This is a genomic window from Pseudomonas sp. No.21 (genome assembly GCF_054558415.1).
Genome location: NZ_BAAJNO010000013.1, coordinates 110,032 through 164,107 on the forward strand (window position 1 = coordinate 110,032; position 54,076 = coordinate 164,107).

56 protein-coding genes and 1 riboswitch (1 of these 57 cut by a window edge) are annotated in these 54,076 nt (G+C 68.4%); of the genes, 13 read left to right on the forward strand and 43 right to left on the reverse strand.

Annotated features, from left to right (window positions below):
• From ACYJSS_RS25030 to ACYJSS_RS25045, 4 genes are all read right to left on the reverse strand, one after another.
• Positions 1–163 carry the beginning of a DUF2167 domain-containing protein gene (locus ACYJSS_RS25030; RefSeq protein ID WP_236205708.1) on the reverse strand. Its footprint begins 896 nt before the window's first position, so only the first 163 of its 1,059 coding nucleotides appear in the window; the start codon lies at positions 161–163; its stop codon lies beyond the left edge, outside the window.
• 161 nt (positions 164–324) lie between these two features.
• Entirely contained in the window at positions 325–876 is a 552-nt protein-coding gene (locus ACYJSS_RS25035) for a glutathione peroxidase (RefSeq protein WP_236205707.1), read from the reverse strand.
• Between the two features lie 177 nt (positions 877–1,053).
• Entirely contained in the window at positions 1,054–2,253 is a 1,200-nt protein-coding gene (locus ACYJSS_RS25040; RefSeq protein WP_236205706.1) for an MFS transporter, read from the reverse strand.
• A gap of 43 nt (positions 2,254–2,296) precedes the next feature.
• The gene (locus ACYJSS_RS25045; RefSeq protein ID WP_111262067.1) at positions 2,297–2,710 is read right to left on the reverse strand and encodes a MarR family winged helix-turn-helix transcriptional regulator; all 414 of its coding nucleotides are present in this window, start codon (positions 2,708–2,710) and stop codon (positions 2,297–2,299) included.
• A 162-nt stretch (positions 2,711–2,872) separates the two neighbouring features.
• Here ACYJSS_RS25045 and ACYJSS_RS25050 point away from each other — a divergent pair, with 162 nt between their 5' ends.
• Both ACYJSS_RS25050 and sph read left to right on the forward strand, forming a co-directional pair.
• A complete protein-coding gene (locus tag ACYJSS_RS25050; RefSeq protein WP_236205705.1) occupies positions 2,873–4,693 on the forward strand; it encodes an acyl-CoA dehydrogenase C-terminal domain-containing protein in 1,821 nt (606 codons plus the stop codon).
• Between the two features lie 167 nt (positions 4,694–4,860).
• Positions 4,861–6,414, forward strand: a complete 1,554-nt coding sequence (sph, locus tag ACYJSS_RS25055) for a sphingomyelin phosphodiesterase (RefSeq protein ID WP_236205704.1) — start codon at positions 4,861–4,863, stop codon at positions 6,412–6,414.
• A gap of 34 nt (positions 6,415–6,448) precedes the next feature.
• Here sph and ACYJSS_RS25060 read toward each other — a convergent pair whose 3' ends face one another.
• From ACYJSS_RS25060 to btuB, 11 genes are read right to left on the reverse strand one after another with little or no spacing between them, the layout of a single operon-like run.
• Positions 6,449–7,180, reverse strand: a complete 732-nt coding sequence (locus tag ACYJSS_RS25060; protein ID WP_111262064.1) for an adenosylcobinamide-GDP ribazoletransferase — start codon at positions 7,178–7,180, stop codon at positions 6,449–6,451.
• Positions 7,177–7,725 (reverse strand): alpha-ribazole phosphatase family protein, encoded by a 549-nt coding sequence (gene cobC / locus ACYJSS_RS25065; RefSeq protein ID WP_236205703.1) that lies wholly within the window; start codon positions 7,723–7,725, stop codon positions 7,177–7,179. The genes ACYJSS_RS25060 and cobC overlap by 4 nt, the downstream gene beginning before the upstream one ends.
• On the reverse strand, positions 7,722–8,780 hold the full coding sequence (cobT, locus tag ACYJSS_RS25070) for a nicotinate-nucleotide--dimethylbenzimidazole phosphoribosyltransferase (RefSeq protein WP_236205702.1): 1,059 nt from the start codon (positions 8,778–8,780) through the stop codon (positions 7,722–7,724). The genes cobC and cobT overlap by 4 nt, the downstream gene beginning before the upstream one ends.
• Positions 8,777–9,298 (reverse strand): bifunctional adenosylcobinamide kinase/adenosylcobinamide-phosphate guanylyltransferase, encoded by a 522-nt coding sequence (gene cobU, locus ACYJSS_RS25075; protein ID WP_111262062.1) that lies wholly within the window; start codon positions 9,296–9,298, stop codon positions 8,777–8,779. The genes cobT and cobU overlap by 4 nt, the downstream gene beginning before the upstream one ends.
• On the reverse strand, positions 9,291–10,757 hold the full coding sequence (locus tag ACYJSS_RS25080) for a cobyric acid synthase (protein ID WP_236205701.1): 1,467 nt from the start codon (positions 10,755–10,757) through the stop codon (positions 9,291–9,293). The genes cobU and ACYJSS_RS25080 overlap by 8 nt, the downstream gene beginning before the upstream one ends.
• Positions 10,754–11,746, reverse strand: a complete 993-nt coding sequence (gene cobD / locus ACYJSS_RS25085) for a threonine-phosphate decarboxylase CobD (RefSeq protein WP_236205700.1) — start codon at positions 11,744–11,746, stop codon at positions 10,754–10,756. The genes ACYJSS_RS25080 and cobD overlap by 4 nt, the downstream gene beginning before the upstream one ends.
• The gene (gene cbiB / locus ACYJSS_RS25090; protein ID WP_236205699.1) at positions 11,739–12,647 is read right to left on the reverse strand and encodes an adenosylcobinamide-phosphate synthase CbiB; all 909 of its coding nucleotides are present in this window, start codon (positions 12,645–12,647) and stop codon (positions 11,739–11,741) included. Before cbiB ends, cobD begins: the two co-directional genes overlap by 8 nt.
• On the reverse strand, positions 12,644–13,294 hold the full coding sequence (gene bluB, locus ACYJSS_RS25095) for a 5,6-dimethylbenzimidazole synthase (RefSeq protein ID WP_236205698.1): 651 nt from the start codon (positions 13,292–13,294) through the stop codon (positions 12,644–12,646). The genes cbiB and bluB overlap by 4 nt, the downstream gene beginning before the upstream one ends.
• Positions 13,291–14,589, reverse strand: a complete 1,299-nt coding sequence (locus ACYJSS_RS25100) for a cobyrinate a,c-diamide synthase (protein WP_236205728.1) — start codon at positions 14,587–14,589, stop codon at positions 13,291–13,293. Before ACYJSS_RS25100 ends, bluB begins: the two co-directional genes overlap by 4 nt.
• The gene (gene cobO, locus ACYJSS_RS25105) at positions 14,586–15,197 is read right to left on the reverse strand and encodes a cob(I)yrinic acid a,c-diamide adenosyltransferase (protein ID WP_236205697.1); all 612 of its coding nucleotides are present in this window, start codon (positions 15,195–15,197) and stop codon (positions 14,586–14,588) included. Before cobO ends, ACYJSS_RS25100 begins: the two co-directional genes overlap by 4 nt.
• An 11-nt stretch (positions 15,198–15,208) precedes the next feature.
• Positions 15,209–17,077 carry a TonB-dependent vitamin B12 receptor gene (gene btuB / locus ACYJSS_RS25110; protein ID WP_373875127.1) on the reverse strand — a complete coding sequence of 623 codons (1,869 nt, stop codon included), beginning with the start codon at positions 17,075–17,077 and terminating at the stop codon, positions 15,209–15,211.
• Between the two features lie 56 nt (positions 17,078–17,133).
• Positions 17,134–17,346, reverse strand: a riboswitch (cobalamin riboswitch).
• 113 nt (positions 17,347–17,459) lie between these two features.
• Between btuB and ACYJSS_RS25115 the strand changes: the two genes are divergently transcribed.
• On the forward strand, positions 17,460–17,795 hold the full coding sequence (locus tag ACYJSS_RS25115; protein WP_111262056.1) for a four-helix bundle copper-binding protein: 336 nt from the start codon (positions 17,460–17,462) through the stop codon (positions 17,793–17,795).
• A gap of 1 nt (position 17,796) precedes the next feature.
• Here the strand turns inward: ACYJSS_RS25115 and ACYJSS_RS25120 are convergent, their stop codons facing one another.
• From ACYJSS_RS25120 to ttcA, 9 genes are all read right to left on the reverse strand, one after another.
• Positions 17,797–18,204 (reverse strand): type II toxin-antitoxin system VapC family toxin, encoded by a 408-nt coding sequence (locus ACYJSS_RS25120; protein ID WP_236205696.1) that lies wholly within the window; start codon positions 18,202–18,204, stop codon positions 17,797–17,799.
• Positions 18,204–18,440: an AbrB/MazE/SpoVT family DNA-binding domain-containing protein gene (locus tag ACYJSS_RS25125; RefSeq protein WP_236205695.1), complete on the reverse strand. Its 237-nt coding sequence runs from the start codon at positions 18,438–18,440 to the stop codon at positions 18,204–18,206. Before ACYJSS_RS25125 ends, ACYJSS_RS25120 begins: the two co-directional genes overlap by 1 nt.
• Positions 18,441–18,509: 69 nt before the next feature.
• The gene (locus tag ACYJSS_RS25130) at positions 18,510–18,830 is read right to left on the reverse strand and encodes a hypothetical protein (RefSeq protein ID WP_111262053.1); all 321 of its coding nucleotides are present in this window, start codon (positions 18,828–18,830) and stop codon (positions 18,510–18,512) included.
• 4 nt (positions 18,831–18,834) lie between these two features.
• Positions 18,835–19,497, reverse strand: coding sequence for an O-methyltransferase (locus tag ACYJSS_RS25135; RefSeq protein ID WP_111262052.1), 663 nt, complete (start codon positions 19,495–19,497; stop codon positions 18,835–18,837).
• Positions 19,498–19,505: 8 nt separating this feature from the next.
• Positions 19,506–20,033 (reverse strand): C40 family peptidase, encoded by a 528-nt coding sequence (locus tag ACYJSS_RS25140; RefSeq protein WP_111262051.1) that lies wholly within the window; start codon positions 20,031–20,033, stop codon positions 19,506–19,508.
• 174 nt (positions 20,034–20,207) lie between these two features.
• Positions 20,208–20,819 (reverse strand): C40 family peptidase, encoded by a 612-nt coding sequence (locus tag ACYJSS_RS25145; RefSeq protein WP_236205693.1) that lies wholly within the window; start codon positions 20,817–20,819, stop codon positions 20,208–20,210.
• 66 nt (positions 20,820–20,885) lie between these two features.
• Entirely contained in the window at positions 20,886–21,659 is a 774-nt protein-coding gene (locus ACYJSS_RS25150; RefSeq protein ID WP_111262049.1) for an NAD-dependent deacylase, read from the reverse strand.
• A 27-nt stretch (positions 21,660–21,686) separates the two neighbouring features.
• Positions 21,687–22,358, reverse strand: a complete 672-nt coding sequence (locus ACYJSS_RS25155) for a DNA-3-methyladenine glycosylase I (protein ID WP_236205692.1) — start codon at positions 22,356–22,358, stop codon at positions 21,687–21,689.
• 100 nt (positions 22,359–22,458) lie between these two features.
• The gene (gene ttcA, locus ACYJSS_RS25160; protein WP_111262047.1) at positions 22,459–23,283 is read right to left on the reverse strand and encodes a tRNA 2-thiocytidine(32) synthetase TtcA; all 825 of its coding nucleotides are present in this window, start codon (positions 23,281–23,283) and stop codon (positions 22,459–22,461) included.
• 100 nt (positions 23,284–23,383) lie between these two features.
• On the opposite strand from ttcA, the gene ACYJSS_RS25165 reads away from it, so the two are divergent.
• From ACYJSS_RS25165 to ACYJSS_RS25180, 4 genes are all read left to right on the forward strand, one after another.
• Entirely contained in the window at positions 23,384–23,980 is a 597-nt protein-coding gene (locus tag ACYJSS_RS25165; RefSeq protein ID WP_236205690.1) for a DNA-J related domain-containing protein, read from the forward strand.
• Between the two features lie 165 nt (positions 23,981–24,145).
• Positions 24,146–24,745, forward strand: coding sequence for a Yip1 family protein (locus ACYJSS_RS25170; protein WP_111262045.1), 600 nt, complete (start codon positions 24,146–24,148; stop codon positions 24,743–24,745).
• A 143-nt stretch (positions 24,746–24,888) separates the two neighbouring features.
• The gene (locus ACYJSS_RS25175; RefSeq protein ID WP_236205689.1) at positions 24,889–25,485 is read left to right on the forward strand and encodes a Yip1 family protein; all 597 of its coding nucleotides are present in this window, start codon (positions 24,889–24,891) and stop codon (positions 25,483–25,485) included.
• A gap of 85 nt (positions 25,486–25,570) precedes the next feature.
• Positions 25,571–26,065, forward strand: a complete 495-nt coding sequence (locus ACYJSS_RS25180) for a SprT family zinc-dependent metalloprotease (RefSeq protein ID WP_111262043.1) — start codon at positions 25,571–25,573, stop codon at positions 26,063–26,065.
• 92 nt (positions 26,066–26,157) lie between these two features.
• On the opposite strand, the gene ACYJSS_RS25185 is transcribed toward ACYJSS_RS25180, so the two are convergent.
• The 4 genes from ACYJSS_RS25185 to ACYJSS_RS25200 all read right to left on the reverse strand — a co-directional run bounded on the left by ACYJSS_RS25185 (position 26,158) and on the right by ACYJSS_RS25200 (position 31,149).
• Positions 26,158–27,339 (reverse strand): CaiB/BaiF CoA transferase family protein, encoded by a 1,182-nt coding sequence (locus ACYJSS_RS25185; protein ID WP_236205688.1) that lies wholly within the window; start codon positions 27,337–27,339, stop codon positions 26,158–26,160.
• A gap of 22 nt (positions 27,340–27,361) precedes the next feature.
• Positions 27,362–28,999, reverse strand: a complete 1,638-nt coding sequence (locus ACYJSS_RS25190; protein WP_111262041.1) for an AMP-binding protein — start codon at positions 28,997–28,999, stop codon at positions 27,362–27,364.
• A gap of 112 nt (positions 29,000–29,111) precedes the next feature.
• Positions 29,112–29,942: an amidohydrolase family protein gene (locus ACYJSS_RS25195; protein ID WP_236205687.1), complete on the reverse strand. Its 831-nt coding sequence runs from the start codon at positions 29,940–29,942 to the stop codon at positions 29,112–29,114.
• Between the two features lie 67 nt (positions 29,943–30,009).
• The gene (locus tag ACYJSS_RS25200; RefSeq protein ID WP_236205686.1) at positions 30,010–31,149 is read right to left on the reverse strand and encodes an acyl-CoA dehydrogenase family protein; all 1,140 of its coding nucleotides are present in this window, start codon (positions 31,147–31,149) and stop codon (positions 30,010–30,012) included.
• A gap of 158 nt (positions 31,150–31,307) precedes the next feature.
• On the opposite strand from ACYJSS_RS25200, the gene ACYJSS_RS25205 reads away from it, so the two are divergent.
• Both ACYJSS_RS25205 and ACYJSS_RS25210 read left to right on the forward strand, forming a co-directional pair.
• Positions 31,308–31,616, forward strand: coding sequence for a type II toxin-antitoxin system RelE/ParE family toxin (locus ACYJSS_RS25205; protein ID WP_236205685.1), 309 nt, complete (start codon positions 31,308–31,310; stop codon positions 31,614–31,616).
• Positions 31,609–31,905, forward strand: coding sequence for an addiction module antidote protein (locus ACYJSS_RS25210; protein WP_173177962.1), 297 nt, complete (start codon positions 31,609–31,611; stop codon positions 31,903–31,905). The genes ACYJSS_RS25205 and ACYJSS_RS25210 overlap by 8 nt, the downstream gene beginning before the upstream one ends.
• 90 nt (positions 31,906–31,995) lie before the next feature.
• Here ACYJSS_RS25210 and ACYJSS_RS25215 read toward each other — a convergent pair whose 3' ends face one another.
• Positions 31,996–33,282 (reverse strand): dicarboxylate/amino acid:cation symporter, encoded by a 1,287-nt coding sequence (locus ACYJSS_RS25215; RefSeq protein WP_111262038.1) that lies wholly within the window; start codon positions 33,280–33,282, stop codon positions 31,996–31,998.
• Between the two features lie 323 nt (positions 33,283–33,605).
• Between ACYJSS_RS25215 and ACYJSS_RS25220 the strand changes: the two genes are divergently transcribed.
• Positions 33,606–34,604, forward strand: a complete 999-nt coding sequence (locus ACYJSS_RS25220) for an AraC family transcriptional regulator (protein WP_111264692.1) — start codon at positions 33,606–33,608, stop codon at positions 34,602–34,604.
• A 69-nt stretch (positions 34,605–34,673) separates the two neighbouring features.
• Here ACYJSS_RS25220 and ACYJSS_RS25225 read toward each other — a convergent pair whose 3' ends face one another.
• Positions 34,674–34,988: a putative quinol monooxygenase gene (locus ACYJSS_RS25225; RefSeq protein WP_111264693.1), complete on the reverse strand. Its 315-nt coding sequence runs from the start codon at positions 34,986–34,988 to the stop codon at positions 34,674–34,676.
• A 162-nt stretch (positions 34,989–35,150) separates the two neighbouring features.
• Here ACYJSS_RS25225 and ACYJSS_RS25230 point away from each other — a divergent pair, with 162 nt between their 5' ends.
• Positions 35,151–35,741, forward strand: coding sequence for an NAD(P)H-dependent oxidoreductase (locus ACYJSS_RS25230; RefSeq protein ID WP_236205684.1), 591 nt, complete (start codon positions 35,151–35,153; stop codon positions 35,739–35,741).
• A gap of 108 nt (positions 35,742–35,849) precedes the next feature.
• Here ACYJSS_RS25230 and modC read toward each other — a convergent pair whose 3' ends face one another.
• Genes modC through modA form a run of 3 tightly spaced genes read right to left on the reverse strand, consistent with a single transcriptional unit; the run spans position 35,850 to position 38,402 of the window.
• Positions 35,850–36,938: a molybdenum ABC transporter ATP-binding protein gene (gene modC / locus ACYJSS_RS25235; protein ID WP_236205683.1), complete on the reverse strand. Its 1,089-nt coding sequence runs from the start codon at positions 36,936–36,938 to the stop codon at positions 35,850–35,852.
• A gap of 18 nt (positions 36,939–36,956) precedes the next feature.
• Positions 36,957–37,637 carry a molybdate ABC transporter permease subunit gene (modB, locus tag ACYJSS_RS25240; RefSeq protein ID WP_111264696.1) on the reverse strand — a complete coding sequence of 227 codons (681 nt, stop codon included), beginning with the start codon at positions 37,635–37,637 and terminating at the stop codon, positions 36,957–36,959.
• Between the two features lie 21 nt (positions 37,638–37,658).
• Positions 37,659–38,402 carry a molybdate ABC transporter substrate-binding protein gene (modA, locus tag ACYJSS_RS25245; RefSeq protein ID WP_236205726.1) on the reverse strand — a complete coding sequence of 248 codons (744 nt, stop codon included), beginning with the start codon at positions 38,400–38,402 and terminating at the stop codon, positions 37,659–37,661.
• A gap of 469 nt (positions 38,403–38,871) precedes the next feature.
• On the opposite strand from modA, the gene ACYJSS_RS25250 reads away from it, so the two are divergent.
• Positions 38,872–39,666, forward strand: coding sequence for a substrate-binding periplasmic protein (locus ACYJSS_RS25250; protein WP_111264698.1), 795 nt, complete (start codon positions 38,872–38,874; stop codon positions 39,664–39,666).
• A 21-nt stretch (positions 39,667–39,687) separates the two neighbouring features.
• Here the strand turns inward: ACYJSS_RS25250 and ACYJSS_RS25255 are convergent, their stop codons facing one another.
• The 8 genes from ACYJSS_RS25255 to pqqA all read right to left on the reverse strand — a co-directional run bounded on the left by ACYJSS_RS25255 (position 39,688) and on the right by pqqA (position 47,755).
• Positions 39,688–41,367, reverse strand: a complete 1,680-nt coding sequence (locus ACYJSS_RS25255) for a PAS domain-containing hybrid sensor histidine kinase/response regulator (protein ID WP_236205682.1) — start codon at positions 41,365–41,367, stop codon at positions 39,688–39,690.
• Positions 41,351–42,514 (reverse strand): alcohol dehydrogenase-like regulatory protein ErcA, encoded by a 1,164-nt coding sequence (gene ercA / locus ACYJSS_RS25260; protein WP_021222620.1) that lies wholly within the window; start codon positions 42,512–42,514, stop codon positions 41,351–41,353. Before ercA ends, ACYJSS_RS25255 begins: the two co-directional genes overlap by 17 nt.
• Before the next feature lie 137 nt (positions 42,515–42,651).
• On the reverse strand, positions 42,652–44,508 hold the full coding sequence (locus ACYJSS_RS25265) for an alpha/beta hydrolase family protein (RefSeq protein ID WP_236205681.1): 1,857 nt from the start codon (positions 44,506–44,508) through the stop codon (positions 42,652–42,654).
• 24 nt (positions 44,509–44,532) lie between these two features.
• Positions 44,533–45,696: a pyrroloquinoline quinone biosynthesis protein PqqE gene (gene pqqE, locus ACYJSS_RS25270; protein WP_236205680.1), complete on the reverse strand. Its 1,164-nt coding sequence runs from the start codon at positions 45,694–45,696 to the stop codon at positions 44,533–44,535.
• Positions 45,668–45,946, reverse strand: a complete 279-nt coding sequence (gene pqqD / locus ACYJSS_RS25275; protein WP_043241947.1) for a pyrroloquinoline quinone biosynthesis peptide chaperone PqqD — start codon at positions 45,944–45,946, stop codon at positions 45,668–45,670. The genes pqqE and pqqD overlap by 29 nt, the downstream gene beginning before the upstream one ends.
• Positions 45,943–46,695 (reverse strand): pyrroloquinoline-quinone synthase PqqC, encoded by a 753-nt coding sequence (gene pqqC / locus ACYJSS_RS25280; protein ID WP_021222616.1) that lies wholly within the window; start codon positions 46,693–46,695, stop codon positions 45,943–45,945. The genes pqqD and pqqC overlap by 4 nt, the downstream gene beginning before the upstream one ends.
• Before the next feature lie 29 nt (positions 46,696–46,724).
• Positions 46,725–47,639 (reverse strand): pyrroloquinoline quinone biosynthesis protein PqqB, encoded by a 915-nt coding sequence (pqqB, locus tag ACYJSS_RS25285; RefSeq protein ID WP_236205679.1) that lies wholly within the window; start codon positions 47,637–47,639, stop codon positions 46,725–46,727.
• Between the two features lie 44 nt (positions 47,640–47,683).
• Complete coding sequence (pqqA, locus tag ACYJSS_RS25290) at positions 47,684–47,755, reverse strand: pyrroloquinoline quinone precursor peptide PqqA (RefSeq protein WP_003243383.1); 72 nt, start codon at positions 47,753–47,755, stop codon at positions 47,684–47,686.
• Between the two features lie 408 nt (positions 47,756–48,163).
• Here pqqA and ACYJSS_RS25295 point away from each other — a divergent pair, with 408 nt between their 5' ends.
• The gene (locus tag ACYJSS_RS25295; protein WP_236205678.1) at positions 48,164–50,116 is read left to right on the forward strand and encodes a sigma-54-dependent Fis family transcriptional regulator; all 1,953 of its coding nucleotides are present in this window, start codon (positions 48,164–48,166) and stop codon (positions 50,114–50,116) included.
• A 63-nt stretch (positions 50,117–50,179) separates the two neighbouring features.
• On the opposite strand, the gene aldA is transcribed toward ACYJSS_RS25295, so the two are convergent.
• Both aldA and ACYJSS_RS25305 read right to left on the reverse strand, forming a co-directional pair.
• Positions 50,180–51,616 (reverse strand): aldehyde dehydrogenase, encoded by a 1,437-nt coding sequence (gene aldA / locus ACYJSS_RS25300; RefSeq protein WP_236205677.1) that lies wholly within the window; start codon positions 51,614–51,616, stop codon positions 50,180–50,182.
• A 59-nt stretch (positions 51,617–51,675) separates the two neighbouring features.
• Complete coding sequence (locus tag ACYJSS_RS25305) at positions 51,676–53,844, reverse strand: PQQ-dependent dehydrogenase, methanol/ethanol family (RefSeq protein WP_236205676.1); 2,169 nt, start codon at positions 53,842–53,844, stop codon at positions 51,676–51,678.
• Positions 53,845–54,076 lie beyond the last annotated feature (232 nt).

Sequence of the window (54,076 nt, forward strand, 5' to 3'; positions counted from 1 at the left end):
CCTCGGACATCGACTCGCCGTTTTCCTCGATGGTGGCCTCGCCGTCCTCTTCCACCTGGGTGGCGGCGGCGGTGTCTTCGACGGGGGCTTCGGGTTTCGCGGCGAATGCGCAAGGAATGGCAGCGGCGATGAGGCCGGCCAGGATCAGTTCCTTGATCGACATGGGTAACTCCATGGTTGGGCAAAAAGTAAGGCGCGGGAAGGTATCACGAGCCAGGCCGGGAAACCGGAACCAGCCGAAATATTCAGAAATATTTATCCGGCACCACGGAACTTTCGCGTGCCCCGGGTGCCGCGAACAGCCTCACCGGAGCAGGCAGTCCCTCACAGCGGCTTGCTGGCCAGGGCCTGCTCCACCGCTTTCACCAGGTCCTCGTCGTCCGGCTTGGTGAGGCTGGAGAAATGCGCGATCACCTTGCCCTGGCGATCCACCACGTACTTGTAGAAGTTCCAGCGCGGGCTCTGCCCGGATTGCGCGATCAGGTCGCGGTACAGCGGCGTCGCCTCGTCCCCGGTGACGTGTTGTGGCTGGGTCATGGCGAAGGTCACGCCGTAGTTCACGTAGCAGACCTTGGCCGTCTCGGCGTTGTCGTCGGCCTCCTGCTTGAAGTCGTCGGAAGGCACGCCGAGCACTTCCAGGCCGTCGTCCTTGTAGCGCTGGTAGAGCGCCTCCAGGCCCTTGAACTGCGGGGTGAAACCGCAGTGGCTGGCGGTATTGACCACCACCAGCGGCTTGCCGGCGAAACGCTGGCAGAGGTCGATGGTTTCCTTCGAGCGCAGCTGCTGCATCGAGTGCTGGAGCAACGGCGGGCACTCGGCGGCCAGCACGGGGGCGGCGACCAGCGCCAGGAACGGCAATAGATAGAAGGATTTCATCGAACGCTCCGCGAGGCAGGGGCAATGACGAAAGGCTACGCCCACCGCTCCCCTGCGGCAATCAGCAGAGGCTCATGTTCAGCTGCAGCAGCGCCAGGCCACCGCGCTGCCAGCCCCACCAGGCGAGCGCCAGCAACAGCGCCGCCCCGGCACCGAAGGCCAACCCCAGGCGCAGGCTCATGCCAGCGCCTGCAGCCGCGCCACAGGCCGCTCGCGCACCGGCCAGTTCAGCGCCGCCGCCACCAGGCTGAGGAGGATGGAAATCTGCCAGACCATGTCGTAGCTGCCCGTGTGGTCATAGAGGTAGCCGCCCAGCCAGCCGCCGAGGAAGGCGCCGAGCTGGTGGAAGAGGAAGACGATACCACCGAGCATCGACAGGTTGCGCACGCCGAACAGGGTGGCCACGGTGCCGTTGGTCAGCGGCACCGTGGAGAGCCACAGCAGCCCCATGGCGATGCCGAAGGCGTAGGCGCTCCAGATGCTCAACGGCGAGTAGACGAAGGCGACGATCACCACCGCCCGCAACAGGTAGAGCGCGGTGAGCAGGCGCGGCTTGGACAGGCGCCCGCCGAGCCAGCCGGCGATGTAGGTGCCGAACACGTTGAACAGCCCCACCAGCGCCAGCACCGTGGTGCCCACCTGGGCCGGCAGGTGCTGGTCCACCAGGTAGGCCGGCAGGTGCACGCCGATGAACACCACCTGGAAGCCGCAGACGAAGAAACCCAGCGCCAGCAGCCAGAAGCCGGAGTGGCCGGACGCCTCGCGCAGCGCCTCGCCCAGGGTCTGCTCATGGGCGGCCACCGGCAGCGGATTGTCCTTGAGCATTCCCGCCAGCGGCACGATCAGCGCCACCAGCAACCCCAGCGCCAGCAGCGCCGAGGACCAGCCCAGCCAGCCGATCAGCCCGAGGGTGCCCGGCAGCATGGCGAACTGACCGAAGGAGCCGGCAGCCGCGGCGATGCCCATGGCCATGCTGCGCTTCTCCGCCGGCACCGCGCGGCCGACCACACCGAGGATCACCGAGAACGAGGTGCCCGACAGGCCGATGCCGATCAGCAGGCCCGCGCTCAGCGACAGCCCCAGCGGCGAGTGGGAGTAGCCCATCAGCACCAGCCCGACGGCGTAGAGCACACCGCCGATGATCACCGTCTTCATCGCCCCGAAGCGGTCGGCGATGGCACCGGTCACCGGTTGGGCCAGGCCCCAGATCAGGTTCTGCAGGGCGATGGCGAAGGCGAACACCTCGCGCCCCCAGCCGAACTCGGCACTCATCGGGGCCAGGAACAGGCCGAAGCCGTGGCGGATGCCCAGGGACAGGGCGAGGATCAGTGACGCCCCCTGGAGAATCCAGCCACTCGTGCGCCATACGGAAGTCATAGAAGGTCCTCTGCGGGTATATACCCGCGTTATCGCGAAAAAATCAGTCCAGGGTTTCCAGTTCGCCCAGGAGCGCCATCAGCGCGTCGCGTCGCTCATCGCCCAGGCGCTCGGTCATCCGCGCCTGCACCCCCTCCCAGGCCTGCAACGCCGCCGCGACGCAGCCCTGGCCTTCGGCAGTCAGGGCCACCAGCCGGTTGCGCTGGTCCTCGCCCTCGCCCATGCGCACCAGGCCCCTGCCCTCCAGCACCCGCAGGTTGCGCCCGAGGGTGCTGCGATCCAGCCCCAGCGCCTCGGCCAGCTCGGTGATGCTCGGCTGGTCGAGGCGCTGCAGGTTGTTCAGCAGCGAATACTGGGCGACGTTGATCCCGACGCTCTCCAGGGCGTCGTCGTAGATGCGGGTCAGGTTGCGGCTGGCGCGACGCAGTCGCGTGCACAGGCATCGGGTCGTGATCATGGATGCGTGTATATACCCGCATCAATCCGGCGTCAATGGCAATCGGGGATCGGCGCGGCATTGTCCGAACTGCCAGAGGCCTCCGTTATCGCTGCCAAGGCCGCGCCGGCAAGGGCGCCGTATAAATCGGCGGGTCTGCCACCTGCGTTCCGAGGTTCACCGATGCCCAGCTACAAGGCGCCCCTGCGCGACACCCGCTTCCTGCTCAACGAGGTCTTCGACTTCCCCGCCCACTACCAGGCTTTGGCCAATGGCGGCGAGGCCACGCCGGACATGGTCGAGGCCATCCTCGGCGAGTGCGCGAAGCTCTGCGAGGAAGTCATCGCCCCGCTCTACCACTCAGGCGACGAGGAAGGCTGCCACCTGGAGAACGGCGAGGTACGCACGCCCAAGGGCTACAAGGATGCCTACGACGCCTACGTCGCCGGCGGCTGGCAGGGCCTCTCGCACCCGGTGGAATACGGCGGCCAGGGCCTGCCCATGAGCCTTGGCGCCCTCAAGCAGGAAATGCTCGGCACCGCCAACTGGCCCTTCTCCATGTACCCGGGCCTGTCCCTCGGCGCCATGAACACCCTCATGCAGCACGGCACCGAGGAGCAGAAACGCACCTACCTGACACCCCTCACCGAAGGCCGCTGGGCCGGCACCATGTGCCTCACCGAGCCCCAGTGCGGCACCGACCTGGGCCAGGTGAAGACCCGCGCCGAAGCCAACGCCGACGGCAGCTACGCCCTCACCGGCACCAAGATCTTCATCTCCTCGGGCGAGCACGACCTCACCGAGAACATCATCCACATCGTCCTCGCCCGCCTGCCCGACGCCCCCAAGGGCACCCGCGGCATCTCCCTGTTCATCGTGCCCAAGTTCCTTCCCGGCGCCGACGGCGGCCTCGGCCCGCGCAACGGCGTCAGCTGCGGCGCACTGGAGAAGAAGATGGGCATCAAGGCCTCGGCCACCTGCGTGATGAACTTCGACGGCGCCACCGGCTACCTCATCGGCCCGCCGAACAAGGGCCTGGAATGCATGTTCACCTTCATGAACAGCGCCCGCATCGGCACCGCCATCCAGGGCGTCGCCACCGCCGAACTGGCCTACCAGGGCGCCCTGGCCTATGCCCGCGAGCGCCGCTCCATGCGCGCCCTCTCCGGCACCAAGGAGCCGGGCGAGGTGGCCGACGTGCTGATGCACCACGGCGACGTGCGCCGCATGCTGCTGACCCAGAAGGCCGTGGCCGAGGGCGGCCGCGCCCTGGTCTACCTGGCCACCCAGTACGCCGACCGCATGATCGAAGGCATCCTGCAGAACGACACCGCCAAGTACGAGCACTGGGACGACAAGCTCGGCTTCCTCACCCCCATCCTCAAGGGGTGCCTCACCGAACTGGGCCTGGAGAGCGCCAACCTCGGCATGCAAGTGTTCGGCGGCCATGGCTACATCCGCGAGCACGGCATGGAGCAGATCGTCCGCGACGCGCGCATCGCCACCCTCTACGAAGGCACCACCGGCATCCAGGCCCTCGACCTGCTCGGCCGCAAGGTGCTGCTGATGACCCAGGGCAAGGCCGTGCGCGACTTCAGCGGCCAGGTGGCGCGCCTGGCCCTCGACCTGCTGAAGACCGAGCCGGCCATGCGCGGCCGCGCACTGACCCTGCTCAAGCTCGCCGGCCAGTGGAACGTCCTGACCCTGCGCATCGCCCTGCGCGCCCGCAAGGACCGCGACCTGGTGGGCACCGCGAGCCACGACTTCCTCATGTACTCCGGCTACGCCGCCCTCGCCTACGCCTGGGCCCTGCAGGAAGCCGCCGCCCGGCGTCGCCTGCGCGAAGGCGGCGCCGAGTCCGAGGACTTCTACCGCGCCAAGCTGGCCACCAGCGCCTTCTACTTCGACCGCCTGCTGCCCCGCGCCAAGGGCCACGCCAGCGCGATGCTCAAGCCGACGAAGTCGGTGATGGGCCTGCAGAGCGAGCACTTCCTCTTCGAGTGATTCACCCCTGGAACGGGCCTCCCGCACGGGAGGCCCGCCGTGACACATCGCTGTAAAACAGCTGAGGTTTTCTACAAGGAAATCAAGGACAGCAGTAACTGGTCCGCCATCGGGTGGTGGCCTCTCACCACCCTCAGCATCCACTCATCTCGGACATGCAGATGACAATGACCACTCGCATCACCTGGACGATGCTCACCCTCTTCGCCCTCCTCACCCCCACCCAAACCCCGGCCGCTCCTGACCCCCGGCCCGATGCCTACAACCTGCTGACCCACAACGCCTTCTTCCTCACGCCGCTGCCATTCACGTTCAGCTGGAACAACCCGGAGCGCGCGCGCCTGATGACCCGGGCCGGCTATATGGAAGGCCGCGACCTGGTGATCTTCAACGAACTGTTCGACAACGCCGCCTCCGACATCCTGCTGAGCGGCCTGAAGGACCGCTACCCGCACCAGACCCCGGTATTGGGCCGCGCCACCAGCGGCTGGGACGAGAGCACCGGCAACCCCGCCGCCAAGCCCGAGGACGGCGGCGTGGCCATCGTCAGCCGCTGGCCCATCGTGCGCCGGGTGCAATACCTCTACCGCGACGCCTGTGGCGCCGACGCCCTGGCCAACAAGGGCTTCGTCTACGTCAAGGTGCTGCGCGGCGAGCGCCCCTTCCACGTCATCGCCACCCACACCCAGGCCGCCGACGCCGCCTGCCCCGATGGTGGGCAAGCGGTACGGGAAAGCCAGTTCCGGGAAATGCGCGCCTTCATCGACCGGCAGAACATCCCCGCGAACGAAGTGCTGTTCGTCGGCGGCGACCTCAACGTCGTGCGCGGCAGCGCCGAGTACCCGCGCGTGCTGGCCCAGCTGGAGCTGCGCGAACCGGACAGCTACGCCGGCGCCCCCGCCACCTGGGACACCCGGCGCAACGGCGTGACCGGCTACCAGTACCCCTACAAGGACAACGGCCCCGGCAAGGCGCCGACCAACCCGCCGGAGTACCTCGACTACATCCTGGTCTCCAGCCGCCATGGCCAGGTGTCCTACTGGCACAACCAGGCGCTGGACATCCCCTCTCCGCGCTGGAGCGCCAGCGACGGGGTCAACACCTGGCACTACCAGGACTACTCCGACCACTACCCGGTGGCCGCCTTCACCTACGCCGACCCGCAGCGCACGCCGCAGCAGGCCTACAAGCCCACAGACAACCGCTACGCCCGCGTGGTGCTGCGCAGCCTGGACAACGGCAACGCCCTGCGCACCGGTGCCAAGGCCACCCACTGGGTCACCGTCACCGGCAATGGCCGCGACGACGCCAGCACCTTCAGCCTCAATGCCTGGGACCACTTCGCCAGCTTCTGCGTGCGCAACGGCGACTACGTGACCCTGGAATCCCGCGCCTACCCGGGCCACTTCCTCACCTGGTACGAACACGGCGCCGGCAAGTACGGCTACTACCCGGCAGCCGGGAAGCCCTCGCGGCACCTGCGCGTGCAGATCGACAACGACCAGGGGCAATGCCTGAAGGATGGCGACCAGGTGGCGTTCATCGACTACAGCGGGCAACGCCCGCTGCCCGGGCGCGACTACTACCTGAAGATCTGGCCCGACGGCGCCTGGAAGGACCACCTGTTCCTCTGGGGCGAGGCCCAGGACGCCAGCCGCTTCCGCGTGGAAGTGGCACCGACCGCGGTCTACGAGAACTGGTACGACAGGCTGCGTTTCTGAGCCCTGACAGCGCCGGGGCCCTGCACCCCGGCGTTCACCCCAGCAGCGCCAGCGCCACCAGCACGGCCACCTCGGCCAGCTCCACCAGCGCCCCGGCCGTGTCGCCGGTGGTGCCGCCGAGTCGCCGCAGCAGGCCGCGTCGCCACCAGGCGAACAGCGACAGCGCCGCCACCAGCGCGACCAGCGCCACAAAGCCGAACACCAGCCCCAGCAGCGCATGGGCGCCCAGCACCCAGGGCAGCTCCCGGCGTGGCAGGTGCTCCGCCAGGGCCTGCCCCAGCCCACCTGCACGAACGTAAGGCGTGGTCATGAACAGCAGCGGCAGCAGCCCCCGCGCCAGCCAGGGCGCCAGCAGCAGCGCGGCGATGGGGCCCTGCTCCAGCAGGGCGACCAGGGCAGAAAACTTCAGCAGCAGGACCAGCACCAATACGACCACCGCAATGGGGCCGCTGCGCGGGTCCTTCATGATGGTCAGGGTGCGCTCGCGGTCGCCGTAGCCGCCCACCCAGGCGTCCGCCGTATCGGCCAGCCCGTCCAGGTGCAGGCCACCGCTCAGCGCCACCCAGGCGGCGAGCAGCAGCACAGCCTTGAGCAGCACCGAGGTATCGCCCAGCAGCCACTCCAGCGCCAGCAGCGCCAGGCCCAGCAGCAACCCCACCAGCGGGTAGAACAGCAGCGAGCGACCGATCTGCTGCGGCTCGGGCATGCCCGGCAGGCGCACCGGCAGGCGGGTGAGGAACTGCAGGGCGATCAGCAGCGGGATCACGGCAAAACGATCCGGTGCAGCGTGGCATGGGGCACCTCCACCTGCATCAACTGGGCACGGGGCAGGCCCCGCGCACGGGCCAGCAGCAGGCGGATCACCCCGCCGTGGCTGACCACCAGCAGGCGCTGGCCGGCGAAGCCTGCCTGCAATCGCGCCGCCGCCGCATGCACACGGGCCTCGAAGTCGAGCAGCGTCTCGCCGTCGGGCGGGGTGAAGCTGTAGGGGTCGTTCCAGAACAGGCCCAGACCGGCTTCATCGGTGGCCATCAGTTGGGCGGCGGTGCGGCCTTCCCAGGCGCCGAAATGCAATTCGCGCAGGTCGGCGTCGAACCCCAGCGGCAGGTCCAGGCGCCCGGCCAGCTCCTCGGCGAAGCGCGCGCAACGCTGCAGCGGCGAGCTGACGATGGCATCCCAGGGGCCGGCCCCCTCCACTGCGCTGCGCATCTGCGCCCAGCCGGTTTCGGTCAGGGCGTCGTCCAGGCTGCCACGGAAGCCGGCGCCCAGTTCGGTTTCGCCGTGGCGCAGCAGGTCGATGACCAGGCTCATGCCGGGCGATCCGAAACGGCGGCTTCGGCGAAGGTGGCCATGCCGTTGTGCAGGTCACAGGCCAGGCGCAGCAGCGGCAAGGCGATGGCGGCGCCGCTGCCCTCGCCCAGGCGCAGGCCGAGGTCGAGCAGGGTTTGCGCCTGCAGCTCCGCCAGCACGGCCTGGTGGCCCGGCTCGGCGGAGCGGTGGGAGAACAGCAGCCAGTCGCGGCAGGCAGGGTTCATGCGCACGGCGCACAAGGCAGCCACGCTGCAGATGAAGCCATCCACCAGCACCGGGATGCCGCGCTGGGCGCAGCCGAGGTAGGCACCGGCCAGGGCCGCGACCTCGAAGCCGCCGAGGCGGCGTAGGCTTTCCAGCGGGCCATGGCAATGGGGGCTGTGCAGGGCCAGGGCGCGCTCGATCACCTCGGCCTTGTGCTGCACGCCCTTGTCGTCCAGCCCGGTGCCGGGGCCGACCAGTTGCGCCGCCGGGGTGCCCAGCAGCGCGCAGGCCAGGGCGCTGGCGGCGGTGGTGTTGCCGATGCCCATCTCGCCGCCGAGGTAGATGTCCGCGCCCGACTCCACCGCGCGCACGGCGCTGGCGCGGCCGGCCTCCAGGGCCGCCAGGCACTGGGCATCGCTCATCGCCGGCTCGCGGGTGAAGTTGGCGGTGCCGGCGCCCAGGCCCAGGTGCAGCACGCCGGGCAGCGTTTCCAGTGGCACGGCGGTGCCCAGGTCGACCAGCTCCAGGGTGGCGCCGAGGCTGTGGGCGAGCACGCTGATCGCCGCGCCGCCCCGCACGAAGTTGCGCAGCATCTCGCCGGTCACCGCCTGCGGGTAGGCGGAAACACCCTCCGCCACCACGCCGTGGTCGCCGGCGAACACGGCGAACCAGGGCCGCGCCACCTCGGGGCGATCACTGCCCTGCATCGAAGCGAGGGTGATGGCCAGGCCTTCCAGCTGGCCCAGGGCGCCTCGCGGCTTGGTCAACTGGTCCTGGCGGGCCTGGGCCTTGGTGCGGGCGACATGGTCCTGGGGCTGGCACTCGGCCAACCACCACGCGAGGGTGTTCATAGGGGCTCTCCCTTCAACAGCATGGGCAGGCCGGCGACGGTGAAGGTCACGCGGGTGCAGCGTTCGGCCAGGGCCTGGTGCAGCCAACCGGCTTCATCGACGTAGCGGCGGGTCAGTTCGCCCAGGGGCACGACCCCGAGGCCGGTTTCATTGCTCACCAGCAGCACCCGCCCCGGCAGCTCGCCGATGCAGGCCAGCAGGGCGTCACGCTCGGCGACCAGGCGTGCCTCGTCCTCCAGCATCAGCAGGTTGGTCAGCCACAGGGTCAGGCAGTCCACCAGCAGGCAGGTGCCGGGAGCCGCGTGCTCACGCAGCACCCGGGCCAGTTCCACGGGCTCTTCCACCAGGCCCCAGTGGTCGGGGCGGCGGGCGCGGTGGCTGGCCACGCGGGCGCTCATCTCGCCGTCCAGCGGCTGGCTGGTGGCGATATAGGTGACGGCCAGGCCCGACTCGCCGGCGAGGCGTTCGGCCAGGCGGCTCTTGCCCGAACGGGCGCCGCCGAGGATCAGTTCAGCCATGGGTGGGCTCCAGGCCGCAGAGGCGGCGCAGCAGGTCGGTGTCCAGGTGGCGCTCGACCTGATCGGCCAGGCGCTCGATGTCGCGCTCGCGCAGCGCCGGGTAGTCCACGGCCTGCACCTCGGCGAGGCCGGCCCAGCGCAGCAGCGCGTCACGGGCCTCGGCCCCCTCGAACAGGCCGTGCAGGTAGGTGCCGAGCACCTGGCCGTCTTCGCTCATGGCGCCGTCGCAGCGGCCGTCGTCCAGTTGCACGGCGGGCCGCTCCAGGGCGGCGCCACGGCTGACCCCGGCGTGGATTTCATAGCCGGCCACCGCAGCGCCTTCCAGGCCCAGGCGGCCACGCACGTTGCGCAGCTGCTTCTCCGGCTCCAGCACCGTGTCGAAGGTCAGCAGGCCGAGCCCCGCGCTGCTGCCGGCGGGCCCTTCCAGGCCATGGGGGTCGTCGATGCGCTCGCCGAGCATCTGCAGGCCGCCGCAGATCCCCAGCAGCTTGCCGCCGTAGCGCAGGTGGCGGGCGATGGCCGCGTCCCAGCCCTGGGTGCGGAGGAAGGCCAGGTCGGCGCGCACGCTCTTGGAGCCGGGCAGGATGACCAGGTCCGCCGGCGGCAACGCCTGCCCCGGGCCGACCAGGGTCAGCTGCACCTGGGGGTGCAGGCGCAGCGGGTCGAAATCGGTGTGGTTGCTGATGCGCGGCAGCACCGGCACCGCCACCTTCAGCGCCTCGCGGGGCTTGGCGTCCTGGCGGCGGTCGATGGCGTCCTCGGCCTCCAGGTGGAAGTCGGTGAGGTAGGGCAGCACGCCGAGCACCGGCTTGCCGGTGCGTTGTTCCAGCCAGTCGAGGCCCGGCTGCAACAGGGCGATGTCGCCGCGGAAGCGGTTGATCACGAAGCCCTTCACCCGCGCCTGCTCGCTCTCCGAGAGCAACGCCAGGGTGCCCACCAGATGGGCGAACACGCCGCCCCGGTCGATGTCGGCGATGAGGATCACCGGGCAGTCCACCGCCTCGGCGAAGCCCATGTTGGCGATGTCGTTGGCGCGCAGGTTGATCTCCGCCGGGGAACCGGCGCCCTCCACCATCACCACCTGGTAGCCGGCCTCCAGGCGCTGGTGGGAGGCCAGCACCGCCTGCATGGCGACCTTCTTGTAGTCGTGGTAAGCGACCGCGTTCATCGAGGTGACGGCGCGGCCGTGGATGATCACCTGGGCGCCGATGTCGGTATTGGGCTTGAGCAGCACCGGGTTCATGTCGGTGTGCGGCGCCAGCCCGCAGGCCTGGGCCTGCACCGCCTGGGCGCGGCCGATCTCGCCGCCGTCGGCGGTCACCGCGCTGTTGAGCGCCATGTTCTGCGGCTTGAACGGCACCACCGCCACGCCCTGGCGCTTGAGCCAGCGGCACAGCGCGGTCACCAGGGTGCTCTTGCCCGCATCGGAGGTGGTGCCCTGCACCATCAGCGTGGTCATGCGAGCTCCCGGGCGAAGCCGCTCAGCACGGTGTCCAGGCGCTGCCAGCCGGCCTCGTCGGGCGGCAGGCCGAAACGCAGGCTCGACGGGGTGAGGAACAGGCGGGTGAGGATGCCGTGGGCGGCGAGGTAGTCGTGCACCACCCCGGCATGGGGCATGGCCACCCACTGGAACAGCGCGCAGCCGCCGGTGGGTTGCAGGCCATGGCTGCCGAGCAGGCGGGCCAGGCGCTGGCCGTCCAGCAGCAGGCGCTCGCGCTGCCGGGCCTGGCCGTCGATGTCCTGCAGCAGGCCCTTGGCGATGGCCCGCGCGGGGCCGCTGACCGCCCAGGGGCCAAGCAGCTCTTCCATCTCATCGAGCAGCTCGGGGGCCGCGCAGGCAAAGCCCAGGCGCAACCCGGCGAGGCCGAAGAACTTGCCGAAGGACCGCAGCACGATGAGCCCGGGCAGGTGGCTGACCCGCGCCAGGCTCTGGTCGCCGGTGCAGTCCATGAAGGCTTCGTCCACCACCAGCCAGCCGCCCCGCTCGGCCAGGCGCGCATGCCAGTCCAGCAGCAGCTCCGGGGAGTAACGCTGGCCGGTGGGGTTGTTGGGGTTGACCACCACCAGCACATCGAGGCGGTCGATGGCCCGGCGCGCACCGGCCTCGCTGATCTCTTCCAGGCGATGGCCGACCCGGCGCCAGGCGGCGGCATGCTCGGCATAGCAAGGCGAGAGGATGCCCACCTGGGAAGTGCGACGCAGGCGTGGCAACGCCTGGATGGCGGCCTGGGAGCCGGCCACCGGCAGCAATGACGGGGCGCGGTAGTACTGGCACGCGGCCTCTTCCAGGCCGTCGTCGCGCTCGGGCAGGCGCGCCCAGGCCGCAGCGGGCACATCAGGCAGGGCCCAGCCATAGGGGGCGATACCGGTGGACAGGTCGAGCCAGTCCGCCTCGGGAATGCGATAACGCTGCGCGGCGGCGCGCAGCCTGCCTCCATGCTCAAGCAAAGAGCCATCCTCCGATGATCAGAACGCCCACCCAGAGCATCACGCCCTGGCGCACCAGGTCCATGCCGCGGCCGATGTCCCCGGCGCGCGCGGGCTCGCCCTGCCCCAGGTGCGGGCGTTCGTGCAGCTCGCCGTGGTAAACGGCCGGCCCGCCCAGCTGCACGCCCAGCGCACCGGCGCCGGCGGCCATCACCGGGCCGGCGTTGGGGCTGTCCCAGAGCGGCGCCTGCGTGCGCCAGCAGTGCAACGCCAGCGCCGTCTTGCCGAGCAGCGCGTAGGTCAGCGCGACCAGGCGCGCGGGAATGAAATTGAGGACATCGTCGATGCGTGCGGCAGCCCAGCCGAAGCGCTCGAAGCGCGCGTTGCGGTAGCCCCACATGGCGTCGAGGGTGTTGCTCAGGCGGTACAGCACCACGCCCGGCGCGCCGGCCACGGCGAACCAGAACAGCGCAGCGAACACCGCGTCGCTGCCGTTCTCCAGTACCGATTCGGTGGCGGCGCGGGCCACGGCGCTCTCGTCCAGCTCACGGGTCTCGCGGCTGACCATGTAGCCGACGCGGCGGCGCGCCTCGTCCAGATCGCCGCCCTGCAACGCCACGGCCACGGGCTCGGCGTGTTCGTTGAGGCTGCGCAGGCCGATGGCGGCATAGAGCGCGACCACGCCCACCAGGGTGCCGACCCAGGGCAGCTCGGACAGCCACCAGGCGGCCAGGGTCGGCGGCAGCACGGCGATCACCCAGGCGCTGACGCCATGGCTGCGCCAGCCACGGCCGCCGGGGTTGAAGCGCTGCTCCAGGCGCTTGGCCCAGTCACCGAAGGCCACCAGCGGGTGCCAGCGGCGCGGCTCGCCGAAGACGGCGTCCAGCACCACGGCGGCCAATGTCAGCATCCCCAGGCTCATTCCTTGTTTCCCCACTGGTTCTCGAACAGCAGTTCGGACAACGGACGCGGTTGCGCCCAGCCCTCCAGCGCCAGCATCGGCGCCGGGTAGAAGGCCTCGACCGGGCCCAGGCAAAGCACCGCCAGGGGCTTGCTGCCAGGCGGCATGCCGAGCAGGTCGGCCAGGGCCTGTGGGTCGAACAGCGAGACCCAGCCCAGGCCCAGGCCTTCGGCACGGGCGGCGAGCCAGAGATTCTGAATCGCGCAGGCCAGGGACGCCATATCCATTTCCGGCAGCGTGCGTCGGCCGAAGACATGCGCCTCGCGCCCGTCCATCAGCGCGGCGACCAGCAACTCGGCGCAGTCGCGGATGCCCTCGACCTTCAGCCGCATGAATTCGTCGGAGCGCTCGCCCAGGGCCTCGGCGGTGCGCACCCGCTCGGCCTCCACCAGGCCGTGGATGTCCTCGCGCAGCGCCGGCTGGGTGATGCGGATGAAGCGCCAGGGCTGCATCAGGCCGACGCTGGGCGCCTGGTGCGCCGCCTCCAGCAAGCGCGCGAGCAGCGCGGGGGCCACCTCGCCGCCGCTGAAGTGGCGCATGTCGCGACGCTCGGCGATGGCGCGGTAGACGGCGGCGCGTTCCTCGGGGCTGAAGGCGTTGTCGGTCATGGGCGCAGGAGCTCCGCCGCCGCAGCGGGATTGGACGGCAGGTAGAAGTGGATATAGGACGCGGTGAGGCGGCCGACGCGGAACACCGCCTCGGCCACCGGCTTGTCGTTCGGGCAGGTGCCGCGCGCCAGGGGCTGCAGTGGCGAGTCGAGGCGCGAATGGTGGTAGGTGTGGCCGCGCAACGCACCGTCGGGCAGCTCGACCTCCTGCAGGGCCAGGGCCACCAGGCGCTTCTGCATCACCGCACTGCCGGGCAGCAGGCCGACCAGTTCGGCGTGCGCGCCCTCGGCGTCGGTCAACGCATCGAGCAGGTAGAGCATGCCGCCGCACTCGGCGAGCGTCGGCTTGCCGGCCTCATGGTGGGCACGGATCGCATCGGCCATGGCACGGTTTTCCGCCAGCGGCGCCAGGTGCAGCTCGGGGTAGCCGCCGGGCAGGTAGAGGCTGTCCACCTCGGGCAGGGCGGTGTCGGTCAGTGGCGAGAAGAAGCGCAGTTCGGCACCGAGGGCACGCAGCAGGTCGAGGTTGGCCTGGTAGATGAAGGCGAATGAGGTGTCGCGGGCCACCCCGATGCGCACGCCTTCGAGCAGCGGTTGCAGCGCTTGGGCATGCGGCGCCTCGAAGGCCACGGCCGGCGGCAGCTCCACCGAGGCGCTGGCGGCCAGGGCATCGGCGGCGGCGTCCAGGCGCGCGTCCAGGTCGGCCAGCTCCTCGGCCTGCACCAGCCCCAGGTGGCGGCTGGGCAGCTCCACCTCGGCGCTGCGCGGCAGGGAGCCGTACCAGCGGAGCCACGCCGGCAGGCTGTCGCGGATCAGATCGCTGTGACGCTGGCTGCCGACGCGGTTGCCGAGCACGCCGGAGAACGGCAGGCCCGGCTGGTAGGTGGCCAGGCCCACGGCCAGGGCACCGAAGGTCTGGGCCATGGCGGCGCCGTTGATCACCGCCATCACCGGCACGCCGAAGCAGCGGGCGAGGTCGGCGGCCGAGGGCGAGCCGTCGAACAGGCCCATCACCCCTTCGATGAGGATCAGGTCGGCCTCGGCGGCGGCCTCCCAGAGCAGGCGGCGGCTTTCCGCCTCGCCGATCATCCACAGGTCCAGCTGGTAGACCGGCGCGCCGGAGGCACGGGCGAGGATCATCGGGTCGAGGAAGTCCGGCCCGCACTTGAACACCCGCACGCGCTTGCCCTGGCGGGTGTGCAGGCGCGCCAGGGCGGCGGTGACGGTGGTCTTGCCCTGGCCGGACGCCGGGGCGGCGATCAGCAGGGCCGGGCAATGGCGCGTGGAGGTGCTCAGAATTCCACCCCTTTCTGCGCCTTCACCCCGGACTTGAAGGCGTGCTTGACCAGGCTCATCTCGGTGACGGTGTCGGCGGCGTCGATCAGGCCCTGGGGCGCGCCACGGCCGGTGGCGACCACGTGCTGCAGCTCGGGGCGCGATTCGATGTCGCGAAGCACGGTCTCCAGGTCCAGGTAGCCGTGCTTGAGGGCGATGTTCAGCTCGTCCAGCACCACCAGGCCGACCTGCGGGTCGTTGAGCAGCTGCGCCGCGACGGCCCAGGCCTGCTGCGCCTTCTCGATGTCGCGCTGGCGGTCCTGGGTGTCCCAGGTGTAGCCCTCGCCCATCACGTGGTAGGCGACCTCGTCCGGGAAGCGGCGGAAGAAGGCTTCCTCGCCGGTGGACATGCCGCCCTTGATGAACTGCACCACGCCCACCTTCACACCGTGCCCGAGGGCGCGGGCGACCATGCCGAAGGCCGAGCTGCTCTTGCCCTTGCCATTGCCGGTGTGCACCAGCAGCAGGCCGTACTCGTCCTGGGCCTGGGCGATCTTCTCGTCGATCAGGGCTTTCTTGCGCTGCATGCGCGCCTTGTGGCGGGCATCGCGTTCGAGGGATTCGCTCATGGGGGCTCCTGTCAGAGGGCTTGGTAGCGGACGCTGAAGAACACTGCCTGCCCGGGCTGGTTGTAGTCCAGCGCGGTTTCGTAGTCGGCATCCAGCAGGTTGGTGACCTTGGCCTGCAGGCGCCACTCCTCGTTCAGCCAGTACTCGCCGCGCAGGTCGAGGGTGGCGTAGCCGGCCACCTTGTTGCGGTTGGCCAGGTCGTCGTAGCTGCGGCCTTCGGCGTGCAGCGTGGCGCCCAGGCCGAAGCGGCCGATGCGCCGGTCGAGGTCGAGGTTGAAGCTTTGCTGCGGGCGACGCGGCAGTTCGTTGCCGGCATTGCTGCCGTGGTCGCGGTTCTCGGCGTCGAGGAAGGTGGCGTTGGCGCTCCAGTCCCAGCCCAGCCACTGGCTGCCGAGCACCAGTTCGAGGCCGTCGATGCGGGCCTTGCCGATGTTGTTGGGGCCGCCGTACGGGCCGAGGGTGGAGTCGTAGGCGATCAGGTCGTCGACATGGGTGCGGTAGGCGTTAACCGACCAGTGGCCCCAGTCGTGCTGCCCGGTGAGCGCGGCCTCGAAGCTCTCGGAGGTTTCCGCGTCCAGGCCCGGGTTGCCATAGCCGGGGTAGTACAACTCGTTGAAGCTGGGCGCCTTGAAGGCGGTGCCGTAGCTGAGGCTGAAACGCAATTCATCGGTGAACGCGTAGCCCCAGGCGGCGCTGCCGGTGTCGTGGGTGCCGAACTGCTCGTTGTCGTCACGGCGTAGCGACAGCTGCCAGTCCTGCTGGCCGGCTTGACCCAGGTACTGGGCGAACCAGCCCTGGTTGTGGCGCGAGTCCTGCTCGAAGGCCGTGGAGCTGCTGACCTGGTCACGCTGCCAGTCGTAGCCCAGGGTCAGCACGTGGCCTTCGGCGAGGGTCAGGTCGTTGAGCCAGGAGGCGCTGTCGCGCTTGGAGTCGAAGCGGGCATCGAACAGGCCATCGGTGTGGCTGGTGGACTTGTCCTCGCTGCGACCGGCCCGCAGGGTGATGTTCCAGATGTCCTGGGGGCTGAAGCGCGCGCGGCCGCCGATCACTTCCTGGCGGTTGTCGGCGTTGGCGCCATGGCCGCCGAGGGGATGCAGGTAGCCACTGCTGTCGATGTCGTCGTAGTCGTTATGGGCCTTGGCACGCATCAGCGAGCCATCCAGCGTCAGCCCACCGAGTTGCACACCGGCGTTGAGGGTGCCGGACAGGTTGCGGTAGCCGTCGGCGTCGGGCTCGTAGTAATTGCTGCCCTGGCGGCGGGAGTTGATGCCATCGCCGTCCTGGCTGCTGACGCCCAGGTTGTACCAGGCCTGCTCGTCGCCACCGGCCACCCCGGCGCTGCCTTGATAGGTGTCATGGGTGCCGTAGCCGGCGGAGAACCAGGGCTTGGCCGCGCCGTCGCCATGCCCCTTGCGGGTGAAGATCTGGATCACCCCGCCAATGGCTTCGGAGCCATAGAGGCTGGAGCGCGGGCCACGGACCACTTCGATGCGCTCGATCAGCTCCACCGGCAGGTCTTGGAAGGCCGTGAGCCCGGCGCTGACGGAGCCGACCTTGACACCGTCGATCAGCACCAGCACGTGGTCGGACTCGCTGCCGCGCATGAACAGCGTGGTGTTCTTGCCGGGGCCGCCGTTATTGCTGAGGGTCACGCCCGGCACCTTGCGCAGCAGCTCGGGCACGGAGCTCGCCTGGCTGCGCTCGATGGCCTCGCGGTCGAACACGGTGGTGGCGGCCAGGCTGGCGCGCACGGGCTGCTCGCTGCGGGTGGCGGTGACCACCTGCTCGCCAAGTTCGAGGGGGGCTGCGGCCAGCGGGGAAATGCACGAGATGCCGAGAACAGCCAGCAGCGCCGGCCTCGGGGAAGCGTTTCGGTTCAAGATCGGTCTCCGTCGCGCCACCCGCGCGACCTTCTGGGGTGATGCATGGGCGATCCCATGCGCAGTCACACCAGGCCGGTCTCCGGGCTTGCGAGTGGAACCGTCGGTTCCCCGACCGCGCCTTCCCATGCCGGGGCACAGTGGCTGGATGCGGTGGATGACTCGCCTACCGTTGCGGGGGCAGCGCCGGATTCTTCGGAAGAATGGACCGGCTTCCCTGTTTCACCCCGGCGGCATGGCCGCGGGGCACCTGGTGCAAGGCGCGCAGCTTAGTGGCCGGGGTGGCCAGGGTCAATCGAAGGGCGGCGGGCGGGAAATAGGTCGAACCGATGGCGGCGGAGCCACGTCCACTCAACAGGACCCACGCCATGAGGAGACCTCCATGATCCGCGAACGCTATGCCTGCTGCATCCAGGCCTGCAACGCCTGCGCCATCGCCTGCGAACACTGCGCTGCCGCCTGCCTGCGCGAGGAAGACGCCGGCCACATGGCGCTGTGCATCCGCACCGACCGCGACTGCGCCGACCTGTGCCGCCTCGCCGCCCTGCTGATGGCCCGCGACAGCCCCTTGGCCGACGAGGTCTGCCGCCTCTGCGCCATCGCCTGCCAGGCCTGCGCCGAGGCATGCGCCAAGCATGACCATGACCACTGCCAGGAATGCGCGCAGGCCTGCCAGCGCTGCGTGGTGGAATGCGAGGCGATGGCGAAGGCGGCTTGAGTCAGAGTACGTCCGGGCTGATCAGCTCCAGCCCGGGGAAATAATTGCGGTAACGCCGCACATCGCGCGTCAGCAGGGCGCAGCCTTCCACGGCGGCATGGGCGCCGATGAAGAAGTCGGCCAGCACCCCTTCCCTGACACCTCCCGCCCGGCGGTAGCGGGCGAAGGCCTTGCCGGCGAGGAAGAGCGCCGGGCGGGGCATTTCCAGCAGGTGCAGCTGCAGTTGTTCGACCGCCTCGTCGAGCGCCTCGAAGCGATCGAAGGTCAGCGCCAGCTCGGCATAGACCACCGCGTTGATCGCCAGCGCATGCACCCGGGACTGGGCACGCAATTGGCGGATCGACCAGTCGGCCCAATGCGGGTCATCCGCCAGGACGTCGATCAGCACATTGGTATCGACCAGAACCATCAGTCTTCGCCGCGCAGCAAGGCCATGAGTTCGTCAGTGCGCCAACGTCGCCCGGCCTTGCCGCGGGCGGCCTCGAAGCGGTCCGCTGCCTGGGGCTCAGGGTCGACGCGTTTGAGTACCACCTCGCCCTGCTGATTGACGCTGAATTCCACGGACATTCCCGGGTGCAGGCCCAGTGCGTCGCGGATCGGCTTGGGAATGGTGACTTGGCCCTTGCGGGTGAGTGTGGTCGGCATGGCAGAGCCCTCGGTATTACCGGAGGAATGACGGTAATACCTATGCCCTGCCGGGGCAACCGCGCGCGCTCAATGCCTCGGCTCGAACCCCGCCGGCTTGCCCGCCAGCCAGTCGACGAAGGTGCGCAGGCGCTCGTCGGCCATCAGCGCCTCGCGGCTGTTGTAGATCAGCGCCAGTTCCTTTTCGCTGAACAGGCGGTGGATCTGGTTGTGACAGGGACGGCAGACCCAGAGGGTGGCGGTGATGCGCTCGCTGCGGGCGAAGCGTTTCTGCACGTAGGTCTTGCCGTGCAGGGCCTTGGGGATCAGGTGGTGGCGGGTCAGGGGCGCGGCGCGCCGGCAGAGTTCGCAGGCGTTCGGCTGGGGCGGCAGGCGGATGGGCTCGGCCACGGGCTCAGCGCTTGCGGCAGAGGGTCAGCCCGTCGCCGATGGGCAGCAGCGAGAGGTCGATGCGGGCATCGGTCTTGAGCGCGCGGTTCAGGGCCTTGATGGCGCGGGTGTCGGCGCTGTCGGGGTTGGCCTCCAGTACGCGGCCGCTCCACAGCACGTTGTCGAACAACACCAGGCCGCCGCTGCGCACCAGGGCCAGGGCGTGTTCCAGGTAGGCGGGGTAGTTGGCCTTGTCGGCGTCGATGAAGATCAGGTCGAAGCCGCCGGCCTGCCCTTCGCGCTCCAGGCGACCGAGGGTCTCCAGGGCGGGGGCCAGGTGCAGGTCGATGCAGTCCTCGACGCCCGCCTCCTGCCAGTAGCGCCGGGCGACGGCGTTGTAGTCGCCGGGCAGGTCGCAGCAGAGGATGCGGCCGTCCGCCGGCATCGCCTCGGCCATCACCAGGGCGCTGTAGCCGGTGAAGGTGCCGATCTCGAGGATGCGCCGAGCGCCGGTGAGCCGCACCAGCATGGCCATGAACTGGCCCTGTTCGGGGGCGATCTGCCAGCGCGCGGTGGGCAGTTGCGCGGTCTCTTCGCGCAGGCGCGCCAGGAGCGGCGTCTCGCGCAGGGAGACGTCGATCAGGTAGCGGTAGAGGTCGTCGTCGAGGTTGAGCGTCCGGGTGGTCATGCAGCCTCTCAGGGCGTGCTCGCCAGGTGCGAGTCGAGCAGCACGCGCTTGGCGTTCAGGTAGCTTTTCTGCCAGTAGCTGTTGGACAGGCTGTCGAGGCGTACCGTTCCGCCGCTGGACGGCGCGTGGACGAAGCGCCCCTCGCCCACGTAGATGCCGGCGTGGCTGACCTGGCCGCCACCATTGGTGGCGAAGAACACCAGGTCGCCGCTCTGCAGGGCGTTCATGCCGATGGTCGGCACGCGCATGGCGATGAGCTCGCGGGTGGAACGCGGCAGGCTGATACCGGCGGCGTCGCGGTAGACGTAGCCGATCAGGCCGCTGCAGTCGAAGCCGCTGTCCGGGGTGTTGCCACCGTAGCGGTAGGGGGTGCCCACCAGGCCGAGGGCACGGAACAGCACGTCATCGGCCGCTGGTGAGGACGGCGCCTGGACCACGGGCGGGGTGTAGACGGGAGCGGGAGCCGGCGCATGGCTGGAGCAGGCACCGAGCAGGGCGAGCAGCGCGATGAGGGCGAGACGGTGCAAGGCGGGCATGGCAAGTCAGTCCTGACTTGAGGTTTGCTCGCTAATGTGCTGATACCGCTCGAATAATGCAAGCAAAAAGCCATCGCCGCTGCGCTTGGGCGGCAACCCGGGCCTATATAGAGGAAGGCGGAAACGAATCGGCCCGGAACAGGGTCCGGGCCGATGGGTGAATCAGGAACGCGATCAGCGGTGCATCGAGCCTTGCGCCGAGGCGTTCATCGATGGGGAAACCTGCGCCAGGACGCGCTTGGCTTCCATGTAGCTGGCGCTCCAGTAGCGGTCATCCAGGCTGTCGACCCGCACACCGCCGCTGCGATGGCTGGAGGAGTGGATGAACTGGTCGTCACCGATATAGATGCCGGCGTGGCTGACGCGGCCACGGCCACGGTTGTTGAAGAAGACGATGTCGCCCGGCTTCAGCTCGCTGCGCGCGATGACCGGCGCATCGAGGTTGATCATTTCGCGGGTGGAGCGCGGCAGCTGGATGCCCGCCTCTTCCTTGAACAGGTAGCCGACGAAGCCGCTGCAATCGAAACCGGTCTTCAGGGAACGGCCACCGAAGCGGTAGGGGGTGCCCACCAGCTCGAAGCCACGCTCCAGTACGTTGTCGGCGAGGGACGGCAGCTGGTAGGGCTCGTCGTCCATCATGTCCGCCATGTCCTGGACGCTCGGCTCTTCGATGGCGGCCTGGGGCTCCGGAGTGGCGGCGACTTGCGGCTTCGTCGAGACGCCGGCGCAAGCGGTGAGAAACAGTGCAAACGTGATAGGCACGAGGGGTGCGAAGCGACTGAGCATGGGCACGACCGTGTCGAAAATTATAAGAAGGCGCGAATATGCCCTCTATCGATCTAATTTGCAAATTTAATCGATCGAAATGTGACTCAGTAGTTCCTGCAAAACATCTAAGGCCTTTCCCTTCAGATGTACGTCGACCGAGCGGGCGAGATCAGTGCTGGCGGGGTTGATTTCCGCCGTGAAGCCGCCTTGCTGGCAGGTGCGCATCACCGGTTCGATGATGTAAGGGAAGCTCGCCGTGGTGCCTACGGCCAGCACCGCATCGAAGCCCTTGCGCAGTTGCGCGTAGAGGGTGTCGATGGCCTTTTCGGGGAGCATTTCCTCGAACAGGACGACGGGAGGCCGGAGGATACCACCGCACACCGTGCATTTGGGAGGCAAAGGCCGTTCCAGGTGCTGCGACAGTTGGTCGCTCTCGGCGCCGCACGACTGGCAGAACAGCGGCGACAACTCGCCATGGATCTCGATCAGCCGCTCCGGCGGCGAGCCCGCCTGGCGGTGATAGCCGTCGATGTTCTGCGTCAGCACCCAGCATTCCGGCTTCAGCCGCTGCAATTGCGCGATGGCTGCGTGCCCGGCATTGGGGCGTGCGCCGAGGCAGGCGCGCCCGAGTTGGGCGAGGTACTTCCAGCACAGGGCCGGGTCCCGCCGCAGCATGGGGCCGGAGATGGCCTCCTCGATCGGGATGCCCTCCTCCGTCATGCCATTGTAGAGACCGCCGAGCCCTCGGTAGGTAGGCAGGCCGGAATCCGCAGAAAGGCCGGCCCCCGTGATGATGAGGATGCGTTCGGCCCGCTTCAGCTCAGCGGCGACCCGGGCGATGTCCGACGAATGCTCCATGGAAGCCTCCTGCCTCGCGAAACGGGATCAGTGGTTGACGGTATGGGCCAGCATCACCGAGAGCTGGCACAGCGGCCTGCCGCTTTCCTCGTGCCAGCGGTTGAAGGCGGCCTGCACCTGGGCGAGATCGCGCAGGCTGGTGGGCGCCTTGTCGATGATCTCCTGGGCCTTGAGCGCAGCGACCATGTCGTCGGTGGGGATGAAGGTGTCCTTGCCGACCATGCGCAGGAAGCGCGGCGCCGACAACCCGCCCAGCTGGCTGCCGTGCCTGGCCAGGTACTTCCACAGGCCGACGATATCGGCCACCGGCCAATCGGCGATCAGCGCACCGAAGCTCCCCTTCTCACGGCGCACGTCGAGGATGAACTGGGCGTTGCGCGGCACGCTCTTGAGCTTGCCCAGGTGGCGGATCAACCGCGCATCCTGCATCAGCCGCTCCAGGTGCTCGGCGCCCATCAGCACCACCTTCTCCGGGTCGAAGCCGAAGAACACCTCCTCGAAGGCCGGCCACTTGGCGTCCACCAGGCTGTGCTTGAGCCCGGCACGGAACACCCGCAGGGCCAGCAGCGACAGGTAGCGGTCATCGGCCAGCTCGCGCAGCTCGGCATCGCTGCGCGGCTGCGGCAGGCGCGCCTCCAGGGCCTCGGCCGAGCCGAAGCGGTTGAGGCAATACTCGTGGAGCCAGCGGTAGTCACGCATAAAAAGGGCCTTGGCTAGAAAGCTTGAAGCTTGAAGCTTGAAGCTTGAAGCTTGAAGCTTGAAACCTTCCGGCTTCAGGCTCTCGGCTTCCAGCTCCGCTTCAGATATTGACGACGTCCAGGGTGCGCGGCGCGGCGCTTTCGTCGATGCGCAGATTGGCGAAGTCGAACAGGTTGCGATCGGCCAGTTGCGAGGGCACCACGTTCTGCAGGGCGCGGAACATGATCTCGGTACGGCCTGGCGATTTGCGCTCCCATTCCTGGAGCATCTCCTTGACCACCTGGCGCTGCAGGTTCTCCTGCGAGCCGCAGAGGTTGCACGGGATGATCGGGAATTCCTTGAGCTGCGAGTAGGCCTCGATATCGGCCTCGTTGCAGTACGCCAGCGGGCGGATCACCACGTTGCGGCCGTCATCGGCGCGCAGCTTCGGCGGCATGGCCTTGAGCGTGCCGCCGTAGAACATGTTGAGGAAGAAGGTTTCCAGGATGTCGTCGCGGTGGTGACCGAGGGCCATCTTGGTCGCGCCGATCTCGTCGGCGAAGGTGTAGAGCGTGCCCCGGCGCAGGCGCGAGCACAGCGAGCAGGTGGTCTTGCCTTCCGGGATCTTCTCCTTCACCACCGAATAGGTGTCCTTCTCGACGATGTGGTACTCGACGCCGATGGACTCCAGGTAGGCCGGCAGCACGTGCTCGGGGAAGCCCGGCTGCTTCTGGTCCATGTTCACGGCGACGATCTCGAACTTGATCGGCGCGACCTTCTGCAGGTACAGCAGGACGTCGAGCATGGTGTAGCTGTCCTTGCCGCCGGACAGGCAGACCATGACCTTGTCGCCGTCCTCGATCATGTTGAAGTCGGCGATGGCTTCGCCGGCGAGGCGACGGATGCGTTTCTGCAGTTTGTTCTGGTTGACCGAAAGGGTGCCCATGGTGCTCTGGAATCCGGGGAGGGGTGCGAAAAGCTGACTATTTTACGCACAAAGCGCGCGCCACCCCAGCCCTCAGTTTCGCTGTGCTAGCCTGCGCCCGATGAACAACGAACTAGACCCCTCCCTCGACCTCGTCGACCAATTGCTGGTGCTCCTGCGCCAGGCGCCGGACGGCATCGGCGAATTCGAGCTGATCCAGCGCCTCAAGGCCGGCCACTCCACCCACATCCCCCACCTGGATCTGGCCGACCGCCTGGTGCTGTTCCGTACCCATTTCCTGCTCTTCAACGCCCTCTATCTATTGCGCGACCGCCTCTGGGCCGAAGGCAGCGCCTTCCTCGCCATCAGCCCGCTGAGCATCCGCCTGCTGCCCTACGCAGCGGGCAGCGATGCGCTCACCGAGCACGACCCGCTGCGCACCTACTACCTGGACACCCGTCACCTGCGCGACACCACCGAGCGGGATGTCGAGAAGCTGCTCGCCAGCTTCTGGACGCGCATGCAGGGCGGGGACGAGAAGCTCGCCGCCCTGGAGCTGTTCGAGCTGGTCGAGGGCGACGAAGCGCTCGACCTCGGGGTGATCAAGCGCCGCTACCGCCAACTGGTAGGCCAGCATCATCCCGATCGCGGCGGCAGCACCGAGCGCATCCAGTCGATCAACAAGGCGATGGAAATACTTCAGCGCTATTACCGCTGAGCATTAAGTCTGATTTGCTCTAAAGCCACGGCAGGCGCGGGCCCCAGCCTGGACCTATACTGCGACACAAGGTCGCATGTGTCGGCCGAGCACCGGATGACGCTGGCTACGCGTACCCGGCGCTTCGCTGGGGGGCGACCTCATAATAATGAGGAGGTGTTCAGAATGATCCACCACGTTTGGGGGCTCTTCACCCATCCCGATCAGGAATGGCAGGAAATCCGTGGCGAGGAAGAAAGCATCAGCCACATGTACCTGACCCATATCCTGGTACTCGCTGCCATTCCCGTAGTGTCCGCCTATATAGGCACCACCCAGGTCGGCTGGGCCATCGGCAAGGGCGATCCGGTCATGCTCACGCAGTCCAGCGCGATGCAGATGACCATCCTCTCCTACCTCGCCATGCTCGCCGGCGTCGCCGTGATGGGCGCCTTCATCCACTGGATGGCGCGCACCTACGATGCCTCGCCGAGCTTCACCGAATGCGTCGTGTTCGCCGCGTACTGCGCCACCCCGCTGTTCATCGGCGGCCTCGCGGCGCTCTACCCGCACCTCTGGCTCGGCATGATCATCGGCACGGCGGCCATCTGCTACACGGTCTACCTGCTCTATGTGGGCATTCCGACCTTCATGAACATCCCCACGGACGAAGGCTTCCTGTTCTCCAGCTCGGTGCTGGCGGTAGGCCTGGTGGTGCTGGTGGCGATGATCGCCGCCTCAGTCATCCTCTGGGGCATGGGTGTGGGGCCGGTGTACATCCGCTGATCCCTTCAACCGCAGGACGGAGGCCGCCCCAGGGGCGGCCTCTTCGTTTGCCGGTCGGCCAAATAGTTGAAACCCTCCCCTCCCCGGCCCTCTAACTCCTTGAGCCCCCTGCGACAGCGCCCGTGCGCCCAAGGAGAACAGCCATGGCCCCGCATCTATTGACCCTCTTCACCCAGCCGGAACGCGCCTGGCAGGAAATCCGCCAGGACGAGACGCGCAACAGCCTGCATTACCTGGTGCACCTCCTGCTGCTATCGATCGTCCCGGCGCTCAGTCTCTACATGGGCACCACCGTGGTCGGCTGGAGCCTGGCCGAGGACGAGGTGGTGCGGCTCGCCTCCGGCAGCGCCCTGCAACTGAGCGTCGCCCTGTACCTCGCCACCGTGTTCGGCGTCCTGCTGATGGGCGGCTTCGTGCGCTGGATGGCGCGCGCCTTCGAGACCCGCCCCGGCTTCAACGAATGCGTGGGCTTCATCGCCTATACCGCCACCCCGCTGTTCATCGCCGGGATCGCCGGCCTCTACCCCAGCCGCTGGCTGGCGGTGGCCGTGCTGCTGCTCGCCGGTGCCTACTCGACCTTCCTGCTGTTCGTCGGAGTCCCGGTGTTCATGCGCCTGAAACAGGAACAGAGCTTTCTCTACGCCTCGTCCATCTGGGCGGTGGGGCTGCTGGTGATGGTCAACGTGCTGGTGTCGGTGATCCTGCACTGGCACCTGTACCTGACGCCGGAATACGTCTAGCACGGCGCGTGACGACCGCTCGGCAGGAGAACGATTCGACCGGTGGCAGCTTTGCGGCATAATCGCGGGCCCTGGAGTGCCCTCTATGCCCGAGCTGCTACACGCGCGCGTCGAAGCCTGCTACCAGCAGGCGGAAGCTTTTTTCCAACGCCGGTTCCCCCGCCCCGAAGTCAGCTTCAAGTTGCGGGGCCAGAAGGCCGGCGTCGCCCACCTGGATGAGAACAAGCTGCGTTTCAACCCGCAGCTGTATCGCGAGAACCAGGAAGATTTCCTCAAGCAGACCGTTGCCCACGAAGTGGCGCACCTGGTCGCCCACCAGTTGTTCGGCCACCGTATCCAGCCCCACGGCGAGGAGTGGCAGCTGATCATGCGCGGCGTCTACGAGCTGCCGCCCAACCGCTGCCACAGCTATGACGTGAAGCGGCGCAAGGTCACCCGCTACCTCTACCGCTGCGCCTGCCCGGACGGCGACTACCCCTTCTCCTCCCAGCGCCACGCTCTGGTGGCACGCGGGCGCCGCTACTACTGCCGGCGCTGCAAGGTGACCCTGGTGTTCAGTGGGGAACAGCGGCAAGAGTAAGGGCGGAACCTCGGGCAGGAGCCCGTAGGGCGGGTGCAACCCGCCGATGCACAGGTCCGCTTGAAGCTTGAAGCTTGAAGCTTGAAGCCTCTTTATCCCGTCACCTTGCCGGCTTTCAGCGCGGCGATCTGCTCGGCGGTATAGCCCAGTTCCGCCAGCACCTCGGCGGTGTGGGCGCCCACGGCGACGCCCACATGGCGCGGCGCCGGCAGGCCGGTGGAGAACTTGATCGGGCAGGCGATCTGCCGTTGCGCCGGCAGCCCCTCGCGCGGCACCTCGGTGACCAGGCCCCGCGCCTCGATCTGTGGGTGCCGCACCGCCTCGGAAAGCGGCAGCATCGGCTCGACACAGGCATCCAGCGCAGCGAACAGCTCGCTCCATTCGGCGAAGTCGCGCTTCTCGAACTCGATCTCGATGGCGCGCTTGAGCTCGCGCTGGTCCTCCGGCTTGGGCGACAGCCCGCGGGCAGCCAGCTCCGGCCGGCCGATGGCGGCGCAGAACTGTTGCATGAATTGCGGCTCCAGGCTGCCCACCGAGAACCAGCGGCCATCGCGGGTGCGGTAGTAGTCATAGAAGCTGCCGCCGTTGAGCGCCTGGTTCTCCATGTCCGGCTCCACGCCCGCACCGAGGTAACCGGCGCCGGCCATGCCGTGCAGGCTGAAGGCGCAGTCGGTCATGCTCACGTCCACGTGCTGCCCCTCCCCCGTCGCCTGGCGCTGGATCACCGCCGCCAGCAGGCCCATCACCCCGTGCAGCGAGCCGCCGGCGATATCCGCCAGCTGCACGCCCAGGGGCAGCGGGCCGCTCTCCCGGCGCCCGGTGTAGCTGGCGATGCCGGCCACGGCCAGGTAGTTGATGTCGTGGCCGGCACGGTCGCGATAGGGCCCGGTCTGGCCGTAGCCGGTGATGGAGACATAGATCAGCCTGGGGTTGATCGCCTTCAGCGCCTCGTAGCCCACGCCGAGCTTGTCCATCACCCCGGGGCGGAACTGCTCCAGCACGATGTCGTACTCGGCCACCAGCTGGCGCACCACCTCCACCGCCTCGGGACGCTTGAGGTCGAGGGCGATGCTGCGCTTGTTGCGGTTCAGGTAGGCGTGGCTGGTGGAGGTGCCGCCGTCATGGGGCGGCAGCACACGCACCAGGTCCATGCGGCTGGGGGATTCGACACGCAGCACCTCCGCGCCCATGTCGGCCAGCAGCAGCGAGGCGAAAGGCCCCGGAAGCAGGGTGGAGAAATCGAGGATCTTCAGCGAAGCGAGCGGGCCTTTCATGGCGACTCCATAGCGGTTCGGTTCATTCCCAATGCAGCGGCTGGCGTGCGTCCAGGCACGCGGCGACTGCGGCGAAGCGTTGTTCCAGCACGTTGCGGCGGATCTTCATGGTCGGCGTCATGCAGCCGTTATCCACCGTCCAGCTCTCGCGCACCAGCACGAAATGGCTGATGCGCTCATGGGGCAGCAGCTGGGCATTGAGCACCTGCAGGCTCGCCGTCAGCTCGGCTTCCACCTTGCCGCGCGGCTCGGCGCGGGCCGCCGGGCTGAGCTCGATCAACGCCAGCGGCTGGTCCAGGCCGTTGCCCATCAGGCACACCTGCTCGACCCAGAGGTTCTTGGCGATCTCGCCCTCGATGGGTGCCGGCGCCACGTACTTGCCCTTGCTGGTCTTGAAGATGTCCTTCACCCGCCCGGTGATGCGCAGGTAGCCATCGGCATCGATCTCGCCCTTGTCGCCGGTGTGCAGCCAGCCGGCCTGCAGCGCGTCGGCGGTCTTCTCCGGTTCCAGGTAATAGCCGGCCATCAGCGCCCGGCTGCGGTAGAGGATCTCGCCGTTCTCGGCGATGCGCACCTCGTTGTCCGGCATCACCCGCCCGACGCTGCCGAAGCGCACCTGGCCGGGCCGGTTGAAGTTGCCGTAGGCGAAGTTCTCGGTCATGCCGTAGCCCTCGCAGAGGGTCAGGCCGATGCGCCGGTACCATTCCAGCAGCGCCACCGGGATCGGCGCCGCGCCGCTGACCAGCACCCGCGCGCGGTCCAGACCCAGCCCCTGGCGGATCTTGCGCGCCACCAGCGCGCCCAGCAGCGGGATGCGCAGCAGGCGGTCGAGCCTCGCCTGGGGCAGCTTCTCCAGCACGCCCTGCTGGAAGCGCGTCCACAGGCGCGGCACGGAGAAGAATACCGTCGGCCGCACCCGCTTGAGGTCGGCGGCGAAGGTCTCCAGGGATTCGACGAAGGCGATGGCGCCCCCGCAATACAGGCTGTTGGTTTCCACCAGGAAGCGCTCGGCGGCATGGGACAGCGGCAGGTAGGAGAAGAACTGCTCGCGCTCGTCCAGCCCCATCTCCGCCACCGAGCGGCTGGAGGCGAAGGCGAAGGCCTCGGCATGCTGCATCACGCCCTTGGGCTGCCCGGTGGTGCCAGAGGTGTAGAGGATGCTGAGCAAATCGTCCGGGCGCTGCACATGCCCGTCGCGCAGGGGCTCGTGGGCGGCCAGCAGCGCGTGCCAGGGGTGCTGCGCGCCCAGGGTCGGGTACGGCATGGCGATGCGGATGACCTCGGCGGGAATGCCGGCCTCGAACTTCCCGGCCTCGTCGAGCTTGCCGAGGATGATCGCCTTGCACGCCGAGTGACGCAGCACGTAGTCGATGCTCTCCACCGACTGCAACGGGTACAGCGGCACGCTGACCAGGCCCGCGAGCATGATCGCCAGGTCGCTGATGATCCACTCGGCGCAGTTCTTCGCCAGGATCGCCACCCGGTCGCCAGGCGCGCAGCCCAATGCCCGCAAGGCGCTGGCCAGGCGCCGGGCCTGGTCGTCGGCCTGGCGCCAGGTCAGGTCATGCCACTGGCGCTCCACCGGCTGGCTGAGCCAGACACGGTCCGGCGAGGTGGCCACCCAATGGGCGAGCCGCTGCAACGGCAGTTGGTCGGTCATCCTTCAACCCTCCTTGTTGTTCTTGTAGTGATCGGAGCGTCTCGCGGCCGGGGGAACACAGGCGCCCGGCCCCACCGTCACCCTCGCGAACGCGAGGGCCCACTGCACGGCCTCACAGCCGGAACACCTGGCGGGCGTTGCCCTGGAGGAACTTCGCCTCGATCTCCGCCGGCAGCGCCAGCTCCTTCACCTGGGCCATGCAGCGCTCAAGGGAGAGCTGCGGGAAGTTGCTGCCGAACAGCACCTTGTCCTGGCCGTAGCTGCGCATGAACTGCAGCAGCGCCTGGGGGTAGTAGCGCGGCAGGTAGGCGGAGGTGTCGATGTAGATGTTGTCGTGCTTCCAGGCCAGGCCGATCATTTCCTCGGTCCAGGGATGGCCGATGTGCCCGGCGACGATGCGCAGTTCGGGGAAGTCCAGCGCCACCTCGTCCAGGTAGGGCACCGGGCGGCCGGTCTCCGAGGGCATCAGCGGGCCGGTGTGGCCCACCTGGGTGCAGAAGGGGATGTCCAGCTCGATGCACTTCACATAGAGCGGGTAATAGAGCCGGTGGTTGGGCGGCAGCTTCCACAGCCAGGGCACCACGCGCAGCGCCTTGCAGCCCAGCTCCAGCACCGCCCGTTCCAGCTCGCGCACCGCCGCCAGGGGTTTGCCGAGGTCCACCGTGGCGACCCCGACGAAACGCTCGGGGAAGGCGCGGGTGTACTCGGCCACCAGATCGTTGTCGAACACCCAGCGCTCCGGCCTGCACCAGGCGGCGAGCATGAGCTTCTCCACGCCCGCGCGGTCCATCTCCGCCACCGTCTGCTCGGGCGTCAGCGGCTGGTCGAGCAAGTGCGCGGAACCGGATTTCTCGAACAGCCGGACGACCTCCGGCAACAGCTCGCGGGCGCGGCCGTTGGCAGGTTGGGCCCAGGCGTCGATGGCGCCCAGCGGTGCATTCATGGCAGTGGCCTCCTGATGTCTACACAGTGGCTGAACTCTAGCCTGGCCCGGGGCGCCGGGCCGGGGTTCAGAGCTTCATGCCGCGGCTGATGATCTCCTTCATGATCTCCGAGGTGCCGGCGAAGATGCGCTGGATGCGCGCGTTCGCGTACATCTTGCAGATCGGGTATTCCCACATGTAGCCCCAGCCGCCGTGCAGCTGCACGCCCTCGTCCACCACCTTGCACAGCAGCTCGGTGGTGAACAGCTTGGCCTCGGCGGCCACCTCGGGGGTGAGTTTCTTCTGGTTGTGATCCATCACGCAGCGGTCGGTGAAGACCTGGGCGACGTCGATCTGGGTGCGCATCTCGGCCAGCTTGAAGCGGGTGTTCTGGAAGTGCGAGACGGGCCGGTCGAAGGCCTTGCGCTCCTTCACGTAGTCGATGGTGGCCTGCAATGCCGCCTCGGCCCCGGCCACCGCGCCGCAGGCGTTGGTCAGGCGCTCCTGGGCGAGCATGTTCATCAGATAGAAGAAGCCGCCCTTGGCATCGCCCAGCAGGTTCTCCTTGGGCACCTTGACGTTGTTGAAGAACAGCTCGGCGGTGTCCTGGCTCTTCATGCCCAGCTTCTTCAGGTTGCGCCCGCGCTCGAAGCCGAGCATGTCGCGCTCCACCAGGAACAGGCCCATGGCGTGCTTGTTGGCCGGGTCGGTCTTGGCCGCGACTATCACCACATCCGCCAGCAGGCCGTTGGAGATGAACACCTTGGAGCCGTTCAGCTCGTAGTGATCGCCCTTGTCCACGGCGGTGGTGCGCATGCCGGCGAGGTCGGAGCCGGCGGAAGGCTCGGTCATGGCCACCGCGAGGATGATCTCCCCGCTGATGATCCCCGGCAAAAAGCGCGCCTTCTGTTCGGCGTTGCCGTATTCGGCGATGTAGGGGCCGCACAGCGCCGAATGCAGCGGGATCATGAAGCCCGGCTCGTTGATGCGGGCCAGCTCCTCGCACATGATCTGCTCGTAGCGGAAGTCCTTGAGCCCGGCGCCGCCGTACTCCTCGTCCGCCCAGGGCAGCAAAAAGCCCATCTCGCCAGCCTTGCGCCACACGGCGCGGTCCACCACGCCCGCCTCTTCCCAGGCCTCCTGGTGCGGCACCACTTCCTTCTCCAGGAAGGCGCGGAACGCGTCGCGGAACAGGTTGTGTTCGGTTTCGAAATGGATGCGCTGCATGCGGAGGGTCTCCCTGGAAAAAAACGTTCCGCAGGGTAGGCGGCGCCCGCCCGCACGCTCAATGACGCAAGCGCTCAGGGTCGATTGACCCAATCGGCCATCCCCCAGAGCGACGGGAGCGCGTTGACGACCGTAGCCCAAAGGCTACAATCACCCACATGATCGAGGTCCTCCAGAGCAGGGCGTTCGCCACCTGGCTGAACAACCTGAGCGATGGCAAGGCCAGAGCCCGGATACTGGCACGCATCGACCGCATGACCGACGGCCACCTGGGGGACGTCGCCCCGATCGGCGAGGGGCTCAGCGAAGCCCGGCTCCACTTCGGCCCGGGCTACCGGCTTTACTTCCTGCAACGCGGCCAGGTCCTCATCGTCCTGCTCTGCGGCGGCGACAAGGGCAGCCAGGACCGTGATATCAGACACGCCAGGCGCATCGCTGCAGCCTGGAAGGAGCAGCACCATGACTGAAGACTTCTCCCGCTGGGACTCCGCCGACTACCTGCGCAGCGAGGAAGACATGGCCAACTACCTGGATGCCTGCATCGAGGAAGCCGGCGACGACCCCGCCTTCATCGCCAAGGCCCTCGGCACCCTCGCCCGCGCCAAGGGCATGACCCAGGTCGCCCGTGACACCGGCCTCTCGCGCGAGAGCCTGTACCGCGCACTGTCCGGCGAAGGCAATCCCGAGTTCGGCACCATCCTCAAGGTGCTGAGGGCACTCGGCCTGCAACTGCACGCCAGCCCCGCCCGCCACTGACGCGGCTTTCCTGCGCCCATAAAAAAGCCCGTCACGAGACGGGCCTGGAAAATCTCCTCCCCGTGGGGAGGGAGGAGAGAATTGCAGGGTTCAGACGCGCTGGGCTTCTACCTGTGGCGCGGCATTGCCGGCCAGTTCGCGGTCCAGGGTGTCGGTGTCCAGCTGCTTGCACCACTTGGCGACGACCAGGGTCGCCACGCCGTTGCCGACCAGGTTGGTCAGGGCGCGGGCTTCGGACATGAAGCGGTCGATGCCGAGGATCAGCGCCAGGCCCGCGACGGGCAGGTGGCCGACGGCGGAGAGGGTGGCGGCCAGGACGATGAAGCCGCTACCGGTGACGCCGGCGGCACCCTTGGAGGCGATAAGCAGCACCAGCAGCAGGGTGATCTGGTGGGTGATGTCCATCGGCGTGTCGGTGGCCTGGGCGATGAACACCGCGGCCATGGTCAGGTAGATGGAGGTGCCGTCGAGGTTGAAGGAATAACCGGTGGGGATCACCAAGCCGACGACCGACTTGTTGGCACCTAGTTTTTCCATCTTGGCGATCATGCGCGGCAGGGCGGACTCGGAGGACGAGGTGCCCAGCACGATCAGCAGTTCCTCGCGGATGTACTTGATGAACTTGAGGATGCTGAAGCCATGGGCGCGGGCGATGCCGCCCAGCACGATCAGCACGAACAGCAGGCAGGTGATGTAGAAGCACAGCATCAGCTGGCCGAGCTGCACCAACGAGCCCACGCCGTAGGCGCCGATGGTGAAGGCCATGGCACCGAAGGCACCGATGGGCGCGACCTTCATGATCACGTTGATGATGTTGAACATCACCTGGGAGATGCGCTCGATGAATTCGAACACCGGACGGCCGTAGTCACCCATGCGGTGCAGCGCGTAGCCGAACAGCACGGAGAAGAACAGCACCTGGAGGATGTCGCCATTGGCGAAGGCGCCGACCACGGTGCCCGGAATGACGTTCATCAGGAAGTCGATGGTGGACTGCTTCTCGCCGGCCGCCGCGTAGGCCGCGATGCCCTTGGTGTCCAGGGTGGTGGGGTCGACGTGCATGCCGACGCCGGGCTGTACCACGTTGACCACGACCAGGCCGATCAGCAGCGCGAGGGTGGAGACGATCTCGAAATACAGCAGCGCGTAGCCACCGGTCTTGCCGACGGCCTTCATGCTCTGCATGCCGGCGATGCCGGTGACCACGGTGCAGAAGATGATCGGCGCGATGGCCATCTTGATCAGCTTGACGAAGCTGTCGCCCAGCGGCTTCAGGGCGACGCCGGTCTGCGGGTAGAAGTGGCCGACCAGGATGCCGATGGCGATGGCCACCAGAACCTGGAAATAAAGGCTTTTGTAGAGGGGTTGACGGGTCATGGCAGGTCCTCTCGGGTGGTGCGGGGCCTGATTCCGTACAGAGGCGCACCACCGGTCTCAATCACCTCCCTTGCTGGGAGACTTTGTTGTTCTGCGATCCAAACCAATGGATGGCGGTGCTCCTATCGCAAGGGCTGTGCCAACCGGAGCGGATCGCGCAACGCTTAGTGCGCCGTGGCCTACAGAAATCACCGGGGGCCTGTAGGACAATTCTTCAGGCGGATTCCCGCCAACGCGCCAGGGGGATTCCCGCCACGCCCACCCCTTGTCGCCTCCTCGCGCCCCGCCCTACCATCGGCCACCCCGAACCAGGAAGCCGCCCCATGCGCGAGCGCACCATCGCCAGTCATTTCGTCCGTGCCGCCCTGCGCGGTCCCGAGCGCCATGGCCTGGATTGCGCCGCCATCCTGCGCCACGCGGGCATCCAGGCGGCACTGCTGGAAGAGCCCCGCGCCCGGGTCGCCCCGGAGCAGTTCAGCCGGTTGATGCAGTTGCTGTGGGAGGCGCTGGACGACGAGTACATGGGCTTCGGTCGCCAACGCAGCAAGCGCGGCACCTTCGCCATGATGTGCCACGCGATCATCCACTGCCGCAGCCTGGAGAAGGCCCTGGGACGAGGGGCGATGTTCTACGGCCTGTTCCCCGAGGCGCCGCGCATCCTCCTGGAGCGCGAGGGCGAATCGGTGCGCCTGACGGTGGACGACGCCACCCTCTGGGACCCGGACCACTTCCTCGTGGAAAGCCTGCTGGTGATCTGGCACCGCCTCGGCAGCTGGCTGATCGGCCAGCGCATCCGCCTGGATGAAGCCACCTTCGCCTATGCCGAGCCCGAGCACGTCGGCGAATACGAACTGCTGTTCCCCACCCAGCGCCGCTTCGATGCGCCCAGCACCAGCCTGCTGTTCAACGCCCGCTACCTGGCCATGCCGCTGCTGCAGGACGAACGCACCCTCAAGCACTTCCTCGAGCACTCCCCCGCCGACCTGCTGGCCCGCCCCGATGGCGGCGACAGCCTCACCAGCCAGATCCGCCGCCTGCTGGGCCGCGACTGCCGCACCTGGCCGGACCTGGAAGCGGTGGCGCAGCAGCTGCACATCAGCCCGCAGACCCTGCGTCGGCACCTGCGCGAGGAAGGCTCCAGCTTCCAGGAGCTCAAGGATCACCTGCGCCGCGACCTGGCGATCTACCACCTGGGCCGCGACGAGCTGTCCATCCAGGACATCGCCGAACAGCTGGGCTTCTCCGAGCCCTCGGCCTTCCACCGCGCCTTCAAGAAATGGACCGGCCTCACCCCCGGCGCCTACCGCGCCCAGGAAGCCTGAGCGGCACGGCGCAGCCCCGGTCGTAGCCTGGGCTGTAGCCTGGGATTCAGCCCAGGGGATACCCGGACCTCACCCCTTCATCGCCGCCGCGCTGAGCATCTCGATCTCGCGGATCTCGAAGTCCCGCACCAGGAACTCCATGCGCCGCTCGTGGAAGGCCTTCATGTGCGGCAGGGCCGAATGGGCCTCCAGGTCCGCCCGCGAGCGCCACACCTCGAAGAAGATGAACAGCGTCGGGTCGCGGGCATCGCGCAGCATGTGGTACTCGATGCAACCCGCCTCCGCGCGGCTGGGCTCGACGTAGGCGCGGAACAGCGCCTCGAACGCGTCGGCTTTCTCCGGGCGCAGGTGGGCATGGAGGATGAAGGCGCAGGTATCGCTCATGGGCTGACGCTCCGGTTGCTGGAATGCGGCGCAGCCTATCGCAAGAGTCGATTATCGATTCGTGCTTTTCACGCAAAGGCGATTTGTCCCGCAAGCGGTTTTTCCCGCGTACGGCCCCGGGTAACCTGCCGGCCATCGAGAACCTCACGAGGCCACCCAGCCATGAAAAAGATCCTCCTGCTCAACGGCGGCAAGCAGTTCGCCCATTCCGACGGCCGCTACAACCGCACCCTGCACGAAGCCGCCCTGGCCTACCTCGACCGCTCGGGCTTCGATGTGAAGGAAACCTTCATCGACGGCGGCTACGACACCGCCGAAGAAGTGCAGAAGTTCCTCTGGGCCGACGTCATCGTCTGGCAGATGCCCGGCTGGTGGATGGGCGCGCCCTGGACCGTGAAAAAGTACATCGACGAAGTCTTCACCGCCGGCCACGGCAGCCTCTACGCCAACGATGGCCGCACCCGCTCCGACGCCTCGCAGAAATACGGCAGCGGCGGCCTGCTGCAGGGCAAGCAGTACATGATCTCCGCCACCTGGAACGCCCCGCAGCAGGCCTTCGACGACCCCAGCGACTTCTTCGAGGCCAAGGGCGTGGACGCCGTCTACTTCCCCTTCCACAAGGCCAACCAGTTCCTCGGCATGACCGCCCTGCCTACCTTCCTGGCCGTCGACGTGATGAAGCGCCCCGACATCGAAGGCGACATCGTCCGCTACGAAGCGCACCTGGCCAAGGTGTTCGGCGCCAGCGCCTGATGCCGTAGTTCGAAACGCAACTTGCAGGGTGGGTAGAGCGAAGCGAAACCCATCATCCGCGAGGTTCCGCCGGGCTCTCGGAACACCGCCCTCCCCCTGCGAAGCCCCTCAGGCCAGCAACGCCACCGACTTGATCTGGGCCCACAGCTGCTGGCCCGGGTGCAGGCCGAGCTGGTCGCGGGAATAGCGGGTGATGCGCGCCAGCAGCGGGTTGCCGTCCACCTCCAGGCGCACCAGCACATGGGCGGCGTTGTCCGCCGGGATCGCCTCGCACACCGTCGCCGGCAACAGGTTGAGGATGCTGCTGTCCGCCTGGCGTTGCAGGCTCAGGCTGACGTCGCGGGCCTGCACCTTGAAGCGCACCCGCCGCCCCGCCTCCGCCGGGGCGTGGGCCACGCGCATGCTCAGCCCGCTGCCCGGCAGCCCGAGGGTGAGCAACTGGTAGTCGGCGTCATGCCCGATCACCCGCCCCTCGATCACCACCCCCGCGTCATCACTTAGCGCCGTGGGCAGGTCCAGCCGCGCCAGGGTCTCGCCCAGCGGCCCGCTGCCCAGCACGCGGCCCTCGTCCATCAGCACCAGGTGATCGGCCAGCCGCGCCACCTCCTCCGGCGAGTGGCTGACGTAGAGCACCGGGATATCCAGCTCGTCGTGCAGGCGTTCCAGGTAGGGCAGGATCTCCGCCTTGCGCTTGCCGTCCAGGGCCGCCAGCGGCTCGTCCATCAACAGCAGGCGCGGGCTGGTCAGCAGCGCCCGGGCCATGCCCACGCGCTGGCGCTCGCCACCGGACAGGCGCGCCGGCATGCGCTCCAGCAGGTGGCCGATGCCCAGCAGCTCCACCGCCTGCGCCAGCTTCACGCGGCGTTCGGCAACGGGGATGCGCTTCTCGCCGTATTCCAGGTTGCGCCGCACCGACAGGTGCTCGAACAGGCTCGCCTCCTGGAACACATAGCCCAGGGCACGCTTGTGGGTGGGCACGAAGAGCCCGCGCTCGCTGTCCTGCCAGGTCTCGCCATTGACCTCCAGGTGGCCACGGGCGCTGCGCTCGAGGCCGGCGATGCAGCGCAGCAGGCTGGTCTTGCCGGAGCCGGAATGGCCGAACAGCGCGGTGACGCCGCGCCCGGGCAGCGCGAGGTCGACGTCCAGCAGGAAGCCGGGCCAGGCCAGGTACAGGCGCGCACGTATGTCGTCACTCATGCCGCGGGGTCCTCGGAGTCAGGTCCAGCCCGGCTTCATGCGCCGGCTGGAATACAGGGCCAGCAGTATGAGGAAGGAGAACACCACCATGCCACCGGCCAGCCAGTGGGCCTGGGCGTACTCCATGGCCTCGACGTGATCGAAGATCTGCACCGACACCACCCGGGTCTTCTCCGGGATGTTGCCGCCGATCATCAGCACCACGCCGAACTCCCCCACCGTGTGGGCGAAGCCGAGGATGGACGCGGTGACGAAGCCCGGCCGGGCCAGCGGCAGCACGACGGTGACGAAGCTGTCCCAGGGGCTGGCGCGCAAGGTGGCCGCCACCTCCAGCGGGCGCGGGCCCATGGCCTCGAAGGCGTTCTGCAACGGCTGCACCACGAAGGGCAGCGAATAGAAGACCGACCCCACCACCAGCCCGGCGAAGGTGAAGGGCAAGGTGCCCAGGCCGATCGACTGGGTGAACTGGCCGATGAAACCGTTGGGCCCCATGCTCACCAGGAGGTAGAAACCGATCACCGTGGGTGGCAACACCAGCGGCAGCGCCACCACCGCCCCCACGGGCCCCTTCAGCCAGGACCGGGTGCGTGCGAGCCACCAGGCGATGGGCGTCCCCACCAGCAGCAACAGGGCCGTGGTCAGGCTCGCCAGTTCCAGGGTCAGCCGGATCGCCGCCCAGTCGTCACCGCTCAGTGGCATCGCACCGCTCCCTCATTCGAATCAAAGCGCGTAGCCGTAGGACTTGATCACCGCCGCGGCCTTGTCGCCCTTCAGGTAGTCGACCAGCGCCCTGGCGGCGGCGTTGTCCTTGCCCTTGGCGAGGATCACCGCGTCCTGCCTGATCGGGTCATGCAGCTCGGCCGGCACGATCCAGGCGGAGCCGCCGGTCACCTTGCCATCCTTGTAGATCTGCGACAACGCGACGAAGCCCAGCTCGGCGTTGCCACTGGAGACGAACTGCTGCGCCTGGGTGATGTTCTGGCCTTCCACCAGCTTGCCCTTGACCTGGGCGGCCAGGCCCAGCTTCTCCAGCACCTGGGTAGCGGCCAGGCCGTAGGGCGCGGCTTTCGGGTTGGCGATGGACAGGTGCTGGTATGCGTTCTTCTTCAGCACCTCGCCCTTGGCGTCGACGTAGCCCTCCTTGGCCGACCACAGGGCCAGGGTGCCGACGGCGTAGGTGAAGCGGGTGCCGGCAACGGTGTCGCCTTCCTTCTCCAGCTTGGCCGGGGTGGTGTCGTCGGCGGCGAGGAAGACCTCGAACGGCGCGCCGTTCTTGATCTGCGCGTAGAACTGGCCGGTGGCGCCGGTGGAAATCACCAGCCTGTGGCCGGTGTCCTTCTCGAAGTCCCTGGCGATGGCCTGGATCGGTGCGGTGAAGTTGGCGGCGACCGCCACCTGGACGTCCTGGGCCAGGGCCAGGCCGGCGGTGGAGCAGGCGGCAAGCGTGATGAGCAGGCGAGACATGTAGCCCATGGAAGCACTCCCTTGTTGTTGTGTGAGGTCGGTGGAATGTGGAACGGGAGCCGACTCTAGCGCCTCGCTATGTATAAAACTATATAGCGATGAAAATTTTCTTCGGCGATCGTCACAGGCTTGCAATACAGCCCGGCGAAACTGACTGCGGCTGAGGGACCAGCCCCCATCTGATGCCGCTGACGGCTCACTTGGCCACGACGGAAAAGTCCGGCGCTCCCGCCGCGCCGACATCGCCTCCGCCTCCCCCGCTGCGGAAACCTCATGGCCGCCTCCTGCGGCCATTTTCGTACTCATCCCCCGCTCCGCTCATCCGACGGCACGCCCCATTCCTGACCGGGTTCTCAAGTTCGCCCAAGGAGCGGAGACGGCGCTTTGCCATCCTGTTAAAAGGCGCCCGCCAACCTGGGCCCCAAGGCCTGACTACACTTCCCGGGCGCCTGCCTGAAACCGAGCCACCATGTCGCCGATCCCGTTCATCGCCTGCACCCTCACCTGTCTCCTCACCCTCCAGGTACAGGCGGCCGAGCCCGGGAAACTGGTGTTCTGCTACGAGGACCAGGACTCCTGGCCCTGGGTGATGCTCGACGACAAGGGCCTCAACCAGGTGCTGTTCGATCATGTGCAACAGGCGCTGAAGCTGAAGATCGAACGCCAGCCGATGCCCTGGAAGCGTTGTCTCGATGGCCTCGCCCGGGGTCAGTACGACGGCGCCTTCGCCGCCGCGTTCAAGGCCGAGCGCCAGGTCATGGGCCATTACCCGTACCGCGCCGACGGCTCGCTGGACAACGGCAAGCGCCTGCACAGCGCCTCCTACTCCCTCTACCGCCTGCGCGGCAGCCAGGCCGACTGGGACGGCAAGGCCTTCAGCGGCGTCCGTGGCCGCGTCGCCTCGCTCAGCGGGTTTTCCATCATCGATTTACTCAAGGCCCACGGCCTGGACGTGGAAGAAACCAGCCGCGACCCGCTGGCCCTGCTGCGCATGCTCCACGGCCACCGTTTCGAGACCGCCGCCATGCAGACCCTGCGCGCCGACCAGCTCCTGGCCAGCCACCCGGACCTCGGCCAGGACATCGAGAAACGCCCCGTGCCGCTGGAGCAGAAGGACTATTACCTGATGCTGTCGAACCGCCTGGTGGACGAGCGCCCCGCCCTCGCCCAGGCCATCTGGGACGAGATCGCCCGCCAGCGTGAATCGGCCGACTACCAGGCCCGGCTCAGGCAGGTACTGGCCGACACCCCGCACGGCAACTGACCGGCCGGGGCCCGCTCGGGATCAGAGCAGCAACTGGCTCAGCACCGCGCGCAGCTTGCCGGGCTTGACCGGCTTGTTCAGCAGCGGCGCACCGAGGGCCTGGAGGTTGCGCCGGCACTCGTCACTGCGGTCGGCGGTGATCATCACCGCCGGGATCGCCCGGTCGAACTGAGCGCGCAACGCCTGCACCACCTCGCAGCCGGTCACGCCGTGATCGAGGTGGTAGTCCGCCAGGATCGCCTCCGGCGCGACGCCGCCCAGGTTGCCCAGGGCGCTCTCCAGGTCGGGTGCGGTCACCACCTCGCAACCCCACTGCCCCAGCAGCGCGGCCATGCTGTGGAGGATGCTCGCCTCGTTGTCCAGTACCAGCAGGCGCCGGCCCGGCAGCGGGTCGCCGGTGACCGGGCGCGGCGGCCGCTCCTCGCGGCGCGCGGGCAGCCCCTCCGCCAGCGGCACCTCGATGGAAAACACCGAACCGCGCCCCGGTTGCGAGCGCACGCCGATGGGGCAGCCGAGGATGCCGGCGATGCGGTCGACGATGGCCAGCCCCAGGCCCACGCCCTTGCGCTCGGCGGCGCGGCCCCGGTCCAGCTGGTTGAATTCGAGGAAGATCGCCTGCAACTGGTCCGCCGGAATGCCCCGCCCGCTGTCCCACACTTCCAGCCGCACCCGGTCGCCCCGGCGCCGGCAGCCGAGCAGCACGCGGCCACGCTCGGTGTAGCGGCAGGCGTTGCTGAGGAAGTTGCGCAGGATGCGCGTCAGCAGGCGGATATCGGTGCTCACCGCCAGCCCCCTGGGAATGCGCACGCGCAGTTGCAGCCCGGCGGACTGGGCGACGCTCTGGAACTCCGAGGCCAGCGGCGCCAGCAGCTCGTCCAGGCGGTAGGCGTCGATGTCCGGGCGGATCGCGCTCTGGTCCAGCTTGGAGATTTCCAGCAGGTCGGTGAGCAGGTCCTCGGCACCTTCCAGGGCCAGGTGGGTGCGCTCCACCAGCAGTTGCTCGGCGCCGGGCAGGCTGCGCTCGCGCAGGGTCGAGACCAGCAGCCGCGCCGCGTTCAGCGGCTGCAGCAGGTCGTGGCTGGCGGCGGCCAGGTACTTGTCCTTGCTCTGGTTGGCGGCCTCGGCGGCGTCCCGCGCCTCGCGCAGTTGGCCGTTGAGGGTCTGCAGCTCCAGGGTGCGCGCCGCCACCCGCTGCTCCAGCTCGTCGTTGAGGGTCTGCAGGCGCTGCTGGGCGAGGATGCGTTCGGTGATGTCGGCGACGAAGCCTTCGAACAGCCCCTCCTCGTCCGGCTTCAGCAACAGGTTCATCAGCACGTCCACATGGCTGCCATCCTGGCGACGCAGGCGCGTCTCGTAGCCGAACAGCCCCTGCTGGCGCTGCAGCTCGGCGCGGATATGCACCAGCTCCGCCTCGCCACCGACGAACAGGTGGCTGGCCAGATCGGTCAGCGACCACAGCAGCTGCTCCGGCGAGTCGTAGCCGAGCATCCGCGCCAGCGCCGGGTTGGCCGCGCGCAGGCCCTCCTGCAGGCTGGCCTGGAAGATGCCGTGCACCGCGTGCTCGAACAGCCACTTGTAGCGGTTGCGCTCGGTCTCCAGCTCCTCCAGGCGGCTCAGCAGCTCGGGGTAATGGCTCTTGCGCGCCGAGTGGCTGCCCAGCCCGAGCAGCGCCTGGCGCTGCTCCTCAGAGGGCCTCGGCATACACCACCTCGACATCCCGCTGGCTGGACTCGCGCGGGTTGGTGAGGATGCAGGGGTCCTCCATCGCATGGCGCGACAGGAAGGGGATGTCGGAGGTGGAAACGCCGTGCAGCTTCAGCGTCTCGTGGAAGCCCACCGACTGCTTGAAGGCGATCAGGTGCTCCACCAGGCGCTGGCGGATCTGGTTGTGGTTGAGCCCGCGCACGTCGATGCCCAGGGTCTCCGCCACCATGCGGAAGCGCTCCGGCGCGGCGCTGTAGTTGAAGGCCACCACATGCTCCACCAGCGCCGCGTTGCACATGCCGTGGGGCAGGTCGAGGAAGCCGCCGAGGCTGTGGGACATGGCGTGCACCGCCCCGAGGATGGCGTTGGAGAAGGCCAGCCCCGCCTGCATGCTGCCGAGCATGATCTTCTCGCGCAGGGCGATGTCGTTTGGCGTGGCGATCATCTGCACCAGGTTGCCGTTGATCAGGCGCATGGCCTCCAGCGCGTGGGTATCGGTGAGCGGCCCGCTGCCGGTGGACACGAAGGCCTCGATGGCGTGCACCAGCGCGTCGATGCCGGTACAGGCGGAGAGGAAGGGGTCCATGCTCAGGGTGGTTTCCGGGTCGATCAGCGACACGTCCGGCACCACCGCCTTGCTGACGATGGAGAACTTCATGCGCTCGGCCTGGTTGGAGATGATCACGAACTGCGACACGTCCGCCGAGGTGCCGGCGGTGGTGGGGATGAGGATCAAGGGCGGGCTCGGCACGCGGATGGTGTCCACCCCCTCGAACTCGAGGATGCAGCGGTTGTGGGCGACCATGATGCCGATGCCCTTGGCGCAATCCATCGGGCTGCCGCCGCCCACGGCGACTATCACGTTGCATCCCTCGCTGCGGTAGAAATCCGCCCCCAGGCGCACCTCCTCCACGCGCGGGTTGGGCGAGACCTGGGTGAACAGGCAGTAGTCGATGCCCTGGGCCTGCAGGCTGGCCTCCACATCGGCGACCCAGCCGGCGGCCAGCACGCCCGGGTCGGACACCACCAGCACCTTGCGCGCCCCGAAGGTGCTCGCATAGTTGCCGACGTTATGCCGGCAGCCGGCGCCGAAGATGATTTCGGGGGACACGAATTTACGCAGTTGGCTGATGTCGTGGCGCATGAATCCGCCTGATCGTTCTTGTTATGGAATGGGAAGCAGACTACTGGAATCAGGGACGTTTTCAATCCGACCAATGGGTGCCAGCCGATTGCGAGTCGCCCGCTTCAGTGCTTGAGAGCCCCCACTCTACGACGTGATCAGAGCAGCCGTCGGTAGAACCCGTACTCCGCCTCCAGGGCGTGGGCGAGGTTGGCGGCCTGGCGGAAGCCGTGGCCTTCGTCGGGGTAGAGGTGCACCTCCACCTCGCGGCCCCGCTGGCGCAGGGCGTCGACCATGGAACAGGTCTGCGCGGGGACGACCACGGCGTCGCGGCCGCCCTGGAAGAAGATCAGCGGCGCCTCGATGTCATCCAGGCGCTGCAGCGGGGTGCGCTGGCGGTAGCGCTCGGCATCGAGGTCGGGGTCGCCGATCAGCCAGTCGAGGTAGTCGGCCTCGAACTTGTGGGTGACCCGGCGCAGCGCCAGCGGGTCGCTGACCCCGTAGAGGCTGGCGCCGCCGCGGAAGGTGCGGCCCTCGGCCAGGGCCAGCAAGGCGCTGTAGCCGCCGGCGCTGCCGCCACGGATGAAGGCCCGTGCGCCGTCGATGCGCCCGGCGGCGGCCAGGTGGGCGACCGCCGCGCAGGCGTCCTCCACCTCGATGCGCCCCCACTCGCCGCGCAGGCGCTGGCGGTAGGCGCGGCCGTAGCCGCTGCTGCCCCGGTAGTTGAGGTCGAGCACGGCGAAACCACGCTGGGTCCAGAACTGGATGCGCGGGTCGAACTGCGGGTAGCAGGCGGACGTCGGCCCACCGTGCATGAACACCAGCAATGGCGGGCGCTCGTCGGCCGGGCCGCGCACCTCGGCCTGGCGTGGTGGGTAGAAGAAGCCATGGGCGCGCTCGCCCTGGCCGCTGTCGAAGCCCAGGGGCTCGGGGCGTGACAGCTGCGCCTCGCCCAGCGTTTGCTCGCCGCCGGCCAGTACCTCGACGCGACCGTCCACGCGGTCGATGCCGATCACCGCCGGCAGCCGGTCCGGCGCCGTGGCGATGGCATAGAAATGGGCCTCGTCGGCTGCCAGGGCGCGGAAGCGGCTGAAAGCGTCGGCCAGGCGCCGCTCCCCGCCCCCGCCCTGCTCCGCCAGCACGCCGAAGCCCTGCTCGAAGCGGCTCGACAGCACCCCACCCGCCTCCAGCGGCAACCAGGTGCAGGCACCCAGTTGCCAGGGCGCGGCGGCGTGGTCAGCCGCCTCGAAGCCCGTCATGGGCTGCCAGCCGGAGGCGGCCTCCTCCCAGGGCTGCCACCAGCCGTGGCGATCGCTCAGGCACAGCAGGCGACCGTCGACGGTGAAACGGGGCTGTTGCAGGGACTCGTCGCCCCCGTTGCCCGCCACCCGCCGCGGGGCCTGCCAGGTGCCGTCGTCGTCACGCAGGGCCACGCACAGGCGGGTCGCGGTCCAGGGCTGCTCGGGTCGGTTCCACTCGATCCAGGCCAGGCGGCTCCCGCAAGCGTCCAGGGTCGGCGCGGCGTAGAAGTCAGCGCCTTCGGCCACCACCCTGCGTGCGCCATCGGCCAGGGCGATGCTCACCAGGCGGTTGCGCACCGCCTCACCGCCGTGCCGCTCTTCCACCGCCAGCAACGCCTCACCCCTGGCGTCGAACTGCAGGTCGCCGAAGCGGCTGCCGGGCTGCCGCGTCAGTGGCCGGGGTGCGCCGTCGAGGCGCTGGAGATAAAGCTGCTGGTCCGCCTCGTTGACGAAGGCGACGCCCTCGGCGGTGGCACAGAAGGCACCGCCGCCGTACTCGTGCACCCGGCTGCGCAGGGAGAATCCGGATGGTGTCAGGCAGCGCGCTTCGCCGTCGCGCCACAGCCACAGCGTGGTGCGCGCGTCCGCCGGGTCGAAAAGCGTCCATAGCAGGCCGTGGGCGCAGCGCTTCAGCTCGGCGAAGTCACGGCTGGCGCCTGCCGCATCGAGGGCGCTGAAGGCGCTGGGCCAGGTGCCGTAGGGGGCGATGGGCATCGGGATTCCTCCTGCGGCGAAGGCTCAGGCCTTGGCGATCAGCTGCGCATTGCCCGGGTTGCGGAACACCAGTTCGCCCATCCCCCGTGGCGCCTCCTCGGCCTGGCGGCGGGCGTCGAGGATGATGCCGTGGTGCGCCGACTTGCTGCACACCGGGTCGGCGTTGGCGGCATCCCCGGTGAGCATGAAGGCCTGGCAGCGGCAGCCGCCGAAGTCGCGGTCCTTCTCGTCGCAGGAGCGGCACGGCTCGGGCATCCAGGCATCGCCCCGGAAGCGGTTGAAGCCGAAGGAGTCCTGCCAGATGTGGTGGATGCTGTGCTCGCGCACGTTGGGGAACTGCACCGGCAGCTGCCGGGCGCTGTGGCAGGGCAGCGCGGTGCCGTCGGGGGTGATGTCGAGGAACAGGTTGCCCCAGCCGTTCATGCAGGCCTTGGGGCGCTCCTCGTAGTAGTCCGGGGTGACGAAGATCAGCTTGCAGGGGTGGTTCTCGGCCGCCAGCCTCTCGCGGTAGGCATTGGTGATGGCCTCGGCGCGTTCCAGTTGTTCGCGGGTCGGCAGCAGGCCGGCACGGTTCAGCTCGGCCCAGCCGTAGAACTGGCAGGTGGCGAGCTCGACGAAGTCCGCCTCCAGCTCCAGGCACAGGTCGATGATGCGTTCGATGTTGTCGATGTTGTGCCGGTGGGTGACGAAGTTGAGCACCATCGGGTAGCCCGCCGCTTTCACCGCCCGGGCCATGGCCAGCTTCTGGGCGAAGGCCTTGCGCGAGCCGGCCAGCAGGTTGTTCACCTCCTCGTCGGCGGCCTGGAAACTGATCTGGATATGATCCAGCCCCGCCTCGGCGAACTCGGCGATGCGCGCCTCGGTGAGGCCGATGCCGGAGGTGATCAGGTTGGTGTAGTAGCCCATGCCGCGTGCCGCGCGGATCAGCTCGGCCAGGTCCTGGCGAACCAGCGGCTCGCCGCCGGAGAAGCCCAGCTGCGCCGCGCCCAGCTCACGGGCCTGGCGGAACACCTCGATCCACTCGGTGGTGGACAGCTCCGCGCCCTGGCGGTCGAAGTCCAGGGGATTGGAGCAGTACGGGCACTGCAACGGGCAGCGGTACGTCAGCTCGGCCAGCAGCCACAACGGCGGGCCGGGCTGGCTGGCCGTGCGGGGCGGTTCAACGCAGCTCGATCCAGAACTGTGCACTGGCCACCTCCATAAACGCGAGGATGTCCTCGTCCACCCCCGGCACATCGGGGAAGCGCCCGGTGAGGTCGTCGATGATGGCGGCGACGCTGCGCTGGCCGTCGATCAGCTTGAGGATTTCGCTGGCGCTCTCGTTGAGCTTGATCATGCCTTCCGGGTAGAGCAGCACATGGCAGCCCTGGGCCGGCTCGAACTGGAAGCGGAAGCCCCGGCGCAGTTGCGGGGTCTTCGATTGCAGCACCTCGCTCATTGCCCCAGCCCCCTGTGCCAGACCCGCTCGCGGGTCACCGTGTGGTACGGCGGGCGCTCCAGCTCGTAGGCCATGCTCATGGCATCGAGCATGCTCCACAGCACATCGAGCTTGAACTGCAGGATCTCCAGCATGCGCTGTTGGGCCTCGACCGTGCGGTAGTGCGCGAGGGTGATGCGCAGGCCGTGCTCCACGTCGCGCCGGGCCTGGGACAGGCGCGAGCGGAAGTAGTCGTAGCCGGCCGGGTCGATCCAGGGGTAGTGGGTGGGCCAGGCGTCGAGGCGCGACTGGTGGATCTGCGGCGCGAAGAGTTCGGTCAGCGAGCTGCTCGCCGCCTCCTGCCAGCTGGCGCGGCGGGCGAAGTTGACGTAGGCGTCCACGGCGAAGCGCACGCCCGGCAGCACCAGTTCCTGGGACAGCACCTGCTCACGGTCCAGCCCCACCGCCTCGGCGAGCCGCAGCCAGGCCTCGATCCCACCCGCCTCGCCCGGCGCGCCGTCGTGGTCCTGGATGCGCTGGATCCACTCGCGGCGGGTGTCGCGGTCCGGGCAGTTGGCGAGGATCGCCGCATCCTTCAGCGGGATGCACACCTGGTAGTAGAAGCGGTTGGCCACCCAGCCCTGGATCTGCTCGCGGCTGGCGCGACCCTGGTACATCGCCACATGGAAGGGATGGTGGATGTGGTAGTAGGCGCCCTTGGCGCGCAGCGCCTGTTCGAATTGCTCGGGACTCATGGCGGTCTGTTGCATGGACAGCTCCTCGTTGTTCGGGCCGGCGCTCAGAGGCGGATGGCCATGCCATCGCGGGCCACTTCGATGCCGCGCGCGTCCAGTTCGGCGCGCTCGGCGGAATCGGCATCGAGGATGGGGTTGGTGTTGTTGATGTGGATGAGCACCCGGCGCTTGTCCGGCAGGCCGTCGAGCACCTCCAGCATGCCGCCTGGGCCGCTCTGCGGCAGGTGGCCCATCTCGCTGCCGAGCTTGTCGCCCACCTCGCACACGCGCATCTCGTCGTCACGCCACAGGGTGCCGTCCACCAGCAGGCAATCGGCGCGGCGCATCCAGCCCAGCAGCGCCTCGTCCACCTGCCCCAGGCCCGGCGCGTAGAACAGCGAGCCGCCGGTGCGCAGGTCCTCGACGAACAGGCCGATGTTGTCGCCCGGGTGCGGGTTGCCCCGGTGCGGCGAATAGGGCGGCGCGCTGCTGCGCAGGGCGATGGCGGTGAAGCGCAGCCCCGGGCAGGCGGGGATGGTGAAGGGCTCGCCGTCCAGGGCGATGGGGTTCCAGGCCAGGCCGCCATTCCAGTGCTGCAGCATGGTGAATAGTGGGAAGCCGCTGGTCAGGTCCTGGTGGACCATCTCCGTGCACCACACCGAATGCGGGCAGCCCTCACGCAGGGTCAGCAGGCCGGTGACGTGGTCGATCTGGCTGTCCATCAGCAGCACGGCGGCGATGGCCGTGTCGCGCAGGCGCCGGGCCGGCTGCAACGCCGGGAAGGCCTCGATCTGCGCGCGAATGTCGGGGGAGGCGTTGCACAGCACCCAGTTGACCCCGTCATCGCTCAGGGCGATGGAGGACTGGGTGCGCGCCTCGGCGTTGAGGGTGCCGGCGCGCAGGCCGGCACAGTTGCGGCAGTTGCAGTTCCACTGCGGAAAGCCCCCGCCGGCGGCGGAGCCGAGAATCTGGATATGCATGGGAACCCCTGTCGGGAAGCCCCGGCGGACCGGGGCAAGGACGATCAGCGGTTGGCGAAGTACATGGTCACTTCGAAGCCAATGCGCAGGTCGGTATAGGCGGGTTTAGTCCACATGGGTCGATCCTCTTCTTATGGCGCCGGAGAATTCCGGCAGGTTTGAGTTAACCACCAGGCCCGATACCCCCGAATGCTACTTTCGAACGAGTTCCGGTCCTGATTTGGTAGCGTGCGTGCGACAGCTGTGCGCCCGCCCGCTACAGCTGTCGCATCGCTGCGACGGCTGCCCATGCGCCCCGCACGGCAGGGCCCGGCGACGAGGCGCCCTGGGCCGGGCCTTGCAGCGGCGACTGAAGCTTTCGGCATGTGCCTTGCTGTATCCAGGCCACCTCCGACGGATGGATAACGGCGGGCGGCAGCCCTGCGGTCTATGGTTGGAGCGTCCGGCCGGGCTGCCGGTTCGACAAAAACAACAAGACGCCGAGGTGCGCCCCCAGGGGCCGCCAACGACCAACGGGAGTGCCTATGACCTTGCCTGCCTCGGAGACCAGCGCCAGCGAACTCGCGGCCTTCGTCGACCACCACTTCCCCGGGCGCGGCATCCGCCCCGACGGGCTGATCGCCCAGTCCTGGTACCGCAGCGTCACCCAGCACCGCCTCGACCCGAGCGGGCGTGGCGAGAAGAACATCCTCACCGCCGCCGAGATCCGCCAGCACCAGGCCCAGCATCAGGAATACCTGGCCATCGCCAGCCAGGGCGTCACCGGCCTCGCCCGCCGCGTGGTGCAGGCCGGCTTCGCGGTGCTGCTCAGCGACGAGGACGGCATCACCCTGGATGCCCGCCTGCCCGCCGAGCGCGACCGCTACACCCAGTCCGGCCTGATCGTCGGCGCCCGCTGGGACGAGTCCGTGGTCGGCACCAACGGCATCGGCACCGCCCTGGCGGCCGGCCAGGCGCTGACCATCCACCGCCAGGAACACTTCCTCGCGGCCAACGCACGGCTGAGCTGCTCGGTGTCGCCGATCTTCGACCCCCAGGGCCGGCTGCGCGGCTGCCTCAACGCCACCTGCCTGAACAGCGACGGGCCCAAGGAGGCGCAGTACCTGACCCTGCAACTGGTGATCCTGTACGCGCGGCTGATCGAGAACGCCCACTTCCGCCAGAGCTACCGCGACCGCCTGACCCTGTCCATCAAGCCCCGCGACGACATCACCGACCTGGCCAACGAACAGTTGCTGGCCCTCGACGAACAGGGCCGGGTGATCGGCGCCAACCGCGCCGCCTTCGTCGCCCATGAAGAAGACCCGGGCAGCGCCCTGCTCGGCCGGCGCATCGACAGCCTGCTGCCGGCCAACGTCGACGAGTTGCTCAGCCTCACCAGCGGCGGCGCCCGTGGCGTGCGCCTGCGCGCCCTGCAGGGCGAGGCGCTGGTGGACGTCGGCCTGCGCATTCCCGCCGGGCACCTGCGCCCGGCCACGCCCGCTCCGCAGGTGCGCACAGCGGCCAGCGAGCACCCCAATCTGGAACGCCTCGGCGGCAGCGACCCACAGTTGCAGCAAGGCGTGCGGCGCATCCGCAAGGTGATCGACAAGGGCATCCCCATCCTCATCACCGGCGAGACCGGCACCGGCAAGGAGGCCTTCGCCCGCGCCATCCACCAGGCCAGCGCCCGCCGTGCCGGGCCCTTCGTCGCACTCAACTGCGCGGCGATCCCGGAGACGCTGATCGAGAGCGAACTGTTCGGCTACCGCGGCGGCAGCTTCACCGGCGCCAGCAAGAAGGGCATGAAGGGCAAGCTGGAGCTGGCCAACGGCGGCACCCTGTTCCTCGACGAGATCGGCGACATGCCCGCCCACCTGCAGACGCGCCTGCTGCGCGTGCTGGCCGAGCGCGAGCTCTTCCCCCTGGGCGCCGAGGCACCGGTGCCGCTGGATGTGCAGGTGGTGTCCGCCACCCACCAGGACCTGGCCGGAATGATCCAGGCCAAGCTGTTCCGCGAGGACCTGTTCTACCGCCTCAGCGGCATGACCCTCTCCCTGCCGGCCCTGCGCGAACGCAGCGACCGCGCCGAGCTGATCGAGGCCCTGCTCGCGGCCCAGCCCGGCGCCGAGGGGCTGCGCCTGGACGAGGCGGCCCGCCAGCGCCTGCTCGCCCATCCCTGGCCGGGCAATATCCGCCAGTTGCTCAATGCCCTGCGCTACGCGGTGGCCCTGGCCGAGGATGGCGTGATCGACTGCGATTGCCTGCCCGCCGAACTGCATCAGACCGCCCTCCCCATTCCGCTCGCGCCCCGCGTCGAAGCGCCCGCCAGCCTCGCCGACCAGTTGGGCGACGACGAGGCCCGCCACCTGCTGGCCACCCTGCGCCAGCACCGCTGGAACATCAGCGCGGCGGCCGACGCCAGCGGCATTTCCCGCTCCACGCTGTACCGCAAGATGAAGAAACACGGCATCGTCCAGCCCAATGAAATGTTCTGACCCGTAGGGGCGAATTCATTCGCGATCAGGCGTGACGGCGAACACCACCGCCACGCCCGCCCCTCACGCCTGGATGTACACCACGTGGGTGTGGGTGAACTCGTACAGCCCGTGCTTGCCGTCCGCGCCACCGATGCCGGATTTGCGCGTGCCGGCGTGGAAGCCCTGCATGGCCTCGAAGTTCTCGCGATTGACGTAGGTCTCGCCGAAGTCGATCTCGCGGCTGGCCTTGAGTGCCGCACCGAGGCTGCGGGTGTAGATGGACGAGGTCAGGCCGTACTCGCTGTCGTTGGCCAGGGCGATGGCTTCGTCGAGGTCGTCGACGATCTGGATCGGCAGCACCGGGCCGAAGATCTCCTTGCGCATGATCTCCATGTCCGCCTTGCAGCCGGCCAGCACCGTGGGCTGGTAGTGGAAGCCCTTGCTCTTGTCGGCCACCGCGCCGCCGGTGACCACCTGGGCGCCCTGGCCCTGGGCGGTGCGCACCATCTGCGCGACCTTGTCGAGGCCGGCCTGGTTGATCAGCGGGCCCATGTCCAGCTCGGCGTCCTCCGAGGGGTCGCCATAGCGTGTGGCGGCCATGGCCGAGGCGATCTTGTCGATGAAGGCGTCGGCCACCTTGCGCTCGACATAGACGCGCTCGGCGCAGTTGCACACCTGCCCGGTGTTGATCACCCGCGAGGCGGTGATGGCGCTCACCGCCAGGTCCAGGTCGGCGTCGGCGAGGACGATGGCCGGGGCCTTGCCGCCCAGCTCCAGGTTGAGCTTGGTGATGTTCGGCGCGGCGGCGGCCATGATCCGCGCGCCGGTGCCGACGCTGCCGGTGAAGCTGATCAGGTCCACGCCCGCGTGGCTGGTGAGGCTGTGGCCAACGCTGGCGCCACGCCCGCCAACGACGTTGAACACGCCGCTGGGCAGGTCCGTCTCGGCCACCAGGCGGGCGAATTCGTAGCAGTTGATCGGCGTTTCTTCGCTGGGCTTGATGACGATGGTGTTGCCGGTCAGCAGGGCCGGCGCCATCTTCCGGGCGATGAGGAAGAAGGGGAAGTTCCACGGCAGGATGCCGGCCACCACGCCCAGCGGCTTGCGCAGCAGGAACACGTGTTCGTTGACCCGGTCGCTGGTCAGCACCTCGCCTTCCAGGCGCCGCGCCCACTCGGCCATGTAGTCCAGGTAGTCGGCGGTGAAGTTGACCTCCACCAGCGCCAGCGCCGGCACCTTGCCCTGCTCGCGGGTGATGATCCGCGCCAGGCGCTCGGCATTGGCGCGCACCTTGGTGGCGATCTGGCGCAGGTAGCCGGCGCGCTCGATGGCCGGCTTCGCGGCCCAGGCCTTCTGCGCGCCACGGGCGGCGGCGATGGCGCGCTCCACCTGCTCGCTGGGGGATTCCGGCACCCGCGCCAGCAGCTCGGCGTTGGCCGGGTTGTGCACCTCGATGTGCTGGTCGCTGCCGACGAAGGCGTTGGCGATGTAGTTCTGGTAGAGGGGGGTCTCGGTCATGGTCGCTCTCGCTTACTTTCAGGGAGTGGAACGGGCGGGCATCCGGCCCGCCCGGCGGATCACTTGGCGCTGAAGCGCTTCCAGGCGTCGCCTTCCTGCTTGAGGTCATGGGCGCGCTTGATCAGGTACTGGTGGATCTGCTCGACCTCGGCGGCGTTGAACGCCTCGGCGAAGGACGGCATGCCGTCGGGCACGCGACCGCCGTAGAGGATGCCGAGGAACATCTGGTGCTTCTCGGTCGTCAGCTTGCGCAGGTCCGGCAGCACGCCGCCGCTCACCGCGTGGATGCCGTGGCACTGGGAGCAGTGGCCGTCGTAGAGCTTGGCGCCGACCTCGACGTCCGCAGCGCTGGCGGTCAGTGGCGGCGGCTGCGGGGCGTCGGCCGGCGGTGCCGGCTCCTGCAGCTTGGCGGTGCCGCCGAGCTTGTAGGTCAGCACCTGGGAGAAGGGCTGCACGCCGGCGCGCAGGGACAGGGCCCCGGCGAAGGTGGAAAAGGCGCCACCCCAGCCCGCCATGAAGGTCACGTACTGCTCGCCGTCGACGCTGTAGGTCACAGGTGCCGCCATCACGCCGCTGGCGGCGGGCTGCTCCCAGAGCTTCTTGCCGCTGTCGGCGGCGTAGGCGATCACCCGGCCATCGGCGCTGCCCTCGAACACCAGATTGCCCGCGGTGCTCAGGGTGCCGCCGTTGAAGATGGTGACGTAGGGCACCTCCCAGACCGGCTCCTGTTTCACCGGGTCCCAGGCGATCAGCTTGCCGGACCAGGTCTTGGCCATTTCCAGCAGGCCGTCCGGGCCCTCGGGCATCATCCCGGTCTTCAGGCCCAGCTGGTACATGCTCTTGAACGGGTTGCGCCTGGGCGCATCCGGGATGTGCTCGTAGTAGGCCGACATGATGTGCGCCGGGATGTACACCAGCCCGGTGTTGGGGTTGTAGGACATCGGGTGCCAGTCATGGGCGCCCCAGAAGGCCGGGGTCACCAGGTTGCGCTTGCCGTTCTTCCAGTAGGCGGCGTTCTCCTCATCGACGATGGGCCGGCCGGTCTTCATGTCCATGCCCTTGGTCCAGTTCTGCGGCACGATGCCCTTGGCCGAGAGCAGCTCGCCGGTGGCGCGGTCGATGACGTAGAAGAAGCCGTTCTTCGGCGCCTGCATCAGCACCTTGCGCTGCTTACCCTCGATGGGCAGCTCGGCGAGGATCATGTGCTGGGTGGCGGTGAAGTCCCAGGCGTCGCCGGGGGTGGTCTGGTAGTGCCAGGCGTATTCGCCGGTGTCGGCATTGACCGCGACTATGGAGGACAGGAACAGGTTGTCGCCCTTGGCCTGACTGCGCCATTTCGGGTCCCACAGCGAACCGTTGCCGACGCCGATGTAGAGCAGGTTCAGCTCCGGGTCGAAGGCGAAGGAGTCCCAGGCGGTGCCGCCGCCCCCCTGTTCGACGAAGGCGTCGCCGAACCAGGTCTTCTGGGCGATCTCCATGGCCTTGTCTTCCGGTGGCAGCTTGGGGTCGCCCGGTACGGTGAAGAAGCGCCAGGCCTGCTTGCCGGTCTCGGCGTCGTAGGCGGTGACGTAGCCGCGCACGCCGAACTCGGCGCCGCCGTTGCCGATGATCACCTTGCCGTTCACCACGCGCGGCGCACCGGTGATGGTGTAGCTGCGCTTCTTGTCGTTGCGCGTGTCCACCGACCAGACGCGCTTGCCGGTCTTGGCATCGATGGCCTCCAGGCGGCCGTCGAGCACGCCGACGTAGATCTTGTCCTTCCACACCGCCACGCCACGGTTCACCGCGTCGCAGCAGGCCTCGCCGGCGCGGTTGCGGTCCGATTGCGGGTCGTACCTCCACAGCAGCTTGCCGTTGCGGGCGTCCAGCGCGTAGACCACCGAGAACGGCCCGGTGGTGTACATCACCCCGTCCACCACGATGGGCGTGGCTTCCACGCCGCGGTCCAGGTCGAGCTTGTAGCTCCAGGCCAGGCCGAGCTTGCCGACGTTGTTGTCGTTGATGGTCTTCAGCGGGCTGTAGCGCTGCTCGTCGTAGGTGCGCCCGTGGCTCATCCAGTTACCGGGCTCCTGGTCGGCGGCGATGATGCGCTTGCCGTCCACGTCGGCCGCCCACGCGGCCGAGGAACAGGCCACGCCCAGGGCGATGGCGGCGATCAGGTGCTTGAAGGTCGAGGCGGCGGGCGGCGGCTCCCAGCCTCCGCTGCATTGCAGGCCAATGTGCTTCATCAATGGGTCTCCGATTCTTATTAGGGCCGCAGCCTCGCGCCACGGTCCCAGCCCTGTCGCAATGGCTGTGCCAGCGTTGCGCTGGATGGCTGCAGGGCCCGTGGCAGATGGGTTTGGCGAGGGTGACGGCGCCAGCGTGATGAAGTGGAGACGCGTGCAACTGTCGCAGGCGCAGGACAGGCGCAGCGAGAGGTGGAACAGCTGTGTCAGGGCCGTGGGAGCAACCCGTGGC

Coding starts and splice junctions, on each gene's coding strand:
- ttcA (WP_111262047.1), bottom strand. CDS start 23,283: ATGGGCACCCTTTCGGTCAACCAGAACAAACTGCAGAAACGCATCCGT.
- aldA (WP_236205677.1), bottom strand. CDS start 51,616: ATGACCGAGACCCCCCTCTACCAGAACTACATCGCCAACGCCTTCGTC.
- ACYJSS_RS25175 (WP_236205689.1), top strand. CDS start 24,889: ATGGCCCCGCATCTATTGACCCTCTTCACCCAGCCGGAACGCGCCTGG.
- ACYJSS_RS25045 (WP_111262067.1), bottom strand. CDS start 2,710: ATGATCACGACCCGATGCCTGTGCACGCGACTGCGTCGCGCCAGCCGC.
- ACYJSS_RS25210 (WP_173177962.1), top strand. CDS start 31,609: ATGACTGAAGACTTCTCCCGCTGGGACTCCGCCGACTACCTGCGCAGC.
- ACYJSS_RS25035 (WP_236205707.1), bottom strand. CDS start 876: ATGAAATCCTTCTATCTATTGCCGTTCCTGGCGCTGGTCGCCGCCCCC.
- pqqD (WP_043241947.1), bottom strand. CDS start 45,946: ATGAGCGAGGTGCTGCAATCGAAGACCCCGCAACTGCGCCGGGGCTTC.
- ACYJSS_RS25120 (WP_236205696.1), bottom strand. CDS start 18,204: ATGGTTCTGGTCGATACCAATGTGCTGATCGACGTCCTGGCGGATGAC.
- cobO (WP_236205697.1), bottom strand. CDS start 15,197: ATGAGCGAATCCCTCGAACGCGATGCCCGCCACAAGGCGCGCATGCAG.
- ACYJSS_RS25185 (WP_236205688.1), bottom strand. CDS start 27,339: ATGAAAGGCCCGCTCGCTTCGCTGAAGATCCTCGATTTCTCCACCCTG.
- cobU (WP_111262062.1), bottom strand. CDS start 9,298: ATGGCTGAACTGATCCTCGGCGGCGCCCGTTCGGGCAAGAGCCGCCTG.
- modA (WP_236205726.1), bottom strand. CDS start 38,402: ATGTCTCGCCTGCTCATCACGCTTGCCGCCTGCTCCACCGCCGGCCTG.
- ACYJSS_RS25125 (WP_236205695.1), bottom strand. CDS start 18,440: ATGCCGACCACACTCACCCGCAAGGGCCAAGTCACCATTCCCAAGCCG.
- ACYJSS_RS25150 (WP_111262049.1), bottom strand. CDS start 21,659: ATGGAGCATTCGTCGGACATCGCCCGGGTCGCCGCTGAGCTGAAGCGG.
- ACYJSS_RS25295 (WP_236205678.1), top strand. CDS start 48,164: ATGACCTTGCCTGCCTCGGAGACCAGCGCCAGCGAACTCGCGGCCTTC.
- sph (WP_236205704.1), top strand. CDS start 4,861: ATGACCACTCGCATCACCTGGACGATGCTCACCCTCTTCGCCCTCCTC.
- ACYJSS_RS25230 (WP_236205684.1), top strand. CDS start 35,151: ATGAAAAAGATCCTCCTGCTCAACGGCGGCAAGCAGTTCGCCCATTCC.
- cbiB (WP_236205699.1), bottom strand. CDS start 12,647: ATGAGCCTGGGGATGCTGACATTGGCCGCCGTGGTGCTGGACGCCGTC.
- ACYJSS_RS25135 (WP_111262052.1), bottom strand. CDS start 19,497: ATGACCACCCGGACGCTCAACCTCGACGACGACCTCTACCGCTACCTG.
- ACYJSS_RS25115 (WP_111262056.1), top strand. CDS start 17,460: ATGATCCGCGAACGCTATGCCTGCTGCATCCAGGCCTGCAACGCCTGC.
- cobC (WP_236205703.1), bottom strand. CDS start 7,725: ATGAGCCTGGTCATCGACCTGCTGCGCCACGGCGAAACCGAACTGGGC.
- ACYJSS_RS25200 (WP_236205686.1), bottom strand. CDS start 31,149: ATGCAGCGCATCCATTTCGAAACCGAACACAACCTGTTCCGCGACGCG.
- ACYJSS_RS25220 (WP_111264692.1), top strand. CDS start 33,606: ATGCGCGAGCGCACCATCGCCAGTCATTTCGTCCGTGCCGCCCTGCGC.
- ACYJSS_RS25225 (WP_111264693.1), bottom strand. CDS start 34,988: ATGAGCGATACCTGCGCCTTCATCCTCCATGCCCACCTGCGCCCGGAG.
- ACYJSS_RS25145 (WP_236205693.1), bottom strand. CDS start 20,819: ATGCTCAGTCGCTTCGCACCCCTCGTGCCTATCACGTTTGCACTGTTT.
- ercA (WP_021222620.1), bottom strand. CDS start 42,514: ATGCGCCACGACATCAGCCAACTGCGTAAATTCGTGTCCCCCGAAATC.
- ACYJSS_RS25080 (WP_236205701.1), bottom strand. CDS start 10,757: ATGACCACGCTGATGGTGCAGGGCACCACCTCCGATGCGGGCAAGAGC.
- modC (WP_236205683.1), bottom strand. CDS start 36,938: ATGAGTGACGACATACGTGCGCGCCTGTACCTGGCCTGGCCCGGCTTC.
- ACYJSS_RS25040 (WP_236205706.1), bottom strand. CDS start 2,253: ATGACTTCCGTATGGCGCACGAGTGGCTGGATTCTCCAGGGGGCGTCA.
- ACYJSS_RS25265 (WP_236205681.1), bottom strand. CDS start 44,508: ATGCCCATCGCCCCCTACGGCACCTGGCCCAGCGCCTTCAGCGCCCTC.
- pqqB (WP_236205679.1), bottom strand. CDS start 47,639: ATGCATATCCAGATTCTCGGCTCCGCCGCCGGCGGGGGCTTTCCGCAG.
- ACYJSS_RS25195 (WP_236205687.1), bottom strand. CDS start 29,942: ATGAATGCACCGCTGGGCGCCATCGACGCCTGGGCCCAACCTGCCAAC.
- modB (WP_111264696.1), bottom strand. CDS start 37,637: ATGCCACTGAGCGGTGACGACTGGGCGGCGATCCGGCTGACCCTGGAA.
- ACYJSS_RS25170 (WP_111262045.1), top strand. CDS start 24,146: ATGATCCACCACGTTTGGGGGCTCTTCACCCATCCCGATCAGGAATGG.
- bluB (WP_236205698.1), bottom strand. CDS start 13,294: ATGACCGACAACGCCTTCAGCCCCGAGGAACGCGCCGCCGTCTACCGC.
- ACYJSS_RS25205 (WP_236205685.1), top strand. CDS start 31,308: ATGATCGAGGTCCTCCAGAGCAGGGCGTTCGCCACCTGGCTGAACAAC.
- ACYJSS_RS25255 (WP_236205682.1), bottom strand. CDS start 41,367: ATGCCGAGGCCCTCTGAGGAGCAGCGCCAGGCGCTGCTCGGGCTGGGC.
- ACYJSS_RS25180 (WP_111262043.1), top strand. CDS start 25,571: ATGCCCGAGCTGCTACACGCGCGCGTCGAAGCCTGCTACCAGCAGGCG.
- ACYJSS_RS25050 (WP_236205705.1), top strand. CDS start 2,873: ATGCCCAGCTACAAGGCGCCCCTGCGCGACACCCGCTTCCTGCTCAAC.
- cobT (WP_236205702.1), bottom strand. CDS start 8,780: ATGAACACCCTCGCGTGGTGGTTGGCCGAGTGCCAGCCCCAGGACCAT.
- pqqC (WP_021222616.1), bottom strand. CDS start 46,695: ATGCAACAGACCGCCATGAGTCCCGAGCAATTCGAACAGGCGCTGCGC.
- ACYJSS_RS25215 (WP_111262038.1), bottom strand. CDS start 33,282: ATGACCCGTCAACCCCTCTACAAAAGCCTTTATTTCCAGGTTCTGGTG.
- ACYJSS_RS25305 (WP_236205676.1), bottom strand. CDS start 53,844: ATGAAGCACATTGGCCTGCAATGCAGCGGAGGCTGGGAGCCGCCGCCC.
- ACYJSS_RS25165 (WP_236205690.1), top strand. CDS start 23,384: ATGAACAACGAACTAGACCCCTCCCTCGACCTCGTCGACCAATTGCTG.
- ACYJSS_RS25140 (WP_111262051.1), bottom strand. CDS start 20,033: ATGCCCGCCTTGCACCGTCTCGCCCTCATCGCGCTGCTCGCCCTGCTC.
- ACYJSS_RS25155 (WP_236205692.1), bottom strand. CDS start 22,358: ATGCGTGACTACCGCTGGCTCCACGAGTATTGCCTCAACCGCTTCGGC.
- ACYJSS_RS25190 (WP_111262041.1), bottom strand. CDS start 28,999: ATGACCGACCAACTGCCGTTGCAGCGGCTCGCCCATTGGGTGGCCACC.
- ACYJSS_RS25250 (WP_111264698.1), top strand. CDS start 38,872: ATGTCGCCGATCCCGTTCATCGCCTGCACCCTCACCTGTCTCCTCACC.